The 57,671-nt window shown below is 56.5% G+C and carries 55 protein-coding genes and 1 pseudogene; 47 read left to right on the top strand and 9 right to left on the bottom strand.

Annotation, left to right across the window (positions count from 1 at the left end):
* The first annotated feature begins 229 nt into the window (after positions 1-229).
* From PV433_RS12325 to PV433_RS12255, 15 genes are all read left to right on the top strand, one after another.
* Positions 230-811 (top strand): GNAT family N-acetyltransferase, encoded by a 582-nt coding sequence (locus tag PV433_RS12325; RefSeq protein WP_332072439.1) that lies wholly within the window; start codon positions 230-232, stop codon positions 809-811.
* A gap of 33 nt (positions 812-844) precedes the next feature.
* Positions 845-2,182 carry an MFS transporter gene (locus PV433_RS12320; RefSeq protein ID WP_332072438.1) on the top strand — a complete coding sequence of 446 codons (1,338 nt, stop codon included), beginning with the start codon at positions 845-847 and terminating at the stop codon, positions 2,180-2,182.
* Between the two features lie 75 nt (positions 2,183-2,257).
* A complete protein-coding gene (locus PV433_RS12315) occupies positions 2,258-2,692 on the top strand; it encodes a DUF6376 family protein (protein WP_332072437.1) in 435 nt (144 codons plus the stop codon).
* Positions 2,693-2,964: 272 nt separating this feature from the next.
* Entirely contained in the window at positions 2,965-4,320 is a 1,356-nt protein-coding gene (locus tag PV433_RS12310) for an ABC transporter substrate-binding protein (RefSeq protein ID WP_332072436.1), read from the top strand.
* Between the two features lie 75 nt (positions 4,321-4,395).
* Positions 4,396-6,831: a glycosyl hydrolase family 28-related protein gene (locus PV433_RS12305; protein WP_332072435.1), complete on the top strand. Its 2,436-nt coding sequence runs from the start codon at positions 4,396-4,398 to the stop codon at positions 6,829-6,831.
* A gap of 17 nt (positions 6,832-6,848) precedes the next feature.
* Positions 6,849-7,970: an ABC transporter ATP-binding protein gene (locus tag PV433_RS12300; protein WP_332072434.1), complete on the top strand. Its 1,122-nt coding sequence runs from the start codon at positions 6,849-6,851 to the stop codon at positions 7,968-7,970.
* A gap of 93 nt (positions 7,971-8,063) precedes the next feature.
* Positions 8,064-11,027 carry an extracellular solute-binding protein gene (locus PV433_RS12295; RefSeq protein WP_332072432.1) on the top strand — a complete coding sequence of 988 codons (2,964 nt, stop codon included), beginning with the start codon at positions 8,064-8,066 and terminating at the stop codon, positions 11,025-11,027.
* Positions 11,024-12,025: a carbohydrate ABC transporter permease gene (locus tag PV433_RS12290; protein WP_332072431.1), complete on the top strand. Its 1,002-nt coding sequence runs from the start codon at positions 11,024-11,026 to the stop codon at positions 12,023-12,025. The genes PV433_RS12295 and PV433_RS12290 overlap by 4 nt, the downstream gene beginning before the upstream one ends.
* A 3-nt stretch (positions 12,026-12,028) precedes the next feature.
* The gene (locus PV433_RS12285; protein WP_332072430.1) at positions 12,029-12,907 is read left to right on the top strand and encodes a carbohydrate ABC transporter permease; all 879 of its coding nucleotides are present in this window, start codon (positions 12,029-12,031) and stop codon (positions 12,905-12,907) included.
* A gap of 44 nt (positions 12,908-12,951) precedes the next feature.
* Positions 12,952-14,490 (top strand): hypothetical protein, encoded by a 1,539-nt coding sequence (locus tag PV433_RS12280; protein WP_332072429.1) that lies wholly within the window; start codon positions 12,952-12,954, stop codon positions 14,488-14,490.
* Complete coding sequence (locus PV433_RS12275; RefSeq protein ID WP_332072428.1) at positions 14,465-15,229, top strand: Yip1 family protein; 765 nt, start codon at positions 14,465-14,467, stop codon at positions 15,227-15,229. The genes PV433_RS12280 and PV433_RS12275 overlap by 26 nt, the downstream gene beginning before the upstream one ends.
* Positions 15,222-17,450, top strand: coding sequence for a DUF5696 domain-containing protein (locus PV433_RS12270; RefSeq protein ID WP_332072427.1), 2,229 nt, complete (start codon positions 15,222-15,224; stop codon positions 17,448-17,450). The genes PV433_RS12275 and PV433_RS12270 overlap by 8 nt, the downstream gene beginning before the upstream one ends.
* Position 17,451: 1 nt before the next feature.
* On the top strand, positions 17,452-18,354 hold the full coding sequence (locus PV433_RS12265; RefSeq protein ID WP_332072426.1) for a carbohydrate ABC transporter permease: 903 nt from the start codon (positions 17,452-17,454) through the stop codon (positions 18,352-18,354).
* Positions 18,355-18,363: 9 nt separating this feature from the next.
* A complete protein-coding gene (locus tag PV433_RS12260; protein WP_190926612.1) occupies positions 18,364-19,290 on the top strand; it encodes a carbohydrate ABC transporter permease in 927 nt (308 codons plus the stop codon).
* Between the two features lie 44 nt (positions 19,291-19,334).
* A complete protein-coding gene (locus tag PV433_RS12255) occupies positions 19,335-20,345 on the top strand; it encodes a Gfo/Idh/MocA family protein (RefSeq protein WP_332072425.1) in 1,011 nt (336 codons plus the stop codon).
* A gap of 28 nt (positions 20,346-20,373) precedes the next feature.
* Here the strand turns inward: PV433_RS12255 and PV433_RS12250 are convergent, their stop codons facing one another.
* The gene (locus PV433_RS12250; protein WP_332072424.1) at positions 20,374-21,267 is read right to left on the bottom strand and encodes an AraC family transcriptional regulator; all 894 of its coding nucleotides are present in this window, start codon (positions 21,265-21,267) and stop codon (positions 20,374-20,376) included.
* 228 nt (positions 21,268-21,495) lie between these two features.
* On the opposite strand from PV433_RS12250, the gene PV433_RS12245 reads away from it, so the two are divergent.
* From PV433_RS12245 to tatA, 5 genes are all read left to right on the top strand, one after another.
* Positions 21,496-22,308 (top strand): sugar phosphate isomerase/epimerase family protein, encoded by an 813-nt coding sequence (locus PV433_RS12245; protein ID WP_332072423.1) that lies wholly within the window; start codon positions 21,496-21,498, stop codon positions 22,306-22,308.
* Positions 22,309-22,329: 21 nt separating this feature from the next.
* Complete coding sequence (locus PV433_RS12240) at positions 22,330-23,280, top strand: glucosamine-6-phosphate isomerase (RefSeq protein ID WP_332072422.1); 951 nt, start codon at positions 22,330-22,332, stop codon at positions 23,278-23,280.
* A gap of 43 nt (positions 23,281-23,323) precedes the next feature.
* Complete coding sequence (locus PV433_RS12235) at positions 23,324-24,028, top strand: PIG-L deacetylase family protein (protein WP_190926619.1); 705 nt, start codon at positions 23,324-23,326, stop codon at positions 24,026-24,028.
* Between the two features lie 35 nt (positions 24,029-24,063).
* Positions 24,064-25,089 (top strand): Gfo/Idh/MocA family protein, encoded by a 1,026-nt coding sequence (locus PV433_RS12230; protein WP_332072421.1) that lies wholly within the window; start codon positions 24,064-24,066, stop codon positions 25,087-25,089.
* Between the two features lie 93 nt (positions 25,090-25,182).
* On the top strand, positions 25,183-25,389 hold the full coding sequence (gene tatA / locus PV433_RS12225; RefSeq protein ID WP_332072420.1) for a twin-arginine translocase TatA/TatE family subunit: 207 nt from the start codon (positions 25,183-25,185) through the stop codon (positions 25,387-25,389).
* Between the two features lie 110 nt (positions 25,390-25,499).
* Here tatA and PV433_RS12220 read toward each other — a convergent pair whose 3' ends face one another.
* On the bottom strand, positions 25,500-25,763 hold the full coding sequence (locus PV433_RS12220) for a hypothetical protein (protein WP_332072419.1): 264 nt from the start codon (positions 25,761-25,763) through the stop codon (positions 25,500-25,502).
* 140 nt (positions 25,764-25,903) lie between these two features.
* Entirely contained in the window at positions 25,904-26,359 is a 456-nt protein-coding gene (locus PV433_RS12215; protein WP_332072418.1) for a hypothetical protein, read from the bottom strand.
* 162 nt (positions 26,360-26,521) lie between these two features.
* On the opposite strand from PV433_RS12215, the gene PV433_RS12210 reads away from it, so the two are divergent.
* From PV433_RS12210 to PV433_RS12195, 4 genes are all read left to right on the top strand, one after another.
* On the top strand, positions 26,522-26,779 hold the full coding sequence (locus tag PV433_RS12210; RefSeq protein ID WP_332072417.1) for a hypothetical protein: 258 nt from the start codon (positions 26,522-26,524) through the stop codon (positions 26,777-26,779).
* A 20-nt stretch (positions 26,780-26,799) separates the two neighbouring features.
* Positions 26,800-27,063, top strand: coding sequence for a hypothetical protein (locus PV433_RS12205; RefSeq protein WP_332072416.1), 264 nt, complete (start codon positions 26,800-26,802; stop codon positions 27,061-27,063).
* A 45-nt stretch (positions 27,064-27,108) separates the two neighbouring features.
* Positions 27,109-27,615 carry an Hsp20/alpha crystallin family protein gene (locus PV433_RS12200; protein WP_332072414.1) on the top strand — a complete coding sequence of 169 codons (507 nt, stop codon included), beginning with the start codon at positions 27,109-27,111 and terminating at the stop codon, positions 27,613-27,615.
* A gap of 600 nt (positions 27,616-28,215) precedes the next feature.
* Complete coding sequence (locus tag PV433_RS12195; RefSeq protein WP_332072413.1) at positions 28,216-28,434, top strand: double zinc ribbon domain-containing protein; 219 nt, start codon at positions 28,216-28,218, stop codon at positions 28,432-28,434.
* Between the two features lie 31 nt (positions 28,435-28,465).
* On the opposite strand, the gene PV433_RS12190 is transcribed toward PV433_RS12195, so the two are convergent.
* The 4 genes from PV433_RS12190 to PV433_RS12175 form a co-directional block, all read right to left on the bottom strand.
* Positions 28,466-28,780, bottom strand: a complete 315-nt coding sequence (locus PV433_RS12190) for a hypothetical protein (protein WP_332072411.1) — start codon at positions 28,778-28,780, stop codon at positions 28,466-28,468.
* A gap of 24 nt (positions 28,781-28,804) precedes the next feature.
* A complete protein-coding gene (locus tag PV433_RS12185; RefSeq protein ID WP_332072410.1) occupies positions 28,805-29,002 on the bottom strand; it encodes a hypothetical protein in 198 nt (65 codons plus the stop codon).
* Between the two features lie 15 nt (positions 29,003-29,017).
* On the bottom strand, positions 29,018-29,494 hold the full coding sequence (locus PV433_RS12180; protein WP_332072409.1) for an Hsp20/alpha crystallin family protein: 477 nt from the start codon (positions 29,492-29,494) through the stop codon (positions 29,018-29,020).
* A gap of 194 nt (positions 29,495-29,688) precedes the next feature.
* The gene (locus PV433_RS12175; protein WP_332072408.1) at positions 29,689-30,009 is read right to left on the bottom strand and encodes a hypothetical protein; all 321 of its coding nucleotides are present in this window, start codon (positions 30,007-30,009) and stop codon (positions 29,689-29,691) included.
* A 149-nt stretch (positions 30,010-30,158) separates the two neighbouring features.
* Here PV433_RS12175 and PV433_RS12170 point away from each other — a divergent pair, with 149 nt between their 5' ends.
* The 5 genes from PV433_RS12170 (at position 30,159) to PV433_RS12150 (ending at position 34,187) form a co-directional block, all read left to right on the top strand.
* On the top strand, positions 30,159-31,220 hold the full coding sequence (locus PV433_RS12170) for a M42 family peptidase (protein WP_332072407.1): 1,062 nt from the start codon (positions 30,159-30,161) through the stop codon (positions 31,218-31,220).
* Positions 31,221-31,668: 448 nt separating this feature from the next.
* On the top strand, positions 31,669-32,721 hold the full coding sequence (locus PV433_RS12165; RefSeq protein WP_332072406.1) for a metallophosphoesterase family protein: 1,053 nt from the start codon (positions 31,669-31,671) through the stop codon (positions 32,719-32,721).
* Between the two features lie 59 nt (positions 32,722-32,780).
* Positions 32,781-33,026, top strand: a complete 246-nt coding sequence (locus PV433_RS12160; protein WP_332072405.1) for a hypothetical protein — start codon at positions 32,781-32,783, stop codon at positions 33,024-33,026.
* A gap of 56 nt (positions 33,027-33,082) precedes the next feature.
* Positions 33,083-33,541: a hypothetical protein gene (locus tag PV433_RS12155; protein ID WP_332072404.1), complete on the top strand. Its 459-nt coding sequence runs from the start codon at positions 33,083-33,085 to the stop codon at positions 33,539-33,541.
* A gap of 64 nt (positions 33,542-33,605) precedes the next feature.
* Positions 33,606-34,187 carry a nitroreductase family protein gene (locus PV433_RS12150; RefSeq protein WP_332072403.1) on the top strand — a complete coding sequence of 194 codons (582 nt, stop codon included), beginning with the start codon at positions 33,606-33,608 and terminating at the stop codon, positions 34,185-34,187.
* A 124-nt stretch (positions 34,188-34,311) separates the two neighbouring features.
* Here PV433_RS12150 and PV433_RS12145 read toward each other — a convergent pair whose 3' ends face one another.
* On the bottom strand, positions 34,312-35,202 hold the full coding sequence (locus tag PV433_RS12145; protein WP_332072402.1) for an AraC family transcriptional regulator: 891 nt from the start codon (positions 35,200-35,202) through the stop codon (positions 34,312-34,314).
* A gap of 153 nt (positions 35,203-35,355) precedes the next feature.
* Between PV433_RS12145 and PV433_RS12140 the strand changes: the two genes are divergently transcribed.
* The 3 genes from PV433_RS12140 (at position 35,356) to PV433_RS12130 (ending at position 37,709) form a co-directional block, all read left to right on the top strand.
* Complete coding sequence (locus PV433_RS12140) at positions 35,356-35,712, top strand: cupin domain-containing protein (protein ID WP_332072401.1); 357 nt, start codon at positions 35,356-35,358, stop codon at positions 35,710-35,712.
* A 17-nt stretch (positions 35,713-35,729) separates the two neighbouring features.
* Positions 35,730-37,007: a neutral/alkaline non-lysosomal ceramidase N-terminal domain-containing protein gene (locus tag PV433_RS12135; RefSeq protein WP_332072400.1), complete on the top strand. Its 1,278-nt coding sequence runs from the start codon at positions 35,730-35,732 to the stop codon at positions 37,005-37,007.
* A gap of 336 nt (positions 37,008-37,343) precedes the next feature.
* The gene (locus PV433_RS12130) at positions 37,344-37,709 is read left to right on the top strand and encodes a hypothetical protein (protein WP_332072399.1); all 366 of its coding nucleotides are present in this window, start codon (positions 37,344-37,346) and stop codon (positions 37,707-37,709) included.
* Positions 37,710-37,849: 140 nt separating this feature from the next.
* Here the strand turns inward: PV433_RS12130 and PV433_RS12125 are convergent, their stop codons facing one another.
* On the bottom strand, positions 37,850-39,001 hold the full coding sequence (locus PV433_RS12125; RefSeq protein WP_332072398.1) for an RluA family pseudouridine synthase: 1,152 nt from the start codon (positions 38,999-39,001) through the stop codon (positions 37,850-37,852).
* A 207-nt stretch (positions 39,002-39,208) separates the two neighbouring features.
* Between PV433_RS12125 and PV433_RS12120 the strand changes: the two genes are divergently transcribed.
* From PV433_RS12120 to acsA, 15 genes and pseudogenes are all read left to right on the top strand, one after another.
* Entirely contained in the window at positions 39,209-39,661 is a 453-nt protein-coding gene (locus tag PV433_RS12120; protein WP_332072397.1) for a helix-turn-helix domain-containing protein, read from the top strand.
* Positions 39,662-39,798: 137 nt separating this feature from the next.
* Positions 39,799-40,557 carry a Cof-type HAD-IIB family hydrolase gene (locus PV433_RS12115; protein WP_332072396.1) on the top strand — a complete coding sequence of 253 codons (759 nt, stop codon included), beginning with the start codon at positions 39,799-39,801 and terminating at the stop codon, positions 40,555-40,557.
* A 27-nt stretch (positions 40,558-40,584) separates the two neighbouring features.
* Positions 40,585-41,127, top strand: coding sequence for a DUF402 domain-containing protein (locus tag PV433_RS12110; protein WP_332072395.1), 543 nt, complete (start codon positions 40,585-40,587; stop codon positions 41,125-41,127).
* Between the two features lie 138 nt (positions 41,128-41,265).
* Positions 41,266-41,970, top strand: a complete 705-nt coding sequence (locus tag PV433_RS12105; protein ID WP_332072394.1) for a class I SAM-dependent methyltransferase — start codon at positions 41,266-41,268, stop codon at positions 41,968-41,970.
* A 210-nt stretch (positions 41,971-42,180) separates the two neighbouring features.
* On the top strand, positions 42,181-43,893 hold the full coding sequence (locus tag PV433_RS12100) for a methyl-accepting chemotaxis protein (RefSeq protein ID WP_332072393.1): 1,713 nt from the start codon (positions 42,181-42,183) through the stop codon (positions 43,891-43,893).
* 98 nt (positions 43,894-43,991) lie between these two features.
* Positions 43,992-44,960, top strand: a complete 969-nt coding sequence (locus PV433_RS12095; RefSeq protein ID WP_332072392.1) for an RluA family pseudouridine synthase — start codon at positions 43,992-43,994, stop codon at positions 44,958-44,960.
* Positions 44,961-45,782: 822 nt separating this feature from the next.
* Positions 45,783-47,735: an alpha/beta hydrolase family protein gene (locus tag PV433_RS12090; RefSeq protein ID WP_332072391.1), complete on the top strand. Its 1,953-nt coding sequence runs from the start codon at positions 45,783-45,785 to the stop codon at positions 47,733-47,735.
* Positions 47,736-47,915: 180 nt separating this feature from the next.
* The gene (locus PV433_RS12085; protein WP_332072390.1) at positions 47,916-48,872 is read left to right on the top strand and encodes an LLM class flavin-dependent oxidoreductase; all 957 of its coding nucleotides are present in this window, start codon (positions 47,916-47,918) and stop codon (positions 48,870-48,872) included.
* Positions 48,873-48,874: 2 nt separating this feature from the next.
* Positions 48,875-49,615, top strand: a complete 741-nt coding sequence (locus PV433_RS12080) for an NAD-dependent protein deacylase (RefSeq protein ID WP_332072389.1) — start codon at positions 48,875-48,877, stop codon at positions 49,613-49,615.
* Between the two features lie 115 nt (positions 49,616-49,730).
* A complete protein-coding gene (locus PV433_RS12075) occupies positions 49,731-50,408 on the top strand; it encodes a response regulator transcription factor (protein ID WP_332072388.1) in 678 nt (225 codons plus the stop codon).
* Positions 50,405-51,793, top strand: a complete 1,389-nt coding sequence (locus tag PV433_RS12070) for a sensor histidine kinase (RefSeq protein WP_332072387.1) — start codon at positions 50,405-50,407, stop codon at positions 51,791-51,793. The genes PV433_RS12075 and PV433_RS12070 overlap by 4 nt, the downstream gene beginning before the upstream one ends.
* 471 nt (positions 51,794-52,264) lie before the next feature.
* Positions 52,265-53,971 carry a hypothetical protein gene (locus PV433_RS12065; RefSeq protein WP_332072386.1) on the top strand — a complete coding sequence of 569 codons (1,707 nt, stop codon included), beginning with the start codon at positions 52,265-52,267 and terminating at the stop codon, positions 53,969-53,971.
* Positions 53,972-54,227: 256 nt separating this feature from the next.
* Entirely contained in the window at positions 54,228-55,955 is a 1,728-nt protein-coding gene (locus PV433_RS12060; RefSeq protein ID WP_332072385.1) for an efflux RND transporter periplasmic adaptor subunit, read from the top strand.
* Positions 55,956-55,957: 2 nt separating this feature from the next.
* Positions 55,958-56,551, top strand: a complete 594-nt coding sequence (locus tag PV433_RS12055) for an ABC transporter ATP-binding protein (RefSeq protein WP_332072384.1) — start codon at positions 55,958-55,960, stop codon at positions 56,549-56,551.
* Positions 56,467-57,671 (top strand): annotated as a pseudogene (gene acsA / locus PV433_RS12050) (acetate--CoA ligase); the annotation flags it as partial. The gene PV433_RS12055 and the pseudogene acsA, both read left to right, overlap by 85 nt.

Below are 57,671 nucleotides of genomic sequence, written 5' to 3'. Positions count from 1 at the left end.
GGACCAACTCCTTAGTCACGTTGATAGTTTCCGATGCACGATAAGTATACCAGACTATCGGGGCGGAGTAGAGAGGAAGGAACCATTTCGTATGAAGCGACGGGGCGAGGGAAGAGGCAGTGACCCGCAGGATGATCTGCGAGGAGTAATCCGAACGGATAAGATTTCCGCAACCAAACTATATGACAATAATCGTAGTTGCTAATCAGAGAACGGAGTGTGCTAGAAGATGAACCAAGAACGACCTGAAGCGATTCCGTATATTCCGCTTACGATGCAGCGTCCGAATTTAGCAGAGATTCCGGACGCGCCGCTGCCTGCCGGTTACGAGGTGCGCACATTCAGACGCGGGGACGAGACGGCTTGGGCGCGGATCGAATGTGCCGCCGGGGAATTCAAAACCGAAGAGGAGGCGCTTCAACATTTCCGCAAAGAATTTGGCGAACATCTTGCCGGGATGGAGGAGCGCTGCCTGTTCATTGCAGATGAACACGGCGACCCGATCGGGACGACTACGGCCTGGTACGGAGAGTTTCAAGGGGCGGTCATCGGCCGGATTCATTGGGTAGCGGTCGTCCCCGAGCATCAGGGGAAGAAGCTGTCGAAGCCGCTGCTGTCGCAGGCGCTGAGAACGATGGCGAGGTTTCACGAGCAGGCGTATCTAACGACGCAAACGACAAGTTATAAAGCGGTAGGCATGTACTTGAACTACGGATTTATCCCGGTATTTGAGAACGAGAAATGCGAAGAAGGCTGGCGGATGATCGGACAGCTGCTGAACAGAACGATCGATACCGGCCGCGCAACATAAGCTGGAATTGGCGTTATTGGAATGAGGTCTAACATGAAAAGCAAATGGTTTGTTATGGCCAGCATCGTCTTGGCTGTGCTGGTTTCTTCGATCGACTCGACGATTACGAACACGACCGTTCCCCATATCGTTAAGGAACTGGGCGGATTCGAGCTGTACGCGTGGAGCTTCGTCGCTTATATGATTACTTCTACGGTGCTGACCCCGATTGCAGGCCGGCTCTCGGATATATTCGGACGGAAAAAAGTGTTCGCCACCGGCATTGCCGTCTTCCTGATCGGCTCGACGTTGTGCGGCAGCGCGGATACGATGCTGCAGCTGGTGCTGTTCCGCGCCGTTCAGGGGATCGGAGCCGGCATTATGAACCCGTTTCCGGCGATCATTGCAGGCGATCTGCTGACCGTAGAGAAGCGGGGGACGGTACAGGCGCTGTTCTCCGGCATGTGGGGCATTTCCGCCGTCATTGCGCCGCTTCTCGGTGCCGTATTCGTGGAATATGCGAGCTGGAGATGGATTTTCTACGTGAACATCCCGGTTTGTCTATTGGCGTTGCTGCTGCTTATCCCGTATAAGGAAAAATATGAGCCGAAGCGCGCTCAGATCGATTATTGGGGAGCGGCGTTATTTACAGGGAGCATCAGCCTGCTGCTGCTTCTGACGGTTGTCGAAACGAACCTGGTCATCTATGCTGCGGGCGGAATAATCCTGTTGATCGGATTTGCCGCTTGGGAGAGGAAGCATCCGTCGCCGCTTATCCCGATGACGTTATTCCGCAACCGCAACGTGGCATGGATGATCGCGAATTCGTTTCTCGCCTGCGCTTCGTTATTCGGCACCTCCAGCTACGTCCCGCTGTTTATGCAGGAAGTGGGCGGGTACAGCTTGTTCGAAAGCGGGCTTCCGCTGCTTGGCGAAGCGATCGGCTGGATGCTCGTCTCGGTGCCGGCCGGACGCTGGGTCATCAAGTACGGGTACCGCAAGCTGCTGATTTATGGCAACGCGCTGCTGGTCGGATGCGGAATCCTGGCTGTTTTCTTGAACGAGAACAGCGGATTTTGGTACGTTTTTTCATTCATGTTCGTAGAAGGTTTGGCATTCGGCCTTATTTTTACCGTAACGACGATCGGGGCTCAGGAGCTGGTCGGCCCTCATCAGAAAGGCATATCGACCTCGATGCAGTTTTTCTCCCGCAACATCGGGGCGGCTGTCGGCACTACACTGATGGGGGCGTTTCTAACCAAGGCGCCCGAAACGATGACCGGCATTCATCAATTGCTGATGTACGGGTTCTGGATGACGCTCATCGCATTCGTCAGCTGTTTGTTCATTCAGTCGGTACGGGCGGTTCGGACGGAAGAGCGAGCGATGTGAAAAAAATAAAACCATTCTCCAAGTGTTTACGTATACAACAGTGAGAACCGTGTAACGTAGACAGGAGGGTGAGAAATGTTCAAAAGACTGCTGTTATTTTCACTTATACTAGGCGTCCTCTCCGGCTGCTCCTTGCTGGACAGCGTGAATCAGTCGTTGGATTATACGAAAGAAGCCGGCACCTTTATCCAGGAAGCCTCGCAGTTCGGCGGCTCGGTCCAGGAGCTTGCGCAGCAGGCGGCCGCCAGCACGGAGGCGAAGGAGAAGCTGACACAGGAACTGGAAGCGATGAAGGCGCGGATCACGGAGTTTAAAGGAATCGAGGCTCCGGCTTTTGCGAAGACGATTCATGAGAAGCTTGTCGGACTGAACGATACGCTGCTGACCGATATTAACGGTTATTTGGCGCAAATCCAAAATGGCGTTACCAGCCTGCAAAATTCCAATATCGTCCAGACCGTCAATAAAATTAACGAAACGATGGACATGATCCAAAATTTGCAGCCGTAGCGATTGCTGCGCACCTGCTGCCGGAAGCTTATCCCATCTAACCTGAGCGAACCCTGACCTGAATAGGCAGGGTTCTTTTCTATGTTTCCCGGCCGAGTGCCGGAGTGCAAAAAAAATGAACGATTATCCAACACGAAGTGCAAAAAGAACGATTTATCCTCCAAAGCTTTTCGCCCGGCTCCCGCGATAAAATTACGGTAACAACGCGAGTTGTAAGCGTTTGCGAAAAGAGGGAGAGCATGAACCTTATCACAAAGGAGTCTAAGAAAAAGATGAACAACGCAGCACGAAGAAGCTTTTCCATGATCGGTCTGATCGCGGTAATGCTGGTAACCCTCCTTATGTCGGCCTGCGGTGGAGCGGGCAAGGAAGCGGCACCGCCGGCGGGAACGACGCCGGAGACGGTTAAGCCGAAAGCCGAAGATCCGGCATCGCTCAAGGGCGAGGTTATCTGGCAATACCCGAACACGACTTGGCCCGAAGCCGACATCAAAAACATGATCGCCGACTTCAACAAAAAGTATCCGAACATTTCCGTGAAGCCGGTGCTCGGTCCGCTGGAGCCGATGATTGCCGCCGGCAACCCGCCGAACGTGGCGACGAACAACCGTCTGGAAGCGAACTGGATTATGGACGGGCTGTTTGAGGAATTGACGCCTTACATCAAGAAAGATCCCACCTACAAGCCGGAAAGCCTGTTCCATCAAGTGCTTTACGAGATCCCGCAATTTGAGAAAGGCCAATACGGCCTCCCGATGTATTCGAATCCGACTTACGCCCTGATCGTCAACAACAAAATTATGAGCCAGTACGGGGAGAAATCGATTCCGAAGCTGCAGGGGCTGAAGGATACCGACGAATTTTTCAAAAAGTTCTGGATCATGAAAAACGGCGAATACGAAATGACAGGTGAAAATCCGCTGTTTTATTACGGCATCCTGTCCGGGCTGTTCTTCGTCGCTTACTTGAACGGAGCCGACCCGTCCACGTTCTGGAATCCGGAGACGAAAAAAGTCAATTTCAACGATCCGAAAATCGTCGACGCCCTCGACTGGCTGTATACATTCAACCGGGACACGATCAATCAGCAGGCGTACACCCAACTGAAAGCCCAACTGCCGAAAAATACGCATCCATTCGTCGCGGAGAAACAAGCGATGATGGTCGTCACGTCCAATCAGGTGAAAGATTTCCGCAAGGCGAAGCCCGATCTGGATATTACAGTGCTTCCGGCTCCTCAGGCGAGCTTGTGGAACGGCGGCTCCAACCTTGCGATCGTGAAGGCCGGCAAGGACAAGGACGCTGCGTGGACGTTCATCAAATGGATGACCTCTTCGGAGGAGGGGGCGGAATCGTTGTATAACCGGCTTGGCTTACTGACGCCAATGAAAACGAGCAAATTTTTGACGGAGCAAAGCAAAAACGATCCGGATCTGAAAGTGTTCCTTGAGATTAACGCTCAAGCGAAAAAATGGATTCCGCAGTTCCCGGTCGCTTACGACACGGAATACAGAAAGCTGTTCCCGGACTTCCAGGCCGGCAAAATTACGGCCAAAGAAATGATGGACCATGTCAACAAGGAAGTGCAGAAGCGGATCGACGATTTCTACGCAAGCAAGAAGAAGTAAGGCGGTACGAGCGGACGGTTCCCATGAAACGGAGCCGTTCGCCGATCTTTCAACGATTCTGGAGGAGGAACGATCATGAGCCAAGCCGATCGCCACAGTAAGGATCAACCGGAGAAGCTGCAGCAGGAGGCGTTCACGAAGGAGAACGCCGATTGGACGGACCCCGGCCATATCGCGGCGCAGAAGCTGAGCCGGCGCAGGCTGCTCGCCTCGATCGGGGCGGCCGGCGCCGCCGCCGTCGTATACGGAACGACATATGGAATGGCCAACGCAGGCAGAGGCGGGAAGGACGACCCGGGTGTAATTGATGCCGTATACGGAGAGAGCCGGATCAACCCGAGGCCGCCCAAACCTCCGAAACCTTCGGTTCCCCCGCAGGAGCTGGCCTGCTGCGATTTTGTAAAAACGACGCTTGCCGGGCTTCGCGCCTTAAGCTCTCCCAGCCCTGACGTGGTTTATTATATGACCGACCCGGGGATGGAAGGCTCGTTGCTGTACGATCCGTCCGACACCACGTCGGCGGACAATACGGGGCTTGTGGTCGTCTCCTCCTCCGGAGCCCGCTTCAAGCGGATTGTCGAGGATGGCCGCTATAACGTCAGATGGTTCGGAGCGAAGGGCGACGGAGTCACCGACGATCTGGACGTGATTCAGGCGGCCATCGACGTCGTTTATGCGCTGGGCGGCGGGACGGTTTATTTTCCGAAAGGCACGTACATCGTCTCTCCGCTGCTGCAGACGCGGCGGATCGTCCCGAAAAGCAACGTTCATCTGCTCGGCGAAGGGACGAACTCGGTCATTAAGGTGAAGGACGACACCGGCGACTATTGGACGATCATCGGCAATTTCCAGACTTGGCCCAAGGTGAGCAATGTATCGATCCGCGGCCTGAAGTTCGATCAAAACCCGAGCGGCAATACGACGTGCAATATCGATCATCGCCGGACGGACTACTATTGGACGCAATTTTGCATCAGCCTGTTCGATTACGAAAACATCGCGATCGAGGATTGCACCTTCGATCCGATCTGCGGCTGGAATACGGTCGTGCTTAACAATGCCGCTTCGCGCAACGCGATCGTCAACAACTGCACGTTCCGCTTCGTCCATGCGAGAGGCTATGACGGTTACGATAATTCGGCCGTTTATATGAACGGCTGGTCGCATGTCGTCACGAACTGCCGCTTCTATGCCGCTCCCGGAGAAAAAGCGATGGGCGCCATCGAGACGCATAGCGGCAAAAGCGTCGTCTCGGGCAACGTCTCGGACGGATACGTTACCGGCGTCCATATCCAGTCGAGCGAGACGAGCGGCGACGGGGCGGACATTACCGTCTCGGGCAACACGTTTACGAACGCCGTGCATGCGATCCAGTTTTGGCCGTATAAGCAGTATTCGCTCAAAAATGTGACGGTGACGGGCAATACGGTCAGTTTGGCCAACGCGAGACAGCAGCGCAGCATGATGGTCGGGATCGGGGCGTTCCCCGGCGCGTTGCCCCCGGATCACACGGGAACGTTCGAGAACATTGCGATAACCGGCAATACGATCATCTGCGAGGAGGAGTTCGTCAAGCGGGATAACGTGCTGGAGGGATTCTGCTACGGCATCGGCTTCGTCCGCGAAACCGACGTCAAACATATCGTCATCGCGGGCAATATCATTAAAAACGCGCCGATCGCGGCGATCCATATCGGCAATACGCCGAAGTTCGGCACGATGTCGAACATTCAGATTACGGACAATATGATCGTGAACGCAGGTCATTATCCGGCGGGCAACGAAGCGTACAAAGCGGCGATTCTGCTTCGTTCGACCGTGGCCGGAGCGAAAATATCCGGCAATACGATCCGCGAAACGTATGCGACGTCGCGCGGTCTGTACTCGATCCGGCTGAACGCCGCAGACGGAACCTTTGCGGACGTGGAAGTGACCGACAATGTCATTACGTCGGTTCAAGGCGGCTTATGGCTCGATCTGCACGCCTCGGTTCGTACGAACAGCGCCGAGAAACATCTGAAATTTACGGATCGCGCTTTCGACGACCCGCTGCTGCCGGCAGGTACGACGTATCAGCCGGGGACCGTCGTGCTGGCGACAGGCAGTACTATCGTTCCGGGTCTGACACCGGCGGGCTACCGCATCTTGAACGGGGGCACGTTCGGCACGCTAACCGGCGTAACGGCGACCGGGACGGCGGGCTCGTACAAAGTAACGGTGAACGATTCGTCCCAGCTTCGGGTCGGGCAATGGATCAAGATTGCCACAGGAGACCAGACGCGCCGGATTAACCGGATCGCCGGCAACGAGCTCCGGATCAATGCGCCGCTCTCCGTCGCCGTGGCGTCTCCCAGCGCCGTACTGTACGTTCCGCCGGTATACGAGCCGTTCGGCCATACCGGTAAGCTGCCCGCTATCGCCGATACGTCGGGGCTGTCCGTCGGCCAGCTCGAAACGGAGCTGAACGCGCTGAAGCAGGCGATGCGGGATTTCGGCATCATCAACGTGTAAGGAAGGAGTCGCTCCCTATGGCAGGAGTATCCCTGCGCAATCTGTATAAAACGTATGGCAAAAACAGCCCGTATGTCGTAAAGGACGTCAGTCTGGATATCGAGGACGGGGAATTTATGGTATTCGTCGGACCGTCCGGCTGCGGGAAATCAACGACGCTGCGCATGGTGGCCGGTCTGGAGCGGGTAAGCCAAGGCGAAATCTATATCGGCGACGAGCTGATGAATCATGTGCCTCCGAAGCGGAGAGATATCGCGATGGTGTTTCAAAACTATGCGCTGTATCCGAATATGAGCGTCTTCGAAAATATGGCGTTCGGCTTGCGGCTCCGCAAAACGGAGAAGCATCTGATCGATTCGTCGGTGAAGCAAAACGCACGGACGCTGGAAATCGAGCATCTGCTGGAGCGGAAGCCCCGGCAGCTGTCCGGCGGCCAGCGTCAGCGCGTCGCACTGGGGAGGGCGATCGTCCGGCACCCGCAAGTATTCCTTATGGACGAGCCGCTGTCCAACCTCGACGCCCGTCTGCGCGTGCAGATGAGGACGGAGATCGTCGAGCTGCACCGGAGACTGGGGACGACGATGATCTACGTCACCCACGATCAGACGGAAGCGATGACGATGGGAAGCCGGATCTGCATTATGAAGGACGGCGTCATCCAGCAGGTGGGTGTGCCGGAAGAAGTATATATGCGGCCGGCCAATATGTTCGTGGCGAACTTTATCGGTTCGCCGCCGATCAATTTTATGGACGGACGGCTGAAGCCGGGCAAGAGCGGCGGTCTCATCTTCGATACGCCCCGCTTCGCGCTGCCGGTGTCTCTGGAGAAGAGCAGGCGGCTGCTGGAGATGGGGTATCTGGATAAAGCGGTCGTGCTCGGCATCCGGGCCGAATATGTGCAATGGCAGGAAGCGGATGCCGGCGAGAGCCAGCCCGGGGAGGCGCCGATCCGCGGAGAAGCTTATTTCAGCGAGCTGGTCGGGGCGGACCGGTTCATCCGCGTGAAGGCCGGCGACGACAAAATCGTGGCCAGAGCAGCCGCTTACGATCGGGTCGCAGAAGGGACGAAGCTCCTTTTAACGTTTAATCCGAACTACACGCTGTTTTTCAATCGGGACACACAGCAGTTGATCGTTTAAGGGGTTCCCCTGACAAGAAAGCGGAGAATACCGTAAATCGGCCCCGCTATAGGGGAGCTGCTTCATAAGGCACAAGGGTGGAGAGGATTGTCGATGGGAACGAAATCTGGAAGTGCCGTGAAGCTCGCGCTGGCGGGAGCGCTGCTCCTGGTGCCGTGCGGCAGCCTGTTCGCCGGCGGCACCGCAGCCGATTCCCGGCAGGACGGCCGTACGGTCAGACCGCCGGTCGAACGGTTGTCCGAAGCGTATGCGTCGTTATACTCGCAGACGCTTCTCGAGTGGATCGAGAAAGGGTGGAAGGATGCGCTAGCCGACGCCCCCCGTGCAGCGGCTAACCGCTTCTCGGCGGCGTCTTCCGGCGTCTCGGTCCGGTCGGACCGCTTGCTGGGCAAAACGGGCGTGCTCCAATTTACGCAATCCAAGGATTGGGCTGAATTCGAGATCGATGTGCCGCAGGACGGCTTATATACGATCGATTTGACGGTTTTGCCGCTGGAAGGGACGCTTGGCCCCGTTCAGATCGGGGTGAAAATCGACGGTGCATTTCCTTTTGCGGAGGCGAGAAACATCCAATTGCCGCGCACGTGGACGGAATCGGTGTATCCGCCTGCCGTCAATGAGCATGGGGATCAGATCCGTCCGTCGCAGCAGGAAACGTCCGAATGGAGCGTGCGGCCGCTGACGGACGCCAAATTATCCAGCCCGGGTCCACTTCGCTGGAAGCTGTCCAAGGGCAAGCATACGATCCGGCTGGAATCGGTGCTGGAGCCGTTCGCGTTGGCGGAGCTGGCCGTCAGGGCTCCCCGCCAACTGCCGGCTTACGGGCAAGTCGCGGCAAGCTGGCAGTCGCTGCCGGATAACGTCCAGCCCGGCTGGACATCCGTGATTGAAGCGGAACAGATGAGCGCCAAGTCGGACCCTTCCGTACAGGTGCAGGCAAGCAACGACAACCTTGCCGATCCCGTATCGAACGGCAAGATGATCTACAATACGATGGGCGGCTACAGATGGAGCAGGGGCGGGCAATCGGCGGAATGGACGTTCGACGTTCCAAGCGACGGCCTGTACTATATCCATTTCAAATATTTGCAAAACTTTACGAAGGACGCGATCAGTTTCCGGGAAATCCGCATCGACGGCGAAGTGCCGTTCCGCGAGCTGCAATCGTATCCTTTCCCGTATTCGCGCAACTGGAATGTGGACCATCTGAAGGATGAACAAGGCAAGCCGTACGCCATCTATCTGAAAAAAGGAAGCCACACGATGGGACTGACAGCCAATCCGTCTCCGACCACCCCGATCCGCGAGTCGATTCAGGCGATTGTGGATGCTTATCAGGAGCTGAATCGTCAAGTGGCGATGGTGACCGGCGTCAAAAACCGCAGCATGGTGGATCAGAACCGGGATTGGAACTTGTCGGAGTCGATGCCGGGTATCGAGACGCAGGTGGGCTCGCTCGCCGACCGTCTGCAGCGGCAGGTCGACAAGCTCCAGCAGCTGTACGGCAATTCGCTGCAGGGGGCGGAAGGGCTGCGCTCGGTCATCTTCGATCTGCGCAAGATGGCTGCACAGCCGGATCTGCTGTCGAAGCGGCCGCCCGAGCTGCATGCGCAAAACCTGGAGAAAATGACGATGTTTATCGACGCATTGGCCCGGCAGCCGCTGACGCTCGACCGGATCTACGTTACCTCGTCCCCGGAACAGCCTGCCAAGCCGCCGGGTACGCTGGCTGTTCTAGGCGATCTGGTGCAAAACTTTTTCCGTACGTTCTCGCCGGACTACCACTATTACGGCCGCCGCGATCCGGAAGGAATCGACGTATGGGTCAACCGCGGACGCGATTACGTAGCGCTGATGCAGCAGCTGGCGGACGAGTCGTTCACGGCGAAGACGGGAATCAAGGTCAACATTAATCTGATGCCGAACCCCGGACAGCTCATCCTGAGCAACTCCGCGGGACGCGAGCCGGATGTGGCGCTCGGGATCGCCGAAGGCACTCCGGTCGATTTCGCGATGCGCGGCTCTTTGACGAAGCTGAGCGACTTTCCGGACTATGCGGCCGTGGCTCCGCGGTTCGTACCGGGTACGCTGATCCCGTTCACGTATGACGGCAGCGTCTATGCGCTGCCCGAGACGGTTGCGCTGAACGTGCTGTTTTACCGCACCGATATTTTGCAGCGGATCGGCTTGAAGCCGCCGGACACGTGGGAAGAGATGTACAAAATGCTGCCGACGCTGCAGCAGAAAGGGTACGATTTCTTTTTCGCCAGACAAAATTATGTGCCTCTCTTCTTGCAGAACGGTGCGTCCTTTTATACAAATGACGGGTTAAGCTCCGCCTTGAACTCGAGGGAGGCGTTCAACTCGTTCAAGATGTGGACGGAGCTGTTTACGGTATACGGATTTCCGACCGAGGTGCCGAGCTTTTATATGCATTTCCGCCGCGGCGATATGCCTGTCGGGATCGCCGATTACAACGCCTACATGCAGCTGCTTGTGGCGGCTCCGGAGCTGGCGGGCTCTTGGGAGATCGCGCCGATTCCCGGCATGAAGCAGCAGGACGGGACCGTAGCCCGCTGGTCCGGCGGCAACATGACGTCCGGGATGATCTTCAAGTCGTCGAAGCGGCAGAACGATTCCTGGGAGTTTCTGAAATGGTGGACGTCGACGGAGACGCAGTCCCGGTTCGGCAACGAGATCGAGCTGCAGAACGGCGTCGAGTTTCGCTGGAATACGGCGAATGTGGCGGCTTTTCAGACGCTGCCTTGGCCGGAGAAAGACCGGGATACGATTCTTAGCCAGTGGAAGTGGTACAAGGAAGTGCCGAACGTGCCGGGCGGGTACTTCACTTCACGCGAGCTGACGTTTGCCTGGACGCGGACGGTGCTGCAAAACGGCAACTACCGCGAAATGCTCGAAAAAGCGGTGTTCCAGATCGACAGCGAGCTGAAACGCAAGCAGCGGGAATTCGGCTTCGTAAACAATCAGGGAGACACGGTGCGAAAACTGCAGGTGCCCGATGTGACGATACCATGGGAGGAGGCGGGCAAACGATGACGATTCGTTCACAACAAGGCGGTCCGCAGGTGGTTCCGTCGACGACAGGCACACGGTTGGGCGGACGCCGGGCCGTCCCGTTACAGGAGAAATGGCGCAGTCTGCTTTCCGAATTGAGGAAGAGCTGGGTGTCCTATTTGTTCGTTGGCCCCTTCTTTCTGCTGTTTGTGCTGTTTATCGCGCTGCCGACGGTAGCGGCGGTTGTACTCTCCTTTACGAGCTTTAATGCCATCGAGCCGCCAACCTTTGTCGGACTGTTTAATTACCAGGTGTTGTTTACGCAGGATCTCGTCTTCTGGCAGTATGCGCTGCCGAATACGTTTTTGTTCGCCTTGATCGTAGGCCCGGTCGGTTATGTGCTTTCGTTTATGCTCGCTTGGCTGATCGCCCAACTGCCGGACAAAATCCGGGCGTTTTATACGCTCGCCATGTACGCGCCGTCGATGACCGCCGGAATCGCCATGTCGGTCGTATGGCTCATTTTGTTCAGCGGCGACCGGATCGGTTATCTGAACAACTTTCTGCTGTCGATCGGTTACATTAACGAGCCGAAGCTGTGGACCACGTCGCCGGAGTACATTATGAAGATTATGATCGTCGTCTCGTTATGGGCCAGCATGGGCGTCGGTTTTCTGGCGATGCTGGCCGGCATCCAGAACGTCGACAAGCTGCTCTACGAGGCGGGGCGGATCGACGGAATCCGTTCCAGGCTGCAGGAGATCTGGTACATTACGATACCTGCGATGAAGCCGCAGATGCTGTTCGGGGCCGTCATGGCGGTGGTAGGCACGCTGAAAGCGGGCTCGATCAGCGTCGAGTTGACCGGCTCGAACCCGTCTCCCAATTATGCGGGGCACCTGATGATCAACCATATCGACGATTACGGTTTTATCCGCTATGAGATGGGGTATGCATCGGCGATATCCGTCGTTCTGCTGATCATCATCTATTTGTCCAGCAAGCTGTGCTGGAAGCTGTTCGGTTCGAAGGGGGAGTAACATATGGCGATGATTCCGTTCCGAAGGCGCCGGAGGTTGCATCGGACTTCCGCATTCCAGTGGGTGCTGACGGCGCTGCTTACGCTGCTGGCCGTCTTTATGCTGCTGCCGATGGTGTATTTGTTCAATCACGCGCTGAAGCCGTATCACGAGCTGTTTTTGTACCCGCCGACCTTTCTGGCGAGGCAGCCGACGCTTGATAATTTTTACGACCTGCTCCTTGTCACCAAAACGGCAATCGTACCTGTCAGCCGTTATATTTTCAACGGGGTGATCGTCTCCCTGGCTACGATTTTTCTCGGAGCTCTTCTTTGCGCGATGTGCGCGTACGCTTTGTCCAAACATCAGTTTATCGGCAAAAAGTGGATGTTCTCGGTGATTATCGTCTCCCTGATGTTCGCGCCGGAGACGGTGCAAATACCGCGATATTATGTGATCAGCACGCTGGGCATTATGAACACGTATTGGGCGCATATTTTGCCGGTGATTGCACTGCCGGTCATCGTGTTTCTGTTCAAGCAATTTATCGATTTGTTGCCGGATGAGCTGCTGGAGGCTGCGCGGATGGAAGGAGCGAGCGAGTTTGTTTTGTTCGGCCGGATCATCCTGCCGCTGTGCATGCCGGCGGTGGCGACGGCGGGCATTTTGCTGTTCCAGTCGTCGTGGGGCAATATGGAGACGTCGACGCTGTATATCGAGGACGAGACGATGAAAACATTGCCGTTTTATGTCAGCTCGCTGACGAGCGGACTCGCCAATAACGTAGCCCGTCAAGGAGTGGCTGCGGCGGCCGGACTACTTATGTTCGTTCCGAGCTTCGTGCTGTTCCTCTTCCTCCAGCGCAAGGTCATCTCGACGATGGCGCACTCCGGACTGAAATGACCGGCACAGGCAGCGTGAATACAGGAAAGGGGATGGAAAGAGCGATGAGTGGGAAGTTGGTCAGACGAAGCTTGCTAACTTTTGCGAAATTGCCGCTCTGTTTGGCGAATAACTTGTCAAAGCCGGCAAGCTCTCGACGCCAAAAAGCGTGTGCATTAGTTCGCAACAGTTGCTTGCTTGCGCTGCTCGCGCTAGTTGTCTGCGGATTGGGGAGCGGCGCAAGCGCGCGTGCCGAAGTACCGTACGGAACGTTTATATACGACTTGAGCGGCCGGGAAATCCCGGTTCAGCCGGCCTATGTGCCGGAGACGTTTTTTCACGGCGGATTGAAAAATCCCGAAGATTTGTTCATCGATGCCAAAGACCGGCTGTTCGTAGCCGATACGGGAAATAACCGGATCGTGCAGATGGACTTGCGGGGCGAGACCCGACGCGTCATCCAGCCGGAAGGGGCGGGCAAGCTGAACGAGCCGGGCGGCGTGTTCGTCAGTCCGGACGGGACGATTTACGTCGCGGATACGAAAAATAAGCGAATCGCCGTGTTCGACGAGACAGGCGGCTTCCTTCGTTCCATCGGCAGGCCGCAAGCTCCCATGATCCCGCCGGATTTCGTGTTCGAGCCTACCAAGCTCGTCGTCGACGAACGGGGATATATGTATGTCGCGACGCGCAACGGATATCAGGGATTGCTGCTGCTTGATCAGGACGGAGCGTTTGAAGGATTTTTCGGCGCGAACAAGGTTGATTTCCAAATGTCCGACGCGCTGAAACGCGTATTTTTTACGAAGGAGCAAATGCAAAAGGAGCTGCTCAAGCTGCCCGGCACCGTCTCCAACGTCACGGCAGGCCCGGACGGCCTGTTGTACACGACCTCGATGAAGGTGACGAGAGGGCAAATCAAAAAGCTGAACTACGACGGCAAAGATCTGCTCGGCGAGCAAAACTACGGCGTCAGACGGTTGCTGGCCGGCCAGCAAAAGCAATTCACCGACGTAGCGGTCGATTCTCTCGGCAACATGACCGCCGTCGACGCGTTGTTCGGCTTGTTGTTCCAATACAACTCGGCGGGAGAGCTGATGTTTGCATTCGGCAGCAAGGACGAAGGCTACGGCAAGCTCGGGCTGTTCCAATATCCGTCCGCGCTGGCGGTCGACTCGGCGGGAACGCTATACGTGCTGGACCGGACGGCCCATATGATCCAGACGTTCAAGCGTACCGAATTCGGAGCGCTCGTCCAGAAGGCGACGGATCTGCACCTGCAGGGGCATTATGACGAAAGCGCAGGCCCGTGGCGGGAAGTGCTGCATCTGAACAGTAAATACGTCAGGGCGCATCTCGGTCTGGCCAAATCGTATTACAAAAACGGAGAATATGCCGAGGCGATGCGGGCGTTCCGCGAAGGCGGCGATACCGGAGGATATTCCGACGCGTTCTGGCAGCTGCGGCTGCTCTGGATGCAGCGGCATTTTACGCAAATGGCGGCTATCGGGGCAGTCGTTCTGCTGATCGCATTCGCCGGATGGAAGCTGAAAACGAAACGGGCCCGAAGGAAGGACGGTGAACGCATTGAATCTGCAGCTTAACGACAACGAAGCGAAGCGGAGAAGACTTCCGTTCCGTATACCGTCCGTTGCCCTGTTCGGAGCATCGGGTTACACACCGGACCTGCTATCGTCCGGTTTCTGGGCGCAGCTGGCCAGGGATGTCGGCTATCAGCTCAAGCAATCGTTCCGGGTGCTGAAGCACCCTTTCGAAGTGTTCTGGGAAATCCGCTATCGTCCCGAAGGCAGCATGTGGGCGGCGGTGCTGCTGCTGGCGGCCGGCTACTCGGTACATGTGCTGTCGCAGCTGGCGACTTCTTATTTGTTTAACCCGTCAGGCGACGATATGGTGAACCCGCTTACGCTGCTGCTGCAATCGCTTCTGCCGTGGGTTACCTGGGTGTTCGCCAATTATTTGATCGGCTCGATTATGAAAGGCCAGGGCCGCTGGACCGAGGTGTTCGTCGGCAGCGCTTATGCGCTGATGCCGTTTCTGCTCCTCTCTTTGCCGCTCGCGATTTTGTCCAACATTTTAACGCTGAACGAGAGGGTCGTATACGATTTCGGCAATGTGGCGATGGTGTGTTGGACGCTATTCTTATTTTTCGTCATGGCAAAAGAAATCCATAATTACGACATCGGGGAGACGGTGCTTAATGTCATCCTGTCCGTGCTGTTTATGATCGCCATCTGGATTCTGCTGTTTATTCTGGCAGGACTTACGTTCCAGCTGTACGACTTCGTCTCCCAGATTGTGAAGGAGGTGTCGTACCGTGGTTAGACGTGCTGCGACGGGTTTGCTTATAGCCGCAGTGCTGGTTGTCGCCATATATATCGTAGTGTTTGGCGTGCCGTTCGGCCCGGCGGCGCCGGATAGCGGGGGCGAGCCGGCGACTGCGGCGACTGCGGCGAATCCCGCTTCCTTCGCAAGGATGGAATACGAGCCTGCCAGCTACCGGAAAGTCGCGGAGAACAGCAAGCTGGAACTTCACGTAAACGATGCCGGGCATATCCGGGTGTTCGACAAGCCGGGCGGACGCTTCGTCTGGCAGAGCGACCCCGATACGTCCAAGGAGCCGGACTTGAGGGGGATCTGGAAGAGCAACGCCGATTCGCCGTTTTTGCTGGATTATGCGGACAGCTCGAAGCAAACGACCGGCGTCCTGATCCAGACCGCCAATCTGAGCGACGCCAAAACGAAAACGACGGTCGAGCCGGCGGCCGGCGGTGCGAATATTACGTTTGACTTGCAGACGCTGGGCATCGAATTCAAGACCGAAATCCGCTTAAAGGACGACTACGTGGAGGTAACGATTCCGGATAGCGGCATCGTCGAGAAGACGGCCAAACAGGTCGTGTCGATCTGGCCGTTCCCGTTTTTTGGCGCGGCGCAGAAAGGCGACATCGAACAGGACGGCTATATGCTCGTGCCGCTGGAGATGGGCGCCATCGTCCCGATGAAGGAGGAGCATCAGCTGCTCTCCCGCGTATCCGCCAAGTTGTATGGCAGCGACCGGGCGATCCCGGGCCAGCCGGGATCGAATTCGATCTTCCCGGCGTTCGGGATGAAGCGGGATTCGCATTCGTTCGTCGCGATCGTCGAAGAGGGGGAATACACGTCGACCGTACACGCCACTCCTGCGGGATTGTATACGTCCTACCATTGGATCGCCCCGCAGTTCGTGTACAGGAACGAGTATTTCCGCCAGACGAGCAAGCTCGGGGCAGGCTACAAGACGGTCGAGAAGACGAGGACCGCCGACAACAGGCGCATCCGGTATTATTTCCAATCGGGCGACCAGGCGGATTATGCCGGAATGGCTGCGGATTATCGCAGCTATCTGATGGAAACCGAAGGGATGAACCGGATCAAGCCGGTTTCCGAAGCGTTGCCGCTGCTGCTGACCTTGTACGGAGGCGCAGAAGAGAAAGGGCTGTTCTCGCCGAGATTCGTCCCTGCCACTACGTTCAGTCAAGGCGGCGACATTTTACAAGGGCTGCACAGGGCGGGAATCGGCCCGATCCACGTACTGTACGCCGGCTGGTCGGCGGGCGGAGACCGGAGCGTTCTTCCCGAAGTATCGCCTGCGGAGAAAGAGCTGGGCGGCAATCAAGGCTTGACCGCCTTCATCCGGGAAGCGCAGCGGCTGGGCGACCGTGTCTATTTGCAGGCGGACTATACCCGCTCGCGGCAAAACGACAGCTTCGTCGTCTCGCGCGATGCGATGAAAGACATTAACAACAAGGCCCCGTTCAGCAAATGGCTGGGCGAGAACGAATATGTGAACCCTGCAGCCGTCGCGCTCCGGCTGTTCGGCGAACAGGTCGGGAAGTACGAAGCGCTCGGCATCGACGGACTATCATTTACCGGTCTGGAGAGCGTCTATTCCGACTATCGCGCGAGCCACCGCGCCTCCCGGGCCGATGCGGCGGCGGATTACCGGAAGCTGCTGGCGCTGGCCAAGGAGCGGCTCGGTTCGGCCGGCACGTCGGAAGGCAGCGGTTATTTGCTGGGCCATACCGACTTCATCCAGAGGCTTCCGCTCGGAGCGAGCTACGATCTCGTTGCGACGAAGTCCGTCCCGTTTCTGCCGGTCGCGATCCACGGTCTGGTCGATTATTCCGGGGGCTGGGGCAATATGCGGGAGACGGGGACGTCCGAACGGCTGCGCTCGATCGAATTCGGCGCGCTTCCGCAATATTTGCTGACTTATGAAGATCCGGTAACCTTGCGCAAGACGTCGGGCGAGTTTATCCTCAGCAGCAAGTATGACGAATGGAAAGAAACGATCGCAACCGAATACAAAAGGTGGAACGAAGCGTTAGGTCCGGTTCGCAGCGTCTTTATTACAGATCACCGGGAGCTGGCGCCAGGTGTCTTCGAAACCCGTTATGAGAACGGGACTTCCATCGTCGTCAATTACAACGACACGCCGTATGCCGGCAAAGGCGTCAGCGTGCCGGCTCAAAACTTTGCCGTCTACAGCGGCTTGGGGGGATAAGATGTTACCGGCAGCAGCAACGCGCAACAAACGTTCCCGGCTTTCGATCGAGACGCAGCAGGCGATATCCGGCTATCTGTTTCTCATCCCGTGGCTCGTCGGGCTTGGATTGTTCGTCCTGTTCCCGCTCGGATTTTCCCTGTACATGAGCTTTCAGAAAGTCCGTTTTACGGGAGACGGGATGAAGTTCGAATACAAGGGCTGGGAGAACTACTCATACGCTTTTTTGTCGGACAATACGTTCGTCACGGCACTGATCAATATCGTCAAAAATACGATGCTCGTCATCCCGATTATCGTCCTGTTTTCCTTGTTCGTGGCGATTTTGCTGAATATGAAGTTTCGCGGCCGGATGTCGTTCCGCGCGATCTTTTTCCTTCCGGTCATCTTCAGCACGGGACAGGTGTTATCGGAAATATTCAACCAGAAGGCCGGAAGTCTCGACATGCTGAACAAATACGATATCGCCGGCTTCGTCTCGGCCAACGTGCCGACCTTTTGGGCCGACCCGATCTTAACCGTGCTGAATTTGTTCGTCGTCATTCTCTGGTACTCGGGCGTGCAAATTCTGATCTACCTGGCCGGCTTGCAGACGATCGGCTCCAGTGTGTACGAAGCGTCGCTGATCGACGGGGCGACGGCCTGGGAGATGTTCTGGAAAATTACGCTTCCCGCGCTGACTCCGTTCATCCTGCTTAACGTCATCTATACGGTCGTCGACATGTTCACGGTGCCTCTGCTCAATCCGGTGCTGAACATGATCGTTACGAATATGTCCGCGCCTAATCTCGGCTACGGCTACGCCAGCGCGCAAGGCTGGATTTATTTCTCCGTCGTGTTCGCCCTGCTGCTGGTGGTGCTGGGGCTGTCGCGCAGATTCGTTCATTATTCCGGGGAAAGGTAGGGGAGCGCCATGATAGGGAGACATTGGGCGGACCGGGCGCGCACCTTGCTGCTCGGCGACCGGGAACGGAAAGGAATGATCGTGCTCGTCATCTTGTATCTCGTTCTGCTGGACATCGCGCTGATGTATTTGACGCCGTTTCTGTATATGCTGTCGACGATGTTCAAGACGACGGCCGATCTGCTCGATCCGACGATCCGGTGGGTGCCGACATCGTTCGAATGGAGCAATCTGAGACTGGCGTGGGAGGGGCTGAAATTTCCCGAAGCGCTCAAAAACTCGCTGCTTTTGTCCGGCAGCTCGGCGATCGGGCAAGTGTTATTTTGCTCGCTCGCCGGTTATGCGTTCGCCAGACTGAAGTTTCCGGGCAAAAATATTTTGTTCGCGCTGCTTATTTTCAGCTTCCTGATCCCACCGCAAACGCTGATTATTCCGCTGTACGTCCTGTTCAAAAATTTGGGACTGCTCGGCACCCATTGGGGCATTATCTTGCCCGCCCTGCTCGGGCACGGCATCCGGGGAGCGCTGTTCGTCATTATATTCCGTCAGTTTTTCATGACGCTGCCCAAAGAGCTGGAGGATGCCGCGCTGATCGACGGCGCCGGACCGTTCCGGGTGTACTGGCGGGTGATGATCCCGCTGGCGAAGCCGGCGATCGTCGTCGTATTCCTGTTTTCCTTCGTCTGGCATTGGAACGAGACGTTCATCACCGGGATGATGCTCGGGGGCAACGATATGCCGCTGTCGCTCAGCTTGTACAGCCTGAACAAAGTATTGACGGGACTGTACCCGGATGCCGAGGGCGGCAGCTTCGATCTGAACGAAACGATCCGGATGGCGGCCAGCTTTCTGATCATTATGCCGCCGCTGATCGTCTACATGATCGCCCAGCGGTGGTTTGTCGAAGGGGTCGAGCGGACCGGTCTGGTGGAATAGGGAATGAAGACATTCAAATGAATCTTAGAATCGAGGGTTAAACGATGGGTATGGAGAGAGGCAAGGTGAAATTTGCCGTCGTCGGCTGCGGAGGCATTTCGTTCAGCCATTTTATCGGGATCGAGCGGGCTCCCGAAGCGGAATTGGCTGCCATTTGCGACACAAACGAGAGCCGGGCGGCGGAATACGGCAGCAAATACGGGGTTAAAGCGTATACCGATTACGGCAAGCTGCTCGCCGACCCGGACGTGGAGGCGGTCTGCTTGTGCACGCCGAGCGGCATGCATGCCGAACAGACGATCGAGGCGGCGGAGGCGGGCAAACATGTCGTCGTCGAGAAACCGATGGCGATCTCGCTATCGGATGCCGACCGGATGATCGAAGCTTGCGAGGTGATGGGCGTCAAGCTGGCGACGATCTTTCCCAGGCGCATGTCGCCGGCTTCGCAGTTCGTCAAGAAGCTGCTCGATGAAGGCAAGCTTGGACGGCTGAGCCTATGTAGCGGCTATGTCAAGTTTTACCGGGACCAGGCCTATTACGACAGCGCCGGATGGAGGGGGACGTGGGCGATGGACGGCGGCGGGGCGATGATGAATCAGGGCATTCATACGATCGATCTGCTGCAATGGCTGGCCGGGCCGGTCGAGACGCTGCACGGCTACGCCCGGAACGTGCTGCGCGATATCGAAGTGGAGGATACGGCCGTCGTCTCGATGCAGTTCAAGAACGGGGCGCTCGGTTCGATCGAAGCGACGACGACGGCCTTCAAGCAGCCGGACCACCGGATCGTCATTCACGGGGACAAAGGGACGATAGAGCTGACCGGCGACGAGATTACGGCGCTGGATGTGATCGGGGAAACGGTGCACATTCCCGCTTTCGAGCCGTTCTCCGTCGTGCCGGACGGACATGCCGTTCAAATCCGCGATATGGCGCTCGCCATACGGGAAGACCGGCCGCCCGTCGTAACGGGACACGACGGCAAACGATCGCTAGGAATTATCCTTGGATCTTACGAGTCGCAGCGAAGTCATCGGGAAATTATTTTGATGTAACGGGGGCGCTGTCCCGGGGTGAGCCGGTTTACTTGATAATCCGATATCCCCCGGACAGCGTCTTGGCATATTCGGAAGGCGTCATATCGGTCGACTTCTTGAAATGCCGGGAAAAATAGTGGACGCTGCTGTAGCCGAGCAGCTCGGAAATTTCCGTCAAATTGTAAACATCCTCGCGGATATACATTTTCGCCCGGTCGATCTTGAGCTGGTTCAAATATTCCATGACGCCGCAGCCGACCCGTTTTTTGAACAGGATGCTGATTTGCGTCCGTCCGATCGCAAAATGGTTACACAGATGATCCAGCGTCAAATTTTCGCCGATATGCTCGTTCATGTAAGTGATGATTTTGTCGGCCATCCCGATTTCCTGCTTCTCGCGCGGAACGGGAGCAGCCGGGAGCTCCTTGTCGGCGTGGCCGGAGCGGATCAGGTGGATGAGCAGCGTCTCGAGATGCACTTTGAACAGCTGCTCGCTTCCGAAGGGGGCGTTCTCGCGGGGAGTCAGGATGCGTCCGCTGCCCGTCGGATTCGGGCCGAACGAATTCCACCCTTCCTCGATCAACTGGGCGAGTACGAACCGTTCCTTATCGGTCAGATGAAACATTTTGTTCCGCAAAAAAAACGACATCGGCTCGGAATCGCATTCGAACGTCACGACGAACACGTTGGGGGATACTTTACCGTTGCTGCGCGGGCTGTGAAATTCGTCAGGCTCGTGAAAGAGCAGATCGCCCTGCTTCAGACAGAAGTGGCCGGAGTCCGTATCCAGCTCGATCTCCCCTTTGTCGACGTAAAATATTTCCCAGAAATCATGCTTCTCGCCGGCATATTTGTAGTTTTTGGACAGTTCGAAATAGTAGCACGAGATCAACTTGCGAATGTGTAGTTCTTCTCGGATTTCGTAACGCGGGAATCGCATCGGCGAAATGGCCCCTTCCGCTGAAAACGTTTTTTTTCTTCATTTCCACATTTATCGGCAATTTCCTCTTCCATTGCAAAAATGATTGCGAGCCGGAAGAAAGTGCAAATGAATCGAATGATTGTACAAAACCTTGTGCAAAAAAGAAGCTCCATCGTCTAAAGATGGCTGTCGGATTCCAAGGTATGATTACGTTGAAACTACGACAAGAAACGGAGGCGCATCACGATGGAAATCGGCGTCGTCAATATTTTGAAAAACAACGGCAATTGCTTCGAGCATGTCAGCCAATTCGGGCTGAACGTCTGCCAGCTGATCGGATGGAATCCGGAACTGTGTACGACGGAGATCGCCGATCAGGTCGTCCGCGAGTCCGAGAAGCACGGCGTGAGAATTTGTGCGATGTGGGGCTGGGTGGCCGGTCCGGGCAAATGGAACTTTACGGAAGGACCCGTTACGTTAGGGCTCGTTCCTGAGGCATACCGGGAGGAACGGGTGCAAACGCTCAAAGGCTGGGCCGATTTCGCCAAACGGATCGGCGCTCCGGCGCTCGTCACGCATTGCGGCTTCATCCCGGAAAACGTCACCGATCCGAACTACGAAGGCGTCTTGGACGCGATCCGCGAAGTGGCCGTTTATTGCGAAAAGCTCGGCATCGGCTTCTGGTTCGAGACCGGTCAGGAAACGCCCGTTGTGCTGCTGCGGACGATCGAGCGTGTCGGCACTTCCAATCTGGGCATTAACCTCGACCCCGCCAACCTGATCCTGTACGGGAAAGGTAACCCCGTCGACGCGCTTGACGTGATCGGCGCTTATGTCCGCAATGTCCACGTCAAGGACGGGATGTACCCGACAAACGGAGACTTGCTCGGCAAAGAGGTGCTGGTCGGTACGGGCAAAGTCAATTTCCCGGCTCTGCTGACCAAGCTTCGTTCGATCGGGTACGACGGGGAGCTGATTATCGAGCGGGAAATAGCCGGCGAGGAGCAAGCCCGGGATATCCGGGCGACAGTCGATCAATTAAAGGCGTGGCTGGCCTGATCAGCCGGGAGGAGATCGGATATGAATCTGTTTACGACATTAAAGGGTTCTCTGATGGAACAATTTTTCCCGGCAGGCTGGGATCTGGAGAAAATCGACCGCTGCGCCGGATCGCCGCGGCAGGAAGCGCTTGCGCGGGAAGCGCACTGGAACGCGTCTTTCGAGCCGGTACCGTGCGCTAGCCTGGAGCAGTTCGACACGTACATGGGCCATGAGATCGCCCTGCTGATCAAGCAAACGCGCGACCGCGGAGAGAAGCTGTCGCTGATCCTGCCGGTCGGACCGATGGGGATGTACAAATGGACGATCTACTTCCTGAAAGCCTGGAACGTAAGCGCTTCGCACGTCTACGGGTTCAATATGGACGAATGGAGCGACGCGGAGGGCAACACGCTGCCCCCGACGAACCCCGGCGCGTTCCAGTACGCGATGGAAAACAGCTTCTACCATCCGCTCGGCGAGCTTACGGTACCGGAAAACCAGCGCAATTTCGCAACCAAGGAAAACTTGCCGCTGTACGCGGAGAAGATCGCGAAGCTGAGAAGCGAAGGCGCCAAGCTCGCCGTCGTGTACGGGATCGGCCGCGTATTCCATATCGCTTTCTGGGAGCCGCACTTCGCCGAAGAATACGAATCCGAGTCGTTTTGGCGCGCCGATACGCACCGGATCGCCGCCAAGCTGCATCCGCTGACGATCGAGCAGAACGCGATCACAAGCTTCAAAAGCCGCACGACGCTTGTTCCTTGTTACGCCAATACGATCGGTCCGGGCTTGTTTTTGCAGGCGGATTATGCGATCGGCGGCGCAGACGGTCTGCTCGGGCGCGGAATGATGTGGCAGGGCATGTCGCTGCTGACGACGCTGAAATACGGACCGGACCCGTGGGTGCCGTCGAGTTATATGCCGACTTTGCCGGGCAAGCTGTTTTTCCTGAACGATCTGGCAGGACCACTTGTGCCGGAATTGAATTGATCCGGCTGACAGGCCGGTCTGAGGAACGAGAGGAGTAAACCGAATGAACATATTGGCAGTAGGCGCCCATCCGGACGATATCGAGATTTCCTGCGCAGGAACGCTCTCCAAGCTGAAGGAAGACGGCCACCATATCGTAATTTGCCACGCCTGCAAAGGAGACAAGGGACATTATACGATCCCGCCCGAGGAGCTGACCGTCATACGTCGTGCGGAAGCGCAGGAGGCTGGAGCGGTAATCGGCAGCGAAGTATTGTCGCTTGGCTTCGGGGACGGCGAGCTGATCGCGGAAAGCCAGGAAAACCGGATGATTTTCATCGATCTGGTCCGGTATGCGCGCCCCGATATCGTCATTACGCATGCGCCGAACGATTATATGCCCGATCATATCGCGGTGAGCCAGCTTGTGTTTCATGCGACGTTTTTTGCTACATTGCCCTGGTTCAAGACAAATCATCCGGCCGCGGACAAAGTGCCGGGACTGTATTACATGGACAATTTATCCGGTCTCGGCTTCGAACCGACCTTTTACGTCGACGTTACCGGCCATATGGAGACGAAGCTGGAGATGCTGCGCAAGCACCAAAGCCAGCTCGTCTGGCTGAAGGAGCACGATAACGTCGATATCGTCGATTTCGTTACGACTCTTGGGAAGACAAGGGGCATCCAGGCGGGCTGCACGTATGCGGAAGGGTTCGTTCAGCATCTCGTATGGACGAGGCCGAACGCGGTCCGGTTCCCGGTCTGATCCGGGGTCATCATTTAATGTGGGGAGAGAAACGTATGTTGAAAGTGGGCTTGGTCGGCCTCGGATTTATGGGGCGGGCGCATCTGACGAATTACCGGCGCCTGGAGCAGGAAGGCTATCCGATCCGGGTGACGGCGATCTGCGATACGGACGAGGACAAGTTTCGAGGCATTTTCGCTGGGGGCAACATTCAGGTCGACGAGAGCAACCTCGCTTTGTCCGCCAGCCGCCATTACACGGACTACAGCCGCATGCTCGAGGAGGAGGAGCTGGATATCGTCGACATCGCGATGCCGAGCTACCTTCATGCGGATATGACGGTGCAAGCGATGGAGCGGGGACTGCACGTGCTGTGCGAGAAGCCGATGGCGCTGAGTACCGCAGAAGGAAGGCGGATGCTGGAAGCGGCGGAGCGGAGCGGCAAAAAGCTGATGGTCGCCCAAGTGTTGCGTTTCTGGCCCGAGTATGAATATTTGAAGGAGACGGTAGACAGCGGCCGTTACGGCAAAGTGCTGTCCGCTCATTTTTTCCGCGGCGGGAATCCGCCGCAATGGACGCACAACGATTGGATGGTGCGCACGGAGACGAGCGGCGGCGGGCTGTATGACCTTCATATCCACGATATCGATATGGTGAACTGGCTGTTCGGTAAGCCGGATTCGGTATCGACGTTGGCGCTCGACGTACTGCCGGGCAGCTCGTTCGATATTATTTCCACCCAGTACGTCTATCCCGACCGGAAGGTGGTCAGTTCGCAGAGCGACCGAACGCTGGCCGGAGAATTCGGCTTTGAGATGTCGTTCCGCGTTAATTTCGAGCGCGGCAATCTTGTTTACGAGAAGCGCGTGCTTCGCGACAATCCTGGGGACGGCAAAGCAATTGTGCCGCAGTTACCCGACGAGCCCGGCTATTACCGGGAAATTAAATATTTTGCCGATGCGGTGCTGCATGACCGGCCGATTGTGAGAGCCAAGCCGGAGGAGACGCTCGCGTCGCTGGCGATCGCCGAAGCGGAAGCGCGCTCTGCCCGGGAGGGCGGATCGCTGGTAAATATTGCGTAGATGTAAATTCGCGAAAAATCGCAAAAATAGCCCGGCCGGGGATTGCTCCGGACCGGGTTGTCTGTTATCGTAAAGAGAAAGGAGGGGAATCGCATGCCATTCAATATTGGTTGGACAGGGATCGTTCTTATCGTCTTGATCGCATTGCTTCTGTTCGGACCATCGAAGCTTCCCCAATTGGGACGCGCGATCGGGGATACGATGCGGGAATTCCGCAAAGGCAGCCGCCAGATGATCGCAGACGCCGAGCAAGAGAACGCCGACGACAGCAAGAAAGCCGAGCGCAAGCAGGTAAACTGACGGTTTGTTGAAGCCGGGAGATGACCGGACGACGGGAAATGTTTGGATGTGCATCCGGCCCGTGTCAAACGGAATGTTCTGGCGGATTTGTTTGAAACCGTTATCATGACCTATAATCTGGAAGATTTGGACTTGGACCGGACGTTCCCGCCTTTGCGGAGAAGCGTCCGGCTTTTCTTCGTGCGCTTTTTTTGCGTTTTGAACGGACCGATGGCGACGAAGTCGACCCGGTCGCGGTCCCAGAAGTATGTCCGGTTCCCGGTCGCTTTGCCGCTGCCGCTGCTGAAGGCGGTCTGCTGCTTGCTGAACGAGCCCCAGAGCGGCGCCCGGTTGTTGCCGATAAAGACGCCGCTGTTCGGTCCCATCTCATTCACCCGGATTTCCTTAAAGATGATCGCTGATTGGGGAATCGCTGCCCGCTCCTTTCGTCCGGAGTCTCCGGATGTGTGGTCAGCTACAGCTTACGCGGGAATAGGGAGCGCGGGTTGGGCGAATGATCGCATGGGGCCGAATCTCACTGCGGAGCTTTGTACGAATAACCCGAGGACGTTCGGCGGAAGCCGTCTGCGCCCGCCGGGTTGTTTTCGCGATCCGGTCGTCCGGCGCGTTTTTTTGGAGCGTCCGGGGTGTTCACGGAATCGGGAGTTTGCGGCGGTGTCTGCTTTCCCGCCTCTTTGCCCCGAAACAGCGATTGCGGATCGAATTGGACGTCGAAGTTGTTGCCGAGATTCAGTGAACCGCTCAGTTCCTCGATATCCAGGGCGTCGAGCCGGAACGTTACATTTTCCACGACGGGGTGATGAACGTTCAGCTGGCGCACGACAATATTTTGTTTTCTCGTTTCGTTGGCCAGCGACCGGACTGTCTGTTCAAGCCGTTCGATTTGTCGTTCCAGCCGGGCCAGCTCATGATCCGCACTTCCCCGGGGGTCCGGCGCCGGTTTACCGCGCTGCGCAAACCATTTGAACATGGCCATTGTCCTTTGTCCTTTGTGTACGGGATTTTAACAACTTGTCTTTAACAGTATATGGGCTGACCCTGGAAACGATGCTTGCGCTTTGCCGCGAGCACGAATAGGACAACAAAGACCGGTCATATATATGGTTTATTACGACGGAATGGAGGGAACGGCATGCCGGGAACGATTATCTTTAACGGGATCTATGTGAACGCTCAAGAGACGAACGGCGCCATCTTCGTCGGCGAAAATGCGGCCCCCGGCTGGGATTCGCACAATAAAAACCAGATGTCGATAGGCTCGATTAAGAACGGCTTCGGAGGCGGCGGCAATTTCTCGGGCAACTTGAACCTGCTGTCGGATAACGATTTCCTCGATACGCTTATTTTCGACGGATTCGAGAAGGAAGGCGGGGGCAGCATTCAATCGTAAGGAGGAGGCGGGCGGAGGCCATGCTCGATACGAAGTTTCTCGTACAGTTCGACCGGATCGTCGTGAATGCGATGGAAACGAACTCGGGCGTGTTTATCGGCACGAACCTGCAGTACGCGTGGAGCTCCCACAGTAAAACGAATGCCAGCATTACGGGCATATCCGGCGATCATCATGAAATTACGGGCAACATCAATGTGATCTATGATAACGATATGATCGACACGCCGATCGACGACCGGGACGTCGTCTTAAGCGGGCAGCAGGTGGCGAAAGCGTGCTAGCCAGGGTCTCCCGGCGGCGTCTGAGAGCGGAAGGGGGGGATGAATATGCGCCGTTCGAACGAAGAGGAAGCCCCGGCCGGACGCGCTCCGTTTGACTGGGACGACTTTCAGAACCGTTTTTTCGGCGAAGGCGGGTGGAAAGAAACGTGGAACGGCGCATCCGGGACGATTCCCTGGGTCGACCGGTACGTGAAAGGCATCCTGGCGGAAGCGGTGCCTGACTCCGCTGCGGCGAACTTCAAGCCTTCCGCCGCGCCTACCCGGCAGACGGCTGTCGCTTGCAACGTATTCGAGACGCATCGCGCCGTCATCGTCAGAGTGAAGCTGTCCGGAGGTCCGGCCTCGCGGGACGTCCGGGTGTTCGGCACAGCTTACGAGCTCCGGCTGGCCGGGTTGCCCGGAGGAGAGGCAAGAACGATCAAGCTCCCCGTGCCGGTAAGGCTCGATGGAGCCAAGGCGATCTGCAAGGAACAGATTTTGGAGGTGACGCTGCCGAAAGAGTCGGAATCGCCCGTCAGAGAGATTCCGGTCCGGTTTATGGGTGACAGCTGACCGAATCGGCTGGAGACGGGGCGGGCGAAACTGAAATCTGAACGGTCCACCCGCGAGCTGCCGGAATCCCCCGGCAGTTTGTTTTTGTTGGAGGACATGATGAGCATGAGCCCCATACCGCGGTAGGGTGGATAAGTTTTGTCCGCGATATAGGTATCGAACTCGGTTAGACAACCTAGTGAAAAAGGAAAAGATTACCTTTTGGCGAGTTTTGTCTGGAATCCCCTACCTTTCAATCCTTATTTATTCAAGGGATTCCGGACAACCTGTTTGGGTAGAAGAAGGTAACTTTTCACTTGGAACGGCCTGCTAACACTTCTACACAATGTATCGACAGCCTCGCCAGAGACTCTTAGGGTTAGAGGTAGCCTGTGCATTAAGTTGTTCGAAACGCGGTTCATGGCAGCAGTTAGAAGAAGCAATGGTTGGCAACAACACTACGAAGCACCGGATCGAAATTACGCTTCGAAACATACGAAGCAACGTTCCGAAGGTGAAATTTGGGTTCGTCTGTCCCGGCTCCTGATGCGCATGTGACCGCCTTCCGCATACGATATCCCGAGGATGTTGAATCGGATCACGGAAGCGGAGGCGGGGGACATGGCGGAAGAGAAAGAGAGGGACCCGTGCGTCCGCTGCGGACATCAGCCTGAGAAAGCCGACAAGTATTGCGTACGCTGCGGCGCACCTCTGATGAATCGCTGCACCAAAAAGAAAAGCCCTTTGCACAAGGGCTGCTCGAAGGTGAATCGCCAGGATGCGGCGTTTTGCTCGGATTGCGGATCGCCGACCGTATTTAGAGAATCGGGATTGCTGTAGCCAGCCGGCATGAACTTCCTGCGGTTCAGCCTTATTTGGCGACAAGGTCGGCTTGCCCGGCCGATTCGCGCACGAGATCGGTAAACCAGCGGCGAATCGGCTCGGGAATCTCCTTGGCTTCTTCGCCGGACAACCAGTCCATAAAATCCGAATCGTCCAGCGCCGAGCGGATTCCGGACAACCTGTTGTTGTTTCCGGTTACGTCGCCGAACCCTTGGTTATGCTTTTTGTTGCTTTGAAAATGGGACGGAAAGTTATTGCCCATATTGACGCAGGATGCGCCTTCCACGCTGCCGATCTCGATATGCCCGATCACGAAGTTCGGGGAAAACAACGAAGCGGCCATGATCTCGAGCCTCCCATCGCCCTGTTATGAGGATCGCTGCGGACGTTTCTTCTGAATATGTATGCCGCCATGCGCCTGATTGCGGGTTCCGTCAAACGAGCCCATACTTTCGCTGCCTTCCTCCCGGCTCGTTCTCCCGATAATTACATTGATTCCGGTATTAACCGACGAGCTGTCGGTCAACTCGTCGATCCGGATCGATTCGAATCGGATGCGTACCATTCGGTTTTCCCTCCCTTAATCCGAAGCATCGTTGCTCGGCTCGTTGTCTGAATCTGCAAGATCCGCCGGATCGATAGCGATATCGACCGGAGAGTCGGCCTCAAGCTTCCGAAGAAATTCGACGGTCAGCAGTCCGTCGCGTATACGGGCTTTCATACCGGTTCCGGATATGCCGGGAGGAAGCTCGACCTTGCGGTGAAACGGCCCGAAAAACCGTTCGGCTACGATCAGCTCGTCTTCCTCCACCGGATACGGACAAGAAAGGTCTCCCCGGATATGGAGCGAGTTTTTGTAAAACGACAATTTGACGGCATCCGCCTTGCAGCCCGGAAGCTCGACGATGACGAAGAGCCGGTCCGCCGTCAGGTAGACGTCCGTGCGCGGTTGCTGCGTAGGAATCAGTCCGGATATATCTTGCCAAAATTGATCGCCCAACGTCCGGTCGGCTTGGGAACGAAGCTTTTTCCAAAATTGGCGGGGGATTTCGCTCACGGCAGCCTCCTTTCAGCATGGGCCGGTTCGTACTCTTTTATTATCGTATGAGCAAAGCGGCGATCCCATGACGTCGGAGAACGGTCTCGCCCTCGGTCCGATTATCTTCAGCGGATTCCGTATGGTTTGGGGGACAAAAAACAAAACCGGAAGCACGCAACGAGCGTCTCCCGGCTTTGTTCGAACGGCAGCGGTTATACGAGTTTCACCAAGTGCACGACCTGCGCGTCCGTCCATATCCGGATCACGTGGTTGACGGAATCGTACTGTACTTTACCTTCGCCGATCTCGATTGTAGGCTCGGCCCCGAGCCCGTAGAAAATATCGTCGGCCAGCGTACACATATATTCGATCTGCTCCTCGCGATCGAGTTCCTCCCAGTCCGCCCGCTCCATAGCAAACGATTCGTAGCAATTGTCAATTTGTCCGAGAGCATGTCCCAAATCCCGTACGATGTCGCGGTATTCGCGATTGAACCTGACGCCCATAAGCTGTTCACGACCTTTTGTTTTCACATTTAGCTATATCTTACCAGATGCGGCGTGGTGGAATCCAGCAGGCGACCGAACAAATTGATCGGCCGGATCGGTACAGTGGAACGGAACCTTCCGATTCTGTTAAAATTGGATCAATTGCAAGCGAATGAAGAAAGGAAGGTTCCCGTATGAAGGCTGAGGCCAAGCAGTTTTTGCTGGACTTGCTGTCGACTCCGTCCCCCTCCGGTCAGGAATGGGAGATACAGCGGAAATGGATGGATTACGTAAGACCATATGCGCAGGAAATCCGGACAGATATGGCGGGCAATGCGATTGCCGTTCTGAACCCGGAGGCGGAGTTCAAAGTGCTGATCGCCGGACACTGCGACGAGATCGGGCTGATCGTCAGCCGGATTGACGAGAAAGGGTTTATTTACTTCGACGCCTTGGGAGGAATCAGCCCAAAGCTCGCGGTCGGCATGAAGGTGGATATATTGGGCTACGGAGGCCGGCTTACCGGGGTAATCGGGGCGAACGCCCAGCATCATGGCGGGCTGAAGGAAGAATTTGAATTCTCCGATTTGTGCATCGACTGCGGAGCGGCGAGCAAGGAGGAGGTTGCCGCTTTGGTGCAGGTGGGCGATCTGTGCGTGTACAAGCGGGAGCCGGAGCTGCTGCTTAACGACAGGCTGAGCGGGCGGGGACTCGATAACCGCACGGGGGCGTTTATCGCCGCAGAGACGCTTAGGCGCGTTGCCGGACGGGGGGCGAAGGTCGGAGTGTATGCGGCCAGCACGGTCAACGAGGAGACGAATATGGGAGGGGCGTATTTCGCCGGTGCCGGGGTTGCTCCGACGATGGCGATTGCGGTCGACGTTACGTTCGCCACCGATTACCCGGGAGCGACGTCCAAGCATGAGATCATCGAGCTGGACGGTGGGCCAGTGCTTGCCAAGGGAGCGCCGATCAACCGGAAAGTTAACCGTCTGCTCGAACTTAGCGCGCAGCGGTTGGGCATGCGGCTGCAATACGAGCTGACGCCACGCAAAACCGGCACCGACGCCGATATGATTCGTACGACAGGCCGGGGCGTTCCGATCGCGCTTGTCTCGCTGCCGCTCCGTTATATGCACGCTCCTGTGGAAACGGCCAGTTTGCGGGACATCGAGCAGGAGATCGAGCTGCTGGTCGATATGATCGATCATTTGACCGGAAGCGAAAATTTGAACCCGATCCACGACGAGCTGTAACACCGGAAGCCCCGCACTGCCCGCAACAGGCATGCGGGGTTTTCTCGCAGATATAAGCAGGTGTCAGTCCGCGGGGGAAGAGGGAACCGGAAACGAAGCAGATCGATCCGGCTGCTGCGACTTGGGAAGTGAATTAATTAATCACATTAATTACGATCTGCGACTCTTCTCCCCATCAACACAAACCGATGAATCGAGGAAGAGAATAGTTGCGTCATAATAAAGTTCGCCTGAGCCCTATTAAAGTCAACCGCGACCGTTCAAACCCCATATACCGCTTCTTTCCATTGAAGCGTTTCTCTGTCTGGGATAGACCCCGCTTAAGAATTCATTTAATGCCATTAAATAAATCGGGCGATGTTCTCCCTGCACATATCGCTGTTTCTCTTCGGCGGTAGGCTGGTTATAATCAAATTACAGAGAACGTTGCTGGATAAGGAGGCGGCTTATGGACAGACGGACATTTATCCGGAGAATGCTGGCAGCAGGCTTCCTGACGGCCGCCGCTGCGGGAGGCGCTTGGACATTCGGGCTGGACCCCGAGGGCAAGCCGGACTCAGGCGAACCGGCCGGACGCACCCGGCTCGGAGAGCAAGGTATCGTATGGGGCAATAAGGACGATCCGTCCGGGGCGCTGCTGTCGTTTATGATCTTAAGCGACTTGCATATCAATAGCGGCATTTCGTATCCCAGCGAAAATTTGCGCCGCGCGCTTGAAGATATGAAAGCTTTCGAATCGAAGATCGAGTCGATCGTGATGACCGGCGATATTACCGAATCCGCGACCGAATCCGACTATAAGGAATTCCGGAACGTGATGAGTCCGTACAAGCTCCCGCCGGTATACGCCAATATGGGCAACCATGACTATTACAACATCTGGATCGACGCAAACGGAGCGTGGAGCAAGGAAACGATGCCGAACGGCAAGTCCGATCGGCAGTCGCGTCAGCTGTTCATGGAACAGTTCGGTCTGGATAAACCATATTCGGAAGCGGTAGTGAACGGTTACCGGCTGCTGCTTCTGTCCCAGGAAGCCTACGTTCAGGAACAACCGGACGTCGGGGAAGGCGCGTGGTATTCCGACGAGCAGCTGGCTTGGCTTCGGGAGCGGCTGGCGGCGCGGAGCGACAACAAACCGGTTTTTATTATGATTCATCAGCCGCTGCCTGCCGCCGGACGCAACGGAGGCAATCATGCTATGATCCGGGCGAACGAATTCCGGGATATTTTGCAACGACATTCCCTGGTTTTCGTGTTCTCCGGCCACACGCACCAGGATTTTCAGAACGGCAGGGAGCATTACGTGAAGGAGAGGTTTCATTGGTTTCAGAATTCGTCCGTCGGACGGGTGTTGAACCCCGAGTTCAGGCCGTACAGGGAGCAGGTGTCGCAAGGTTTATACGTGCAAGTTTTCCAAGATAAGGTCCGGCTGAGGGGAAGAGAGTTTATCGGGCGTTCTTGGATCGGAGAGGCAGACTGGACCGTCCCGCTGGCCTGATATCCCGTGCGCTGTTACCGCTGTTATGAACCTGACTCCTGCTACTTACGCAAAATATTGTGCCTGACGATAGCCTGGACGAAGCGAGAGACGAATATTTTGAACAGAGTCCGGCATCGGCGTTCTCCATCCTGGAGCGAGGCGACACCTTCCCGCTAGGGGAAGGGTACGTTCGATGGTTTACTTCGGAGCAGCTACGAAGCGAGCTGGAGGATACTCCGTATCAGCTCGAACGATACGAAAGCGACGAGCTTTATGACGGGGCCGGTTATATCCGGATCGCCGAGCTGTCCAGACTGCGGTAGCTTGCCGGTGCGGGATTCCAGGCCAGAGCGGGCATTGTGAACCGGAGGGGAGAGCTATGAAGAGAAGTGTGCCGGGCAAGATTGCTTTCCTGGCGGTAACTCTGATTGCACTGGCGTCCATATATTTGAATTTGCAGCTTCACGACCGGTTGAAGGCGGAACGGCATCCGATTATACTTACCCATTTCGACCGATATGATTTGGAGTTGTTTAACGATTTCGCCGACCGGTTTCAGCAAGGAAAAGGGGGTTATATTCTCTTGATCCCGCCGGTCGTGGACGGAGGTTACTGGATTCATGACGTACATTCACAAGGAAAAGAAATCAGATGGACAATCGACAACACCAGGGACGGAATGACCGGCGAGGCCGACAGAGGGAAGCGGGAGTTTGTCTGCCGTGCGATCGAGCGGATTGACGGCGGGACGAGCTACACCTTCGCGCTGAGCCGGTGCAACGGTTATAATGAGGGGGAGAAGATCCCTGTACTTTCGTTTAATAAAGACGAACTCTAGAACGGGGCGGTCGACCCCATTATGTAGACAAAGAAGGTCGATCAGCCGGAAACGAGGGATACGTATGGATTTGTATGAAGCGATTAAAAGCCGGAGATCGATCGGCCGGGTCAAAGACGAGGCGATCAGCCGGGAAACGGTCGAACTAATTTTGGAAGCGGGCAACTGGGCGCCGAGTCATCATGCGACGGAGCCTTGGCGTTTTTATGTCATGAGAGGCGAAGGGCGGAGCGTGCTGGCCAAAGCGTACGGCGATATCGCCGTCGAAACGGCGAAGTCGGGCAATGCATCGGATGAAGCCGAGCTGCGGGCGAAGCAGGGGGCCAAAGCTTTTCGGGCGCCTGTCGTCATAGCCGTCGCCGCCTCGCCTTCCAAAGTGCCTCAAGTGAACCGGAGCGAAGAATTCGCCGCCGTCCATGCCGCCGTGCAAAATATGCTGCTTGCCGCGCATGCCGCCGGTCTCGGCGCGATCTGGCGTTCCGGCGAGCCGATGTATCATCCGATCATGAATCAGGCGTTCGGCTTGACCGGAGACGAGCAGTTAACCGCACTGATCTATCTGGGCTATCCGGATATGCCGACTCCCGCCAAGTCGCGACGGCCGGTTCAAGAAAAGACGGTGTGGATCGATACGGCGGCCCGGTAATTCGGAGCCGGGAAGAGAAGATGACGAGAAGCGGCACTTGCAGAGTGCCGCTATTTTTTTGGATAACGATTGTTGTTGGCGCTTTCAAAGAGAAGATATGGAGATGGAAGGTTAAACGGATCCGTCACTTTAACCTTGCATTCATTCTCCGGTAGGCCTGCGGAGTTGTCCCGGTCCGTTTTTTGAACGTTTTGCAAAAGAATGAGGATGAGGCGAACCCAAGTTGCTCTGCGATGAGGGCGACAGAGAGTTTGGTATGCGCGAGTTGCTTACGCGCCGCCTCGATCCGAATGTCCGCTAATTTCTCGCTAAAGGTTTTCTTGTACATTCGTTGCAGGACTCGGTTCGTTTGACGAGTGCTGAGATGAAGCAGGCTGGATAAATGTTCAAGCGTCAAATGAGAGGAATAATGGTCGAAGTAATCGTCGATTAGCTGGCTGCGCGCATCGTTAATATTAGGGAAAGGAACCGGCACGGTTGCAGCACTGAAGCTGGTTAAGGCACGCATAAGCTCGACCAGGATCTCACTGAAGCCGGCCTGTACGATGGTGTAGTAACCGAGACGGCGCTCTTGCAATTCCCGGGTGATCCGTTGAAACAATGGGAGCAGGCACTCTTGATTCGGGATACGGCGGAATTCCTTCGAAAGGAGAGCTGCTATCATCGTCCCAGCCTCTTCAGGCGGGCCATTGGAGTGCTCCTCCACTTCGACATATTCGAAACGGAACGTGTATTTGCGTAACGGTGCGAAGCGATCCGATTGGAAGGCGTGGTACAGGCCGGACGGAATCAGGTAGGCCGTATGAGGGATAAGCGCTTCCTCCTCCTCCTGTCCGCTCAACGTTAACAGCCCGGAACCCGATTCAACGAAGTGCAGTTCACTCATGGCATGATTGTGCTGATTCTGCATCGCCGGCGAGCCGTCAGATAGGAACGTTCCATCCATATGTATGGTGAATATCAAACTCCCAATCCGGGTCTGGATTATAAAATTCGTTGCTGCGATGAATTCCATAACCTCCCCCCACTCTCCCATGAAAGTTGAAATAGCACTATTGTGACATGTTTCTGCAAAAGATGGCGCTTGGCCGGCTACTGCCTTCTTCCCCTTCAAAGTATACTCGTGGTGCAGCTAAAAAAATATTACTATAAACGGAGGAAACAAGCTATGGTGCAACCATTCGTTAAAAAACTTTCCCAACTTCCCGGCTATGAGGGGGAGGGCGTCACCTTTCTGGAAGAGCACGAAGCCGAGACGATCTCCAGTAACTATGTGAGGCTCTCCAAGGGCCAGAGCACAACAGTCGGCAATCACGACGATGAAGAGGAAGTCTACATCATCATGGGTGGTCGAGCGAGTCTCAGACTGAACCAAACCGTTTATGAAGTCGAATTCGGGGACGTCGTCTATATCCCGCGCGATGTAGAGCACCAAGCGACCTGCATCTCCGAAGAGGATTTCGAGTACATTTGCGTCGCGAACTGGCCGGATCGAATCCCGGGTCAACCCGTCCATCATAAGTAAGACGAAGGCAGGGGAGAATGATGCGTTTTGGAGTTGCAAAAGATTTGATAACCCCGGATGTACCCACGTATATGGGGGGATACGGCTCCTTTTTCAATAAACCGTTTCAGGGGATTCATGACGATCTGTACGTACGGACTTTACTTGTGCAAGACGGTGAAACGAAGCTGATATTCGTATCGCTCGATCTGTTATTCCACGATTTTGCCCTGACCGAGGAGCTGCAGAAGTGGAGTGAAGCCGCCTTTCATATCCCGGCAGACCATTTCTTCCTGACCTACAGTCATACGCATGGCGGTCCGGCAATGGTGGGCTATGACGATGCAAGTCAGCATTCGCCTAGCTATGAGCGATTCCTGCTAGAACGAATTAAGAGCTGTGTGTCCAGGGCGATGCTCAATACATTTGAAGGGACGCTGCAGGTTGGAGGAGTGGACGGGGACTGGAATATCAATCGCAGACTTTTGATAGACGGAGAAATGCAGAACTTGCCAAACCCGGAAGGGGCAAAAGATGATCGCTTGCATGTGCTAAGGGTGTTGGATGTAAATGGACGGACCAAAGTCGTTGTATTCAATTACGCCTGCCATCCCGTCACAGTCCGGGATACGTTGTACCTTTCGGGGGACTACCCCGGCCGGATTTGTCACCTCCTTGAAGCCGAGTATTTCGGCGCGATGGGCATTTTCTTCCAGGGCGCGGGCGGAAACAGCCGACCGAAGGCGACGGCGTACAAGGGCATGTTCGTCACCTGCACATATGACGAAATGAATGAAATGGCGATTTCGATCGTTCAAGCGATCAAGCTGCTCTTGTCCAATCCGAAGGCGATGGTTCAGGTGCAACCGGATGTGGCTGCCTGTCAATTCAAGGTACACTTAGAAATAGATCCTTATCCAAAAAAACATTTCGCTGCAATCGCAAGTGATCCAGGCTCGCGGCCGGGGTTGGTCGGCATGGCGAATCGAGTGCTAGACCGCTATGACCACATGCCGGACTATGTCGACTTGCCCGCCGGACTTATCCGGTTAAGTGCCGATCTCTATATCGCCTACATGGGCGGAGAGCCGTGTTACGAAGTGAAGCAGAAGCTGGAGCGGCTGTTCCCGGATGTCACGCTTCTATTCTGGGGGTATGCGGATGCGACCGCCTATATACCCGACGACCAAATAATCGCGGAGGGCGGCTATGAAGCGGAAGGGTCTGTCGTTGAATACGGATTGAAAGGACCGTTCCGGCCCGGGATCGACACGCGGATGGCAGGGGCGTTTACGGCGGCATTTCGTGCTTTGTAGTTGATAGGGACACTATCGTGAGCAACGGCGTGAACGATAACCGGCTCGTGCAGCCGGCCGCCATCTTCAAATAGGATCAGGCGTTCCCGTCACCGGCCGTCAATCGAAAGCGAGTAGTTGAAGGCACACCTTTGGTATCGACACGGGCGGGTCGAATATAGAGCCAAAGCTGTCAACTGGTAGTAGCTTTTATCGACTTTTGCGCTTACCCGGGAAATGGCGAGTGTATTTCCCATAGCGATCACAGCTAGTAGAAATAGGTTCGAGACGTGGATGCAAGTCCAAGCAACTCTACTCTCCTCTCATATATTGAATGCAGAGGAGGTGATAGAGAGAATGAACAAAGCTGTAATCTTGCAAACATTCCCTAGGCTGTCGCTCTATTCCGACGAGAACTTCAGAGGACGGGTTCGCGTGCTGCGCGGCAACTTGGGAATCCGGAATCTCGACGGCCGGTTTGATGTGGAGAGCCTTCGTTTTTTCTCTACAAGCTCCAACGCGACTCTGGTCTTATTCTCGCGCCGAAATTTCCAAGGCGCGTTTCGCGTATTCCGCGGCAACCGCAGTATCGCCGATCTGGACGATATTATCGCAGGAAACGATGCAGATTCTCTTATTTCTTCGAACGTCCGCCTTACCTTGGCCCAGATTCGGGAGATTCGCAGAACGGGCAGACTGCCCAGCGGGTTTAGAAGAATTTGAGAAAAGAAAGATGCAAAAAACGGCGCGTATCCCGCGCCGTTTTTTGTCGTCATACGGATATTGCCGAGGCAATTTAATTGCATCCGGAATACAAGGGACACGCTGCGCCGATCGTATAAACCATGGGATTGCCGGGATGTTTACTCCGAGTCGGCATTGCGCAAGTCGTCCAGCAGCTTGCTCATATCTTCCGGCAAAGGCGCCCGCACTTCCATCCGTTCGCCTGTCCAAGGATGAACCCAGATCAGTCTCTCGCCGTGCAGCGCCTGCCGGTGAATGTACCGGCGCGTTCCGCCATACATGCCGTCCCCGGCCAGCGGGTGGTGGATCGACGTTAAATGAACGCGTATCTGGTGGGTACGTCCCGTCTCCAGCCTGAGACGGACAAGCGTATGGCCCGCGAGATATTCGACGACCTCGTACAACGTCACGGCCGGATCGCCCGTCTCGCTGACGCGTCTGCGTGTGGAATGATGACGGTCCTGGCCGATCGGTTTGTCGATTTTCCCTTTCCGCTGCTCGAAGGCGCCTTCGGCCACCGCCAAATAGATTCGTTCGATAGTTTTCTCGCGCATCGCCTTATCGAACTCGTAATGAGCCAGCTCGTTTTTGGCATAGAGGACAGGACCGGTCGTTTCTTTGTCCAACCGGTGGATATGCCGCACCCGGCATTTTTGCCCGGATGCTTCATAGTAGGCGGCTACCGCATGGGCGAGCGTCCCGCGTTGTCCCTGCGTGCTCGGGTGGACTTCGACACCGGCCGGCTTGTTCACGACCAGCGTAAAGTCGTCCTCGTACAAAATGTTCAAGTCGACCCAGTCGCCGGGAAAGCCGGGAGATTCGCTGGGGAACAGCTTGATCCGAAGCAACTGACCCTGCTTGATAATGCTGTTCGTAGCGGTTAATCGGCCGGCTACCTTGGCAGGGATCGGGAACGATTTCAAAATGACCCCAAGCGGAGCGGACGCCAGCGAATCCGGGAGCTTAAACTCCATCCATTCGCCTTTGCGGCGGCCCGATTTCAGACTGACCGTTTGTTTCGGGGCCGGTTTGCCGCTTGGTCCGGGCTTGGTTAACGCGGCGGGGACGTCACGCCGGTTTGTTCTCGCCTGGGCTTGCTGGTTCTCGTGACGATGATTCGTTTTCCCCACAGGAAGCTGTTTATCGGAACGGCTGTTTTTGGCAGCCGAGTTGGATTTGTCATAGGGATTCGCTTTTTTGGACCCCGGCTTTTGCCGGCCGCTCCGGCCGCCTGGCGCCGGTTGTCTCGACCGCCGACCCGATTCTCTCACTTGCACCACCACCGCGTCTCATCTCTATTTTTCAATACGATTCATTTTACGATAAATCAAAGGGAAAGCAAAACGAAAATGAATAAGATGGTTTCAAGTGTCCGAATTGATACCTGTTATTACCTATAATTACATTATATCTTGACTTGTGACTCGTGATTCCCTTATACTGAGAAGGTCAGATGGGAATAAGTGGGAGTGGTGCGGGTGTACACCGTAGAGGAAGTTGCCAAGTTATTGGATATGCATCCTAGAACGATTCGCAGATATATACGGGAAGGCAAGCTGTCCGCAGGCAAGGTTGGCGGCGAATGGAGAATCCGGGAGGAGGAGCTTGAGATGTTCACAGGGCAGGCGGTGAAAGTGATTCACGAGTCGGCGAAACGGGATATCGAATCGTTTCTCAGCGAACATCAACCGGAGGAGGGAGAGAAATACCAGGTTTGCTCGGTCATCGATTGCAGCATTCGACAGGACGAAGCGGCGCGGATTGCGCAGCAGTTGATCGTGTTCATGAACGAAGACAATCCGGCCCGAGGCAAGGCGAAGTTCCAATATTTTTATTTGGAGGAAGAGAAGAAAAGCCGGTTCGTCCTGTGGGGGAAGCCTTCGTTTGTCGGCAGGCTGCTCACGGCGATTGGGGAAATGGCCGACAAGTAAGATGAACGCGGAGCCGCTGCCAGCCGCGTATGATACGTATGAGGAGATGCCGCACGGCTCTTAATGAAGCTTTGTTCCTGTACAGGATGGATTTCGTCACGAGTGCATGTCCGGATATGCTGATCCGGAGGCGGGAGGTGGACGTTGTATACAGGCTGCTTGCTTTGGATATTGACGGCACGTTGTTAACATTGGACAAAAGGATATCCGCCAAGACGCTGGAAGGCGTGAAGGAAGCGGTAGCGGCAGGCATTCAAGTCGTATTGTGCACAGGCCGCAGTTTGCGGCAAAGCTCCGACATTATCCGGCAGCTCGGCTTGGAAGGACCGGTTATTACCCATAACGGCGCAGTCACGTCGGAGATTGGGAGCAGAACCGTACTGGACCGGATGTCGTTTCCGGTGGAAGCCGTCGCCCCTTTCATTCACTATTGCCGCGGGCGCGAGATTCCTTTTCGTGTGTATACGGCATTCGATATGGTCGTGGAGCGGCCATACAACGAAAATCTTAGGGACTATTCGATCCGGAAAGATGTTCTGGCGGAGCGCGAGCCGGTAGTAAAATTAAAAGTGGAGGACGATCGCAGAATAGGCGGATGGCAATTGATTGGGACAGCCTTAAGGAAAACGGTGAAAGATTATACGATGGACATCATGCATCCGAACGCAAACAAGGGCGAGGCGCTGGCGCGGTTGGCCCGGTCGATGGGGATCGGCCGGCAGGAGGTAGCGGCGATCGGGGATCAATATAACGATCTGAGTATGATTCAGTATGCCGGATTGGGCATCGCGATGGGGAACGCCCCTTGGCAGCTTAAACAGAGAGCGGACGCCGAGACGGCTTCCAACCAGGATGAAGGGGTTTACAAAGCAATCGTCAAATATGTGCTGCGATAATTTCGCGGAAAGGCGGCCGCTGCAACGATGAAAAGGAAATATGCGAACCGTGCCGACTGGCCGCGGATTCTAAGCAAAAGATACGAGCAACAGCGGCTGGATCATGCCGGGTTTCACGGGTATATAACTTTGCTGTGGCTGGACCGGGTGAAGCAGCCCCTGGAGGTGGAGGTGCAGAGAGTCCGCCGCTGCGTAGCCGACGACGGGTACGTTTGGATGCAGTTGTTTCCGGACGGCGGGCGCCACACGCTCACGATCATGCTCGACCGCAAGCTGCAGGTGAGGCAGTGGTATTACGATGTTGCCAGGGAAGTCGGACTATCCTCGGACGGAATCCCATATTGGGACGATATGTATTTGGATGTCGTCTGTTTTTTGCCCTACGAGCCCGTTCTGATCGATCAGGACGATTTGGACGCTGCGCTGGGGGAAGGAGTAATTTCGAAGAAGGACTACGAAGAAACCTGCCGGGAGGCCGAGGCATTGCTGCAAAGCGTTAAGGACGGTACGAACCCGTTGATACGAGTCGGACTGGAGCAGGTGGAAGCTATGGCCGCCGGACGGAAGTAAGCTGGAATAAAACAATGAGAGAGAGCAGACGGATGCAAGGGGTAAGCTGAACTAAGCACATTACTTAATGTGATTAATTATTTGAAATATGAATGTCATTAAATAAATTCGCTGCTTCGGCGGACGGAGGTTGTTCGGATGCCACAATATGACGGGTTTGCGATGCAGTACCGGGAAATTTTGAATAAAGGCGGAGCCGGCGGCCCGGAGCCCGCTTTCCGCTATATGGAGGAGCAGCTTGGATGGCTCGGGGATTTGGCCGGCAAGTCCATTTGCGACATCGGCTGCGGCCAGGGACAGCTTAGCATCCGATTGGCCGCCATGGGAGCGAATGTCACCGGTGTCGATTTAAGCGCCGAACAGTTGGCGTATGCCGCAGCCGAAGACAAATCCGGACAGATCGCCTGGGTGCGGGACGATGCGATGAGCTTGAGCAGCATCCAGGACGAATCGTTCGATTTCGCCGTTTCGAGCGTTATGCTGATGGACGTGCCCGATCATCGTTCGGTCTTCTCGGCCGCTTGGCGGATCTTGAAGCCGGGCGGTTATCTGATATGGGTGATTATGCACCCGTGCTTCCAGTCGCCGTTCAGCCATCCGATCGGAGACGGAGGGCGCCACGTATCGGAGTACCGCGAACAGTTCTGGAAGTCACGGGGCCACGGGACGATCCGATCGACATTAGGCGCCTATCATCGACCTTTGTCGGTGTATATCAACGATTTTATGCAAGCAGGCTTCCGGCTGTTGCGAGTCGACGAACTGGACCGGTTGGAGCCGACGGTCGACGTGCTGCCCGGACATTTCGCCGCTGTCGGGCGGAAGATGGACGATGCCCGTTGACCGTGTATTTGCCGCAAGAAAGCCTCGCTTGTATAAAGCGATGACAGCCCTGGATGCCCGGGGCTTTTTTGTCGTATATGCCCGGACAACCTGCTTATTGCCCATCAAATGAACAAAACGGATTGGATTTTGTCGAAAAGCTCCTCCGGTTATAGTACAATGGAACTAATTGTCACTAGGGATTTGGATACCGGTCGGGAGGGTTACGGGTTGAATAGTTTACAGACTCGCATCGTGCTGTTTTTCTCCGTTTTAATGCTGATTGCAGGCAGTGTGCTGAGCTATACCGTGTACACGTCGTCAGCGGATCTGATCAAGAAATCGCTCGGCGACCAGGCCAAGACCATCGCCGCGCAGGCTGCGGGCAAAATCGATACCGCCGCATTCCGCTCCATGCGGGCCGACTCCGATGCGTACAAGCAGCTTCGGCTGCTGCTGAACGACATGAAAGAAACGAACGGCTTGAAATATTTGTATACGATGACCGTCCGGGAGCAGAACGGGCAAATGGAATACGTCTATTCCGTCGACGGAGCGCCGCTTGATGCCAAGGAGGACGTGTCCGAATTCGGTCAAGTGGAGAAGGAGCCGTATGCGGAGCTCGCTCGAGCGTTCACGGAGAAGCAGGAGCAAGTCGGCGAGCTGACCAACGACGATTCGTATGGAGCGACCGTTACCGCTTACGTGCCTATTATCGATCCGGCGACGGGGGACATGCTCGGCGTCGTAGGGGCGGACTTTGACGCGACAGCGGTGTATGAGCGGCTGCAGGAAAACAGCCGGTATATGGTGTGGGTAACCGGGGTTATTTTACTTGCGGCGGTATTGGCGACCTGGTTGCTGGCCCGGATTCTGCTCGGTCCGCTCAAACGGCTGACCGCCGCTTCGAGGCTGGTGCAGGCCGGAGACTTGACCGTACGCGTCGAGACGTCGCGAAGCGATGAGATCGGAGTCCTCTCGCGGGCGTTCCAGCAGATGGTCGGCGAATTGTCCGCGATGATCCGCTCGATCAGGGATAACGCGGTCCTTCTCAACGAGGCGACGGTTCAGTTGAACGATCATACCGAGCGGACGAGTGAAACGGGAAGACGAATGACGCAAAGCATCCGCGAAGTCGCGTCGGGGGCCAGTGTGCAGGTGCAGCGGTCAGCGGAAACGGCCAAATCGGTGGAAGAGGTCAGCGACGGGGTACAGCGAATTGCGGAATCGAGTTCCGTATCGGCGGAAGCGTCGCTCATCGCGGCCGATCAGGCCAGACTCGGCAATATCCGTGCGGAACGCGCCATGGAACAAATGACGTTTATTGCCGAAACCAGTGAATCAAACGTCGAGGATATGAAGCGGCTGGAGCAGCGAACGGCTGAGATCGGACAGATCGTGGTGGCGATCGCGGATATTTCCTCGCAAACGAACCTGCTTGCGCTGAACGCCGCGATCGAGGCGGCCCGGGCGGGAGAGCACGGCAGAGGGTTCGCCGTCGTAGCAGATCAGGTTCGCAAGCTGGCGTCGCAAGCCGAAGAGTCTTCCCGCCACATCTCGCAGCTGGTGGATACGATAGCCGAAGAGACGAGCCGCGTAGCGGGGTCGATCCGTGCCGGCTCCAAGGAAGTGCTGGACGGGCTGGAAGCCGTCCGGCAGGCGGACGCCGCATTCCGCTCCATCCTGAGTGAAGTGGAGCGCGTAGCGGCTCAAGTGCAGGACGTGTCTGCGGTCTCCGAAGAAATCGCCGCAGGCTCGGAGCAGGTAAGCGCGGCGATCGACGAGATGGCCGTCATCTCCCAGGAGGCGGCCAAGCATTACCGCAGCGCCGCCGACTACTCGGAGACGCAGCAGTCCTCGATCGAGCAGTTGAAGCGATCGACCGGGTCGCTTCAGGAGATGGCCGCCGAGTTGAACGTTACGATCCGCAAATTCAAAGTGTAACGGATGGCATTCCCGGTTTGCAGACAATCATGGTAAGATGGAGAAGCTATTGGCGAATATGAACCGGAGCACGCTCCGGACCGGGAGTGTAGAAAATTATGATTACCCGCATCGTGACCCCATCCGAAAGCGGCAAACGCCTGCACCGATATATAAGATCCTTGATGCCCAACTATCCGCTCGGCCAGATCTATAAGATGATCGATCAAGGCAAAGTGAAAGTAAACGGCAAACGGAAAAAAGATACTTACGAGCTGGCGGCCGGCGACGAGCTGACGATATGGATCGAAGAGGAAACGTTCAAGGAGGCTGCGATCGGAGCGGTCGATAAAAAAGTGAAATTCGCCGGCGTCATCTCGAAGATCGACGTTATCTACGAGGATGCGGAGCTGCTGATCGTGAACAAGCCGGCGGGACTGCTCACTCACCCCGATCAGACGGAACAAAAGGATACGTTGATCACCCGCGTTCACGCTTACCTGCACAAAAAGGAGGAGCTGGACAGCCGGATGTTCCTCCCCGCGACGGCGAACCGGCTGGACCGCAATACGAGCGGACTCGTGCTGGTCGGCAAGACGGCGGGGATGCTGCACCAGTTGAACGATTTGATCCGCAAGCGGGAGCTGGACAAATTGTATATGACGATCGTTGAAGGAACGATTGCCGAAGGCGGTACGGTGGACGCCCGGCTGATCCGGGACGAGCGGGGCAACCGGACGAGAGTCGTGAAGGACGGAGCGGCTGCCGCCGGCAGTGGCCGGGAGCAGGAGGAGAAAGACGCGGTTACGCGCTACACGCCGATCCAAACCGGCAGAGGGTATACGTTGATCGAAGTCGAGCTGATCAGCGGCCGGACGCACCAGATCCGGACGCATATGCAAAGTATCGGCCATCCGCTACTCGGAGACGTCAAGTATGGCGGCAAACCGTTTGAGGACGTCCGCCATCAATTGCTGCATGCCTGGAAGATTGTCCTAGCGGACGGCCGGACATTTACGGCGCCGCTTCCGACGTTGTTCCGCTCGGTGCTACGGAGGACCGGCATCGACTTCGATTTGTCGAAATAGAAAGCTTTGCTCAAGACTGCTCCCCGATCACCGTTCAGGGGAGTTTTTTGGTTCCGCGGCCCCGTAGCGATCCAGTGGGTTCGACGGCTATCGAATCGTGACGTGCTTATGGGCTGAAAAACGATCTTTAGCCAGGCTAACGAATCCGGACCTCGTTATCGGGCCGAAAGTGGAAAAAACGGTCCGATTCGCGGAAATAACGATATAAGAGTTCGTTACAAATGCAAACGTCCGCATTCAGCTCTAATAACGATGCCCCGGTTCGTTAGCCATTCCGCCTAAAGAAGACAACATGACTTCAACAACGTCACTCCAGGTCGTACTTCAAGAGACTTCAACGGCTCAATCCATAGCGTTTAAACAAAACGACTATCCTTGCTTCCGATGCAGCGCAGCGGCTCCTGCCGGTGACCGTTCTTCGTAGGCGCAGGTTTTATCCGGGAAGCGGGGGGATGGGTTGCATGGCTGACAATAGAGACCGGGATGACCTTACTCGTGACAATACACCCTTATCGCCGGGCAAGCGGACTCAGCAGCCGTTATCCGGCTGTATCGAGCCTTTTTCACCATGTTCAAGTAGATTCTTAAAACGGATCGGAAGTTTGTATCTGCTTTACAGAAGTTTGTAGCAGCCTTTACAAAAACCTCGGGTGAGCTTGAAAATCATTCGTTGACTGAATGAAAACCGCCCACTATAATGAGGTTGACTACTTAGGAAATCGATTACTATACTAAGCTGGCAGCCTGTAATTCGTTACAAATCGAGTGCAATCACGCACGTTTCGTTTCAGGGATGTGCGGGGAGAGAGGGGATAACCGACTATGTCGTCTATCGAGGATCTGCAGAAGTTCGGGCTGGGCATCTATCATGTCAAGGATCAGCTGAGACAGTGGGTATACGATCGCTCCGAAGCGGCGTTCGAGGCCGGCGACCGGGCGCGCGACGAGATCCGTACCACCCAGGAGCTGGAAGCAAGGCGAACGTTCATGCGGGAGAAATGGCTGGAGTCGGCCGGCGGGCTGCCGTCATCCGATCATCCGCTCAGCCCGGTCATTACCGGCACGATAAACCGGGACGGCTACCGGATCGAGAAAATCATCTTTCAATCCAGGCCGTCCACCTATGTGACCTCGAATATGTACATCCCGGACGGTCTAACCGGTCCGTCGGCCGCGGTATTATTCCTGTGCGGCCATTCCGACAACGGAAAACAGTACAATACCTATCAGACCGTATGCCAGCGTCTGGTCGCCGAAGGCTTGATCGTTTTCGCGATCGACCCGATCGGTCAAGGCGAGCGGTTAAGCTATTACGATCCTGCAACCGGCAAAGCGGAGATCGGGCCCGGCACAAGCGATCACGAATATGCCGGAAGCCAGAGCATTCCGCTCGGAGACGGACTTGCCCGTTATTTTATTCACGATGCGATCCGTGCCGTCGATTATCTGTGCACCCGGCCCGAGATCGATCCGGCCCGGATCGGGGTGACAGGCAATTCCGGCGGGGGACTGCAGACGAGTCTCGTCATGTTGTGCGAGCCGCGTATCGCGGCGGCGGCTCCGGGAACGTTTATCATGAACCGTTCCAGTTATTTGTACTCCGGCCAGGCACAGGACGCGGAGCAAGTATGGCGCGGAATGAGCAAGCTCGGGTTCGATCATGAGGATCTGCTGCTCGCGATGGCGCCGCGTCCGGTGCTGGTGCTTGCGGTCACTTCCGACTTTTTCCCGATCGAAGGCACCCGGCGTACGGTCGCCCGCACGAAACGTTTTTGGGAGATGTATGGCGCGAGCCATAGTCCGGGCATCGCCGAGGACCGGTCTACCCATGCGTATACGCGTCCGCTCGCCGATGCGGCGGCTGAGTTTTTCGCCAAGCATCTGTCTGTGCCTGGAAGAGACACCCGCAAGGAGATCCAGATTGAACTGCTGGGCCAAGCGGAGCTGGACTGCACGAAATCCGGTCAAGTCCGCGGAGACTACGCCGATGCCCGCGCCGTATATGAAGAAAACGGAGCGCGGCTGGACGAGCTGGAACGCCGGCGGGCAGCGCTTTCCGAGGATACGCAGAAAAGCGAGGCACTCGGATGGTTGAAGGAACGTGTATACGGAGGACGCGAGCGATGTGAGCTGAATCCCCGCTTCCTGAGGCTGAAAAATGTGGAGAGCTTGGCTCCGGAAAGCTATTTGTGGTGGAGCCAGGAAGGCTTGTTCAATCATGGGGTAGCGTTCCGGGACGAGCGGTTCGACGGCAAGACGCTGCCCGTATCGATCGGATTGTGGGAGCGTGGGACGACCGTCGCCAGCGAGAAGCTGTCCTGGATTAAGGAGACGTGCGCGAAGGGGTACATCGCCTTCGTCCTTGACGTGTCCGGCGACGGGATCTGCGCGCCGAGCCCGATCAGCCCATACTCCATCTGGAACAGGTTCGGCACGCTGCATAAGCTGACCGCCGACTTGTTCTGGCTGGACGACAGTCTGGCCGCCGTCCGCGCCTATGACGTCATTCGGGCGCTGGATATGGCGAAGCAGCTGCCGGATGCGGCGGCGGAACGTGTGGAACTGTACGCCGAGGGACGTTATGCGTTGTATGCGGAGCTTGCCGCCGCACTCGACGAGCGAATTGGCGGGCTCCATATCGAGAACGGCCCGGAGAGCGTTGCCTCATGGGTCCGGTCGCGTCATTACGATCCGTTCGATTTATTAAGCACGATTTTGCCGGGAATGCTGCGCTACTTCGACTTGCCCGATTTGCGCCGTTGGCGGAACCGGTAGCGACAGCATGAACCGCCATATGAAAGAAGGAGAGAGGTCCGCGCGCAGCGCCGGGCCTTTTTGCCATGCCGGGTCAGAGGAGGGTGCCCCGGTCTATTCGCGACAGAAGCAGCCTGCCGGAACCGTGTTCCGTTCGTTTGTCGAGTAGGCTATAATGATGGGTAGCAAAGGGGAGTGCTCATGTCACGTATTCGGTTAAGCGTATTGGATCTCGTTCCGCTGATTGGAACGGAGGATGCAGCAGCGGCGCTTGGCGAGGCCGTCAAGCTTGCACAGGCGGCGGAGAAGCTCGGTTATACACGCTACTGGCTGGCCGAGCATCACGATATGCAAGCGGTCGTTTCGTCAAGTCCGGAGGTGCTGCTGGCCCATGTCGGGGCGAGGACGGAACGTATCCGGCTCGGCTCGGGCGCCGTGCTGTTGCCTTATTACAAGCCTTACAAGGTGGCGGAATCGTTCCATATGCTGGCGTCGCTGTATCCGGGACGGATCGATCTGGGGATCGGACGTGCGCCGGGCGGCTCGGCTCATGTCTCGCTGGCGCTTGGCGACAACTTCCTCGAAGGAGTCCGCCGTATGCCCGAGTCGCTTGAAGCGCTGACTGCGCTGCTGAAGGACGATTACCGGATCGAAGGCGAGAAAGTATCGGCACGTCCGCTTCCTCCAATACCGCCCGAGCTGTGGCTGCTGGGCACTAACGAGAAAAGCGCGCAGTTCGCTTCCAGGTTCGGTGCGGGCTATGTATTCGGCCATTTTATGAGCGACCAGGACGGCCCGGCGATCATTCAGAGGTACCGTGAAGATTATCGCGCATCGGGGCGGGATACGGAGCCGAAAGTCATCGTAGCGGTTCGGGCCGTCTGTGCGGAGACGGAGGAGAAAGCCGCAGCGTATGCGGAACAGGGGTTGAAGCAGCTGTTCGGCACGTCCGGCGGCGGACCGGCTGCGCAGCAGCCGTTCCCGGGCCGGGCGCTCGTCGGATCGCCGGAGGGCGTAGCGGCGAAGCTAAGCGAGCTGAGCGAACTTTACGGGACGGATGAGTTCATGATCGTTACGCTGGCACCGACTTATGAAGCGAGAATACGCTCTTACGAGCTGCTGGCGGACAAGTTGCGAATCGGGACAAAGGAGGAGTAAGCATGGACCATAGGGAGCTTCAAGAACTCGTGCGGGACAGCCGCAGCATCGCTTTTTTCGGAGGGGCGGGAACGTCGACGGAGAGCGGCATTCCGGATTTCCGCTCGTCTACCGGATTGTTCCGCACGGCGCACGGAACGTCGCATCCGCCGGAGGTGATGCTGAGCCGGGATTTTTTCGACCGGTATCCGGCTGAGTTTTACCGGTTTTACAAGGAGAAGATGATTCACAGGGCCGCCCTGCCTAATGACGGTCACAAAGCACTTGCCGATCTGGAAGCGGCAGGCAAGCTGAAGGCGCTCATTACGCAAAATATCGACGGACTGCACCAGCTCGCGGGCAGCCGCAACGTACTCGAGCTGCACGGCTCGGTTCACCGGAACTTCTGCACCGTATGCGAACAATCGTATACGCTCGGCGAGCTGCTCACCCTGGAAGGCCCGGTTCCGAAGTGCCAGAGCTGCGGAGGGACCGTGAAGCCGGACGTCGTTTTATACCAGGAGCCGTTAAATACCGGGGTGTTCAACCGGGCCGAGGAAGCGGTGACCCAGGCGGATATGCTGATCGTCGCAGGCACCTCGCTAAGCGTATACCCTGCGGCGGGACTTATCCGATATTTTAGCGGGCGCACGCTGCTGTTGATCAACAAATCGGAGACGAAGTACGACAGCTACGCCACGCATATCGTGAACGATTCGTTCTCGGCCGTGATGACCCGGCTGACGGAACCGGAACGGGGCTGAGCCGGAGGCTCCCGGCACTTTTACAATTTCCCACAATGTTTTAAGTTCATCTTAAGCAACGGATGATACGATGGGTTCGGACGCCATTCGAAGCCGAAAGGAACAGCGCAAGCCCATGAGCAAAATTTTGATCGTAGACGACGACTTAGCGATACGCAAGCTGGTCAAAGCTTTTTTGCAAAAGGAAGGATTCGCGATCTTCGAAGCTTCCGACGGTCAGGAGGCGATGGACGTGCTCGGCAACGTCAAGATCGACCTGGTCGTGCTCGATATTATGATGCCGGTGATGGACGGCTGGGATTTTTGCCGCGATCTCAAAAAAACGATGGACCTGCCGGTCATTATCGTAACCGCCAAAGGAGACATCTCGGAGAGGCTGAGAGGATTCCAGCTGGGAACCGACGATTATATGGTCAAGCCGTTCGATCCGATGGAGCTCGTTATGCGTGTCAAGGCGCTGCTGAAACGGTACCGGATCGAGCATTCCGAGACGGCTCAGGTAGGCGATCTGACGATTGACCGGCGAACGTTCGAATTAACGGTGAGCGGACACAGCTCGATGATTCCGCCCAAAGAATTCGAGCTGCTGTTCAAATTCGCGAGCAATCCCGGCCACATCTTTACCCGGACCCAATTGATCGAACAAATATGGGGCATCGACTACGAGGGCGATCCGCGCACCGTGGACGTTCACGTCAAAAGGCTGCGGGAGAGGCTGGAGCAGCAGCAATCGGAGAAAGTATCGATCGTGACGATCCGCAACCTCGGCTACCGGCTCGAGGTGCTGCCGTGATCCGCACGTTGTACCTGCGCATCGCCATCGTCATTTTTATCGTCGTCTGGTGCAGTCTGGCCTTGTCGAGCCTGATGTTCTCGCATTATTTCCGTGTCCAGCTGAACGACCGGGTGGAGGAGCTGCTGCAGAACGCCGCCAAGCTGGTCGTCCGGCTTATCCAGGAAACCGAGCCGCAGCAGCTCGGCCAGACGGTCAGCATCGCCGGCAAGCTGAATCGCGGACAGGAGCTGCAGCTGTTCTCCGACTCGGACGAGCGGTTCTCCTCCTCAGTCCCCGGTGCCAAAACCAAATGCGTCATTCCTCCCGCGATCGTTAACGAAGTGATAAATGGTGGGTCCTACAGCAGCTTCCAGGGGGAAGAAAGGGAAGACTGCCCGCAGGGCAGCGTGGGGACGTCGTTCGAATACAGCGGCAAGCGCTACGCGCTGTTCGTCTCTCCGAGCGGACCGGCTCCGATCCGCCGTATCGAGTTTCTCGATTTCCGCAACTTGTCGACGATTTTGTTGATCAGTTCGTTTCTGATCGCACTCGCGGCGATATATCTCGTCCGTCCGCTTAAGAAGATTACGAAAGCGACCCGCAAAATCGCCGGCGGCGATTTTAACGTCCAGCTGAATATCCGGCAAAAGGACGAGCTCGGCCAGCTCGCCTCCAGCATTACGCATATGGCCCAAGAGCTGAACAAGATGGAGAAAATGCGGCAGGAGTTCGTCTCCAACGTCTCCCACGACATTCAGACGCCGCTTACGTCGATCCGCGGGTTTTCCAAGCTGCTGCAGCAGGACGGACTAGATGCGCATGAGAAAATCAGCTACCTGAAGCTGATCGAGAGCGAGTCCGAACGGTTATCCCGCTTGAGCGAGAATTTGCTGAAGCTCGCCTCGCTCGACGCCGATCAGTATCCGCACCAGCCCAGGCCGCTGCAGCTGGACGAGCAATTGCGCCGATGCGTCGTAGCGGCGGAGCCGCTCTGGTCGGCGAAACAGCTCGATATCGAGCTGGATCTGCCGCCCGTCCAGTTATCGGCGGACGAAGATTCGCTCGGTCAGGTATGGACGAATCTGCTGCATAATGCGATCAAGTTTACGCCTTCCGGAGGGCAGATTACCGTCACTTTGCACGAGGACGAGAGGCAGGTGTCGGTAACGGTAGCCGATACCGGGATCGGGATCTCGCCCGAGGATCAACAGAACATATTCCGTCGGTTTTATAAAGCCGACAGCTCCCGGCACAATTCCGGATGGAGCGGCAGCGGGCTCGGGCTCGCGATCGTTCAGAAAATCGTCGGGCTGCACAAAGGCAAGCTTACGCTGACCAGCCGGCTGCACGAAGGAACGAGCATACGGATCGATTTTCCGAAAGAGAATAAAAAAAGCTTGTAGTTGAAACGTTCTTCGCAGTGAATCTTCCTGCGTCAGCAGCCGCCTTTCCTTCTGTGTGAAGGAGGGGCGGCTTTTTTTGCATGGCGGGATCGCATAGAAGTATAAGTCTTCTTTGTCCGGAATCGCCGTCCGACCGACCACAGGGGTGCCGCACTCGCACTTTAAGCAACAATTTAGTTTATTTTCAGCTTGCATTAAGCCTCCGTTCACGGGCAGGTCATATAGAAGGCCTATACTTCAAGTGCGAGTTCAAAAAGTCCGGTTTTCAGCACCGAGAAGATGGGATGAAGCTAGGAAATGAGGAGCAGAGCGTAGTGGGACCTACGTGAGCACCGGAAGTTCCGGCTGAATTCCATATTCGATGTCGAGCAGGCTTCCTGATCGGCTTCGTGATCAAAAGTGGACTTTTTGAACAACCTCTTCAAGGCGTAGGAGTCAAGGATACATAGAGACGAGAGGATGGAGATGGAATTGAGCAACCAAAAAGGAACTACGATGAAGAAACGTTTTGCCGTGCTGATGGGGGCGGTCGTATTCGCGGCGGCGGGCGGCTTCGCCGGACCGCTGCATCCGGCCTATGCGGATACGGTGAAGACGGAGACGGTTTCGGTCTCGAATGAAGGTACGATTCGGGAGGTGGCCGTGTCCGGCCAAACGGCAGACCCGATCACTTACGCCGATCTGTTAGTACGAAAGCAGCTGTCCCAAATCGTCACGCTGTCGTCCGCGTATGCCGACCCGGATATCGGTTATAGCGCTTATCTGGAGTCGGTGTATTCGGGAAAATCGCTTGCCGAAGCGGCCGGGATTTCGCCGGGCGACCTGTATGACCAGCTGATGGCCTCCTACCGGCAAACCGTCGAGGCGGAAGTCGCCGCCGGTTACTTGAGCGGAACGGAAGGCGATCAGGCGGTCCAGGCTTTATCGTCCGCCGTATCCGCTGCGGTATCCGGCAGTTGGGATCAAGATTCCCGATTGTCCGTTACGGACGCCGGGCAAGATCTCGTGCAGCTGCATGTGAACCGGATCGTGCCGAACGCCGCGATTTATATCGAAGGCTCGTCGACCGGGTTGCTTCAGGCGGTGCAAGCGGGCCAAAGCTTGGCGGAAGCAACCGGCTTAAGCGCGGATTCATTGTCCGCCCAGCTCGAGTCGCAGCTGTCCGCCGATCTGGACCAAGCCGTCCGGTCCGGCAAGCTGCGTGCGGAAGATGCCGAGGCGCGGAAGACGGAAGGGGCGAATGCGATCCGGGAAGCCGTATCGACTCCGGCATACGACAGGGCGAGCACCGTTTGGATGGACCGGTTCGGCGAGCGGCTCGTCGTCCGTCAGCTCGACTCGGCGGAACGATTGGCCGCCGTCCTGTCGAGCAAGGACTACTCCGACGTTCTGGAGGCGCTGGAGCAAGGGAGCACGCTCGCAGAAGCTACCGGACTTTCGGATTCCGAGCTGTCGGAACAGCTGGGGGCCTCGATCCGTCAGGCGATCGATGCCACTTGGCTTGACGGCAGCTCGTCCTGGCAGGCAGCGGAGCAGTGGAAAGCGAAGGCGGACGAAGCGATAAACCGGCTAATTCGCGGTGAAACGCCGGACGGGTCGCCGCAAGCCGATGCAGCGATCGCTCTAGGGAGCACGCGGAATATCGTGAAGAACAGCGCCTCGTATGCCGGCAAATCGGACGAGGAGCTGAAGGAGGCGCTAGCCGCCGGTCAGACGCTCGTACAGGCAACCGGACTAACCGAAGCCGAGCTGCTTGGCGCGCTTCAATCGGGAGCCGATTCCTACATCTCCGGTGCGGTGCGAAGCGGCAGATTGGACCGTTCTGCGGAGGAGGCGACCCGCGAGGAAGCCCATTCGCTTATCCGCGCTGCTATTCAAACGACGGGATATGCAGGCAAAGTGGATGCCTCGCTGTACGGCAGCGAGCTGGCGAGCCGGATGCTGGAGCAGACGGCGGAGGCGGTCGGAGCGGACGAAGCCGAGCTGCTTGAGTCGCTTTCGCGGGGTTATCCGCTTTCGGCCGCCGCGCATTCGGACAAGGACAGTCTGATTTACAATCTGCTTCGCTCGGCTAATCAGGAGATTAACGACCTGGCCGCCGACGGTCGAATGACGACGGAAGAGAGCGCGCGGTTGAAAGCCGAGTATGCCTCCAGCCTGCTGGAGCTGCTGGCTTAATTGCGGAATTAACCGTCAGGGCCGTTCCCATTGCCGGAACGGCCTGCAATTTTACCTGGATTTAAGGTTTTGTTCATAAATGGTTCATATTCGGCGCCTATAATTCCTTCAGGCTGAACTAGTTGTCCCTACAGCAATGTAAGCGTATCCAGAAAAAGGCAGGAGGAGGAATTACAGCTATTACATACGGAAGTGCCGGCTGAACAGCCAACCTATACATTTCAAGTCCATAGAGTAGATGGGAAGGAAGATGGTCATGGCCATGAAACGCGGTGCGAAATGGGCGGTCGTTTTGGCGGTTGTCGTCGTTTGCGGAGGAGCGGGAACGTATTTTTTTATCAGCACATCCGAACGGCCGAAAGTATCCGCCCAAACCCAAATATCCACCGTACAAGTACAAAAAGGAAATATCCGGCTGTCCGTATCCGGGACGTCGCAGTTCCAGACGCAAAATTTGCAGAACATTACCGCTCCGGCGGACGGTACGATTTCGCTGCTTAATGTAACCAGGAGCCAGCCGGTCAAAAAAGGGGACATTCTGGTTGCCGTTTCGAACCCGACGATTGAAGCGTCCTTGAAGGACGGCCAAACGAACCTGGCCAATTTGCAAAAGGAACTGGACGATTTGATCCGCCAGCAGCAAAATTTGCGCATCGTCGCGCCGAGCGACGGCAAGCTGACACTGGGCGCCAACTTTGACGTCGGTTCGACGGTAAGCAAATCGATGAAGATCGGGACCGTCTCGGTCAACTCGGTATTAACAGTGAAGCTGCCCTTTCCGATGGAAGAGGCGATCCAGTTTCAAGCCGGAGATGCGGTTGATTTGACGATTACCGGATTCTCGCTTACGAAGACCGGAACGGTGAAGTCGGTCGGCAAGGAAATGAAGGCCGATGCGTCGGGCAACCGGATGGTGGATGTGGAAGTGACGGTGGACAACGACGGTACGATCGACGCCGGCATGGACGTATCCGGCAGCGTACTTTTGAACGGCAGGGAGATTAGGGCGAAAAGCACGGCGAAGCTGGAGCCGCAAAAGACGGTCGCCTTCCTGTCGGAGACGGCGGGAACGGTGTCGGAGCTGCGCTACAAGACGGGGGATACCGTCAAGGCGGGAGACGTGATCGCGGTCATCGTGAACGATTCCTTGAAAGATTCGATTGCTTCCAAGCAAGCCAGCCTGGAGAGACAGCAATTCACAGTTCAGGAAGCGCAGAAGCGGGTCGACGATCTGACTGTAAAAGCTCCGTTCGACGGCGTATTTTCTACCGATTTCGCCAATCAGCGGGCGAACGTGCTGGCCAAATTCCCGGTCGGAGCCGCCGTGAAATCAGGCGATCTGTTCGGGGGCGTGGCGAGCCTGGACGTCATGACGCTGCCGGTTCAGGTGGACGAGTTGGATTTGACGAGCATCAAGCCGGGACTGAAGGTCGAGGTCAGCGTGGACGCCTTCTCCGGACGGAAGTTTGCCGGCGAGGTGCTTACGGTATCGACAGTCGGCACGACGACGAACGGCGTGACGTATTACGATGCCGTAGTCGGCGTCGAGAATAAAGACCAGTTGCTCAAGTACGGGATGACGGGTACGGCTGAAATTTTGATACAGGATAAAAAGGATGTGCTCACGCTGCCGCTCGAGGCGCTCCGGATGCAGCGCGGCGGAGCCAGCGTATCGGTCAAGAAAGCCGACGGCACGGTCGAGGAGAACGTTCCGATCAAGATCGGCATCCGCAGCAAGACCAGCGTAGAAGTGACCGAAGGGTTGCAGGAAGGCGACGAGGTCGTCGTGCCGACACGTCAGCGCACGCAGAACGGAACCCAGCAGCAGATCGACGCTTTGCGCCAGCAGTTCCAGGGCGGAGCGTTCCCGCAAGGCGGGGGCGGCGCTGGAGGCGGAGGCGTGATGATCCAGATTCCGCAAGGCGGAGGAGGCGGCGGATTCCAGGGCGGCGGCAGTGCCGGCGGAGGCGGAGGAGGCCGATAAGCATGAACATCATCGAACTGACGGATATTTGCAAAACGTATGGCCGCGGAGACGAACAGGTGCATGTGCTGAAAAACGTTTCGCTTACCGTCCACACAGGCGATTTCGTAGCGATCGTCGGTCCCAGCGGTTCGGGTAAATCGACGATGATGAATACGATCGGCCTGCTGGACACTCCGACATCCGGTACATACAAGCTCGACGGGACCTCTACCGAGAAACTGAATGACAGCCAAATGGCGGTGCTGAGGAACAAAAAGATCGGCTTTATCTTTCAGCAGTTCAACCTGCTGCCCCGGTTGACGGCGATCGAAAATGTAGAGCTGCCGTTAATCTACGGCGGGATGGCAAGAAGCGAGCGGAGAGAGAAAGCGGTCCGGATGCTGGAATCGCTTGGCATGGGAGCGCGCATCGGCCACAAGCCGAGTCAGCTGTCCGGGGGCCAGCAGCAGCGCGTGGCAATCGCCAGAGCGCTTGCAGGCTCGCCGTCGCTGCTGCTGGCCGACGAGCCGCGATCGCCGGACCTTTGTTCGAAGCGTTCATGGAGCAGGCGGTCCGAGACCGGCTGGAGGACGCGGAAGCTGCCGCGATCGTGACGACGCCGGCCCTTCTGGGGCGCGTGCCGGTGAGCAGCCTGCCGAACCTGAAGCATGTGATTCTTGTCGGCGACGACATTCCGGACGGACCGAAACAGGTCGATTTCAAAAGCGAGATGGCGCAAGCGTCGGAGCAGCTCGATATCGAGTGGGTCGACCGCGAGGACGGCATGCTGCTTCATTACACGTCCGGTTCGACGGGCAAGCCGAAGGGCGTGCTTCACGTTCACAATGCGATGATTCAGCACCTGTATACGGGACAGATCGTGCTTGATCTGAAAGAAAACGATGTCTACTGGTGTACGGCCGACCCGGGCTGGGTAACCGGTACGAGCTACGGGGTGTTCGCTCCGTTCCTCAACAAAGTGACCAACGTCATCCGCGGCGGGCGGTTCAGCCCGCAGGATTGGTACAATACGATTCAGCGCTACAAAGTATCCGTCTGGTACAGCGCGCCGACGGCGTTCCGCATGCTTATGGGAGCCGGCGACGACACGGTGAAGCAGTTCGACCTCAGCAGCCTGCGCCACGTGCTCAGTGTCGGTGAACCGCTTAACCCGGAAGTCGTGCGCTGGGGGATGAAAGTATACAACCACCGGATTCACGATACGTGGTGGATGACGGAGACCGGCGGCCAGCTCATCTGCAACTACCCGAGCATGGACATCCGTCCGGGTTCGATGGGCAAGCCGATTCCGGGCACGGACGCGGCGATCGTCGACGACAGCGGCAACGTGCTGCCTCCGAACCGGATGGGCAACCTGGCGATCAAGACGCCTTGGCCGTCGATGATGCGCAAGATCTGGAACAACCCGGCGAAATACGAAGAATATTTCCGCCTGAAGGGCTGGTACGTATCGGGCGACTCGGCTTATATGGACGAGGACGGCTACTTCTGGTTCCAGGGCCGCGTCGACGACGTCATCAACACGTCCGGCGAGCGCGTCGGACCGTTCGAGGTCGAGAGCAAGCTGGTCGAGCATCCGGCGGTTGCGGAAGCCGGCGTCATCGGCAAGCCGGACCCGCTGCGCGGAGAGATCATCAAAGCGTTCATCTCGCTGCGCGCCGGATTCGAGCCGAGCGACGAGCTGAAGGCGGAGATTTCGCAGTTCGTCAAAGT

Source organism: Paenibacillus sp. GYB004 (assembly GCF_036577605.1).
In the GTDB taxonomy this organism is placed as follows: Bacteria; Bacillota; Bacilli; order Paenibacillales; family NBRC-103111; genus Paenibacillus_AB; species Paenibacillus_AB oceani.
Note: the sequence above shows the minus strand (reverse complement) of the source record. Positions and strands in the feature narration are given on the sequence as shown.

What these genes read in the sequence shown, in the direction of transcription:
- PV433_RS12325 (WP_332072439.1), top strand. Translation starts at nt 230, where the DNA reads ATGAACCAAGAACGACCTGAAGCGATTCCGTATATTCCGCTTACGATG.
- PV433_RS12320 (WP_332072438.1), top strand. Translation starts at nt 845, where the DNA reads ATGAAAAGCAAATGGTTTGTTATGGCCAGCATCGTCTTGGCTGTGCTG.
- PV433_RS12315 (WP_332072437.1), top strand. Translation starts at nt 2,258, where the DNA reads ATGTTCAAAAGACTGCTGTTATTTTCACTTATACTAGGCGTCCTCTCC.
- PV433_RS12310 (WP_332072436.1), top strand. Translation starts at nt 2,965, where the DNA reads ATGAACAACGCAGCACGAAGAAGCTTTTCCATGATCGGTCTGATCGCG.
- PV433_RS12305 (WP_332072435.1), top strand. Translation starts at nt 4,396, where the DNA reads ATGAGCCAAGCCGATCGCCACAGTAAGGATCAACCGGAGAAGCTGCAG.
- PV433_RS12300 (WP_332072434.1), top strand. Translation starts at nt 6,849, where the DNA reads ATGGCAGGAGTATCCCTGCGCAATCTGTATAAAACGTATGGCAAAAAC.
- PV433_RS12295 (WP_332072432.1), top strand. Translation starts at nt 8,064, where the DNA reads ATGGGAACGAAATCTGGAAGTGCCGTGAAGCTCGCGCTGGCGGGAGCG.
- PV433_RS12290 (WP_332072431.1), top strand. Translation starts at nt 11,024, where the DNA reads ATGACGATTCGTTCACAACAAGGCGGTCCGCAGGTGGTTCCGTCGACG.
- PV433_RS12285 (WP_332072430.1), top strand. Translation starts at nt 12,029, where the DNA reads ATGGCGATGATTCCGTTCCGAAGGCGCCGGAGGTTGCATCGGACTTCC.
- PV433_RS12280 (WP_332072429.1), top strand. Translation starts at nt 12,952, where the DNA reads ATGAGTGGGAAGTTGGTCAGACGAAGCTTGCTAACTTTTGCGAAATTG.
- PV433_RS12265 (WP_332072426.1), top strand. Translation starts at nt 17,452, where the DNA reads ATGTTACCGGCAGCAGCAACGCGCAACAAACGTTCCCGGCTTTCGATC.
- PV433_RS12260 (WP_190926612.1), top strand. Translation starts at nt 18,364, where the DNA reads ATGATAGGGAGACATTGGGCGGACCGGGCGCGCACCTTGCTGCTCGGC.
- PV433_RS12255 (WP_332072425.1), top strand. Translation starts at nt 19,335, where the DNA reads ATGGGTATGGAGAGAGGCAAGGTGAAATTTGCCGTCGTCGGCTGCGGA.
- PV433_RS12250 (WP_332072424.1), bottom strand. Translation starts at nt 21,267, where the DNA reads ATGCGATTCCCGCGTTACGAAATCCGAGAAGAACTACACATTCGCAAG.
- PV433_RS12245 (WP_332072423.1), top strand. Translation starts at nt 21,496, where the DNA reads ATGGAAATCGGCGTCGTCAATATTTTGAAAAACAACGGCAATTGCTTC.
- PV433_RS12240 (WP_332072422.1), top strand. Translation starts at nt 22,330, where the DNA reads ATGAATCTGTTTACGACATTAAAGGGTTCTCTGATGGAACAATTTTTC.
- PV433_RS12235 (WP_190926619.1), top strand. Translation starts at nt 23,324, where the DNA reads ATGAACATATTGGCAGTAGGCGCCCATCCGGACGATATCGAGATTTCC.
- PV433_RS12230 (WP_332072421.1), top strand. Translation starts at nt 24,064, where the DNA reads ATGTTGAAAGTGGGCTTGGTCGGCCTCGGATTTATGGGGCGGGCGCAT.
- tatA (WP_332072420.1), top strand. Translation starts at nt 25,183, where the DNA reads ATGCCATTCAATATTGGTTGGACAGGGATCGTTCTTATCGTCTTGATC.
- PV433_RS12215 (WP_332072418.1), bottom strand. Translation starts at nt 26,359, where the DNA reads ATGTTCAAATGGTTTGCGCAGCGCGGTAAACCGGCGCCGGACCCCCGG.
- PV433_RS12210 (WP_332072417.1), top strand. Translation starts at nt 26,522, where the DNA reads ATGCCGGGAACGATTATCTTTAACGGGATCTATGTGAACGCTCAAGAG.
- PV433_RS12205 (WP_332072416.1), top strand. Translation starts at nt 26,800, where the DNA reads ATGCTCGATACGAAGTTTCTCGTACAGTTCGACCGGATCGTCGTGAAT.
- PV433_RS12200 (WP_332072414.1), top strand. Translation starts at nt 27,109, where the DNA reads ATGCGCCGTTCGAACGAAGAGGAAGCCCCGGCCGGACGCGCTCCGTTT.
- PV433_RS12195 (WP_332072413.1), top strand. Translation starts at nt 28,216, where the DNA reads ATGGCGGAAGAGAAAGAGAGGGACCCGTGCGTCCGCTGCGGACATCAG.
- PV433_RS12190 (WP_332072411.1), bottom strand. Translation starts at nt 28,780, where the DNA reads ATGGCCGCTTCGTTGTTTTCCCCGAACTTCGTGATCGGGCATATCGAG.
- PV433_RS12185 (WP_332072410.1), bottom strand. Translation starts at nt 29,002, where the DNA reads ATGGTACGCATCCGATTCGAATCGATCCGGATCGACGAGTTGACCGAC.
- PV433_RS12170 (WP_332072407.1), top strand. Translation starts at nt 30,159, where the DNA reads ATGAAGGCTGAGGCCAAGCAGTTTTTGCTGGACTTGCTGTCGACTCCG.
- PV433_RS12165 (WP_332072406.1), top strand. Translation starts at nt 31,669, where the DNA reads ATGGACAGACGGACATTTATCCGGAGAATGCTGGCAGCAGGCTTCCTG.
- PV433_RS12155 (WP_332072404.1), top strand. Translation starts at nt 33,083, where the DNA reads ATGAAGAGAAGTGTGCCGGGCAAGATTGCTTTCCTGGCGGTAACTCTG.
- PV433_RS12150 (WP_332072403.1), top strand. Translation starts at nt 33,606, where the DNA reads ATGGATTTGTATGAAGCGATTAAAAGCCGGAGATCGATCGGCCGGGTC.
- PV433_RS12145 (WP_332072402.1), bottom strand. Translation starts at nt 35,202, where the DNA reads ATGGAATTCATCGCAGCAACGAATTTTATAATCCAGACCCGGATTGGG.
- PV433_RS12140 (WP_332072401.1), top strand. Translation starts at nt 35,356, where the DNA reads ATGGTGCAACCATTCGTTAAAAAACTTTCCCAACTTCCCGGCTATGAG.
- PV433_RS12135 (WP_332072400.1), top strand. Translation starts at nt 35,730, where the DNA reads ATGATGCGTTTTGGAGTTGCAAAAGATTTGATAACCCCGGATGTACCC.
- PV433_RS12130 (WP_332072399.1), top strand. Translation starts at nt 37,344, where the DNA reads ATGAACAAAGCTGTAATCTTGCAAACATTCCCTAGGCTGTCGCTCTAT.
- PV433_RS12110 (WP_332072395.1), top strand. Translation starts at nt 40,585, where the DNA reads ATGAAAAGGAAATATGCGAACCGTGCCGACTGGCCGCGGATTCTAAGC.
- PV433_RS12105 (WP_332072394.1), top strand. Translation starts at nt 41,266, where the DNA reads ATGCCACAATATGACGGGTTTGCGATGCAGTACCGGGAAATTTTGAAT.
- PV433_RS12095 (WP_332072392.1), top strand. Translation starts at nt 43,992, where the DNA reads ATGATTACCCGCATCGTGACCCCATCCGAAAGCGGCAAACGCCTGCAC.
- PV433_RS12090 (WP_332072391.1), top strand. Translation starts at nt 45,783, where the DNA reads ATGTCGTCTATCGAGGATCTGCAGAAGTTCGGGCTGGGCATCTATCAT.
- PV433_RS12085 (WP_332072390.1), top strand. Translation starts at nt 47,916, where the DNA reads ATGTCACGTATTCGGTTAAGCGTATTGGATCTCGTTCCGCTGATTGGA.
- PV433_RS12080 (WP_332072389.1), top strand. Translation starts at nt 48,875, where the DNA reads ATGGACCATAGGGAGCTTCAAGAACTCGTGCGGGACAGCCGCAGCATC.
- PV433_RS12075 (WP_332072388.1), top strand. Translation starts at nt 49,731, where the DNA reads ATGAGCAAAATTTTGATCGTAGACGACGACTTAGCGATACGCAAGCTG.
- PV433_RS12060 (WP_332072385.1), top strand. Translation starts at nt 54,228, where the DNA reads ATGGCCATGAAACGCGGTGCGAAATGGGCGGTCGTTTTGGCGGTTGTC.
- PV433_RS12055 (WP_332072384.1), top strand. Translation starts at nt 55,958, where the DNA reads ATGAACATCATCGAACTGACGGATATTTGCAAAACGTATGGCCGCGGA.